The following is a 47,796-nucleotide window of genomic DNA, read 5'->3' as shown; positions in this document are numbered from 1 at the left end:
GTGGTGTTGCTGATCTCGAGGGTCACGTAGCCTTCCCACTCGGGCTCGAAGGGCGTGACGTTGGTGATGATGCCGCAGCGCGCGTAGGTGGACTTGCCCACGCAGATCGTGAGGACGTTGCGTGGGATCTTGAAGTACTCGACCGACCGCCCCAGGGCGAACGAGTTGGGGGGAATGATGCAGACGTCGCCCTGATAGTCCACGAACGACCGTGGGTCGAAGGCCTTGGGATCGACGATGGTGTTGTTGATATTGGTGAAGATCTTGAACTCGTCCGAGATGCGGAGGTCGTAGCCGTACGACGACACGCCGTACGAGATCATGCCCTTTCGGACCTGCCGGTCCTCGAAGGGCTTGATCATGCCCTGCTCGAGGGCCATCCGCTTGATCCAGCCGTCGCTTTTGATCACGTCATCGGCCCCCTGGGCATCTCGTGAGGTCATGGTACTGCCCCCCCGGAGAGGGAGTCAAGCAACGCGCTCGCAGGTGGCGCCCGTTCCGTCGACGGACAGCGCCACCGCACGGCCGGCCCCGCCCTCGCCGCGCAGGGCCGTCTCCATCGCGCGCGCGACGGCATCGCCCGGGCCCTCCACCGCGGCCAGCAGCGCAGGCCCGGCGCCCGAGAGGACGCAGCCGAGGGCGCCCGCCGACCGCGCCGCCGCTACCGCCGCGGGCAGCCAGGGGAAGAGCCGCCAGCGCGCGGGCTGGTGGAGCCGGTCGTCGAGCGCGGTGGGCAGGAGGTCGAGCCGCCCGCCCCCTAGCGCGGCGAGGAGCAGGCTCACGCGCTGGAGGTTGAACACCGCGTCGGCGCGCGACACCGTGGGCGGCAGCACCGCGCGCGCCTCGCGCGTGGAGCCCTGAGCCTCCGGAATCAGCACCACCCACCGCACCGCCGCCGGCACGGGGAGCGAGATCGCCGTGATCCGATCACCGCTTGCGCACGACACCGTGAGTCCGCCCAGGAGGGCGGCCGCAACGTTGTCGGGATGGCCCTCGGCGCGGGCGGCGGCATCGAGCAGCGCCTCGCGCGACAAGGCATTGCCCGCCAGCGCGCCGCCGGCCACCAGGCCCGCCACCCACGCCGCCGCGCTCGACCCGAGGCCGCGACTGGGAGGAATGCGGTTCACACAGTGGAGCATCACGCCACGGAAAGGACGGCCGGCCAGCTCGAAGGCCTGGCGCACGGCGCGCGCCACCACGTTGCTCGGCCCGGTGGGAAGCGCCCCCGCTCCCTCACCTTCGACCGTGACCAAGACGCGGTCGCTCTCCTCGGCGGTGACCTCGTTGTGGAGCCCGAGGGCCAGCCCGAGCACGTCGAAGCCGGGGCCGATGTTGGCCGACGTGGCGGGTACCCGTACGCTCACCCGCATGTCAGAGCCGCTTGAGTAGCCACTCGGGGGTCAGCGTCAGCGCCCACGCGTTGAGGGCGATGTAGTAGTTGGACACCACGAGCACACCCACCACGATCAGCAGGACGCCCGCCACGCGCTCGACCACGGGGATGAAGACGCGGTAGCGCTTGAAGAAGCGCAGGAAGGCGCCGAGGGCCAGCGAGAAGAGGAGAAAGGGGATGCCGAGCCCCGCGGAGTACGCGAGGAGCAGGCCTGTCCCCTGAGCCACCGTCTTGTCATTGCTCGCGAGCGTGAGGATGGAGCCGAGTATCGGTCCTACACAGGGCGTCCAGCCGATGGCGAAGGTGAGGCCGACGGCGAACGAGCCGAGCAGGCCCGCGCGCTTCTCCCGGATCTGGAGCTGCGCAGTGCGGCCGAACAATCCCACCCGCAGCACGCCCGCGATGTAGAGGCCGAAGACGATGATGAGGATGCCGCCCGCGATGCGGATCCAGTCGCGGTAGTCCAGGAGGAACTGGCCGGCCGCGCTCACCGACACGCCGAGGCTGACGAACACCGCGGTGAAGCCGGCGATGAAGGCCAGGGAGTGCACGAGCACGCGGCCGCGCGTGCCGGCGGTCACCTCGCCCGACAGGCGCTCCACCGACATCCCGGTGATGAACGAGAGATAGGAGGGGAAGAGGGGGAGGACGCAGGGGGAGAGAAACGAGAATAGGCCGGCCGAAAACGCAACGATAATCCCCACTGATTCCATTACGTGGGAACCTTCATTTCAGAAGAGACTCGAAGAGCTGATGGGCTGCCGGCTTGTCCCACTCGCGCGGGCCCACGGCAATGAAGCTGAGCGTGCCCTTGCGGTCGATCACCAGGCTCGAGGGCAGGACGCGCACCCGGTAGAGGCTCGCCACCTTGAGGCGCGGATCGAGCCCCACCGGAAACGTGAAGCCGCTCTCCTTGATGAAGCGCTTCACCCGCTGCGTCGAGCCCTCGGAGTCGTTGGAGAGCGCCAGCACCACGAGCCCCTGCGCGCGATGCCTCTGGTAGAGCCGCTCCATCGCGGGCATCTCCTCCTTGCAGGGCTCGCACCACGTCGCCCAGAAGTTGAGAAGCACCACGCGGCCGCGGTACTCGGCGAGCGAGACCGTGCCCCCCTCGGGCGTCGCGACCTCGAAGGGCTGCACCGTCTGCGCGCGTGCGGGGCGCGCCAGCTCGAGCTCCTTGGCCGGCTCGCTGGCGGGTACGAACGCCGGGACGAGGAGTCCTAGGAGCACGGCGAGCGAGGCGAAGAGGCGTGACACAGCGGCAGTATACACGGCACCGGCGCGCCGTCCGGGCGCCCCGGCCCGTGTGATAGGGTGCAGGATACGCATGGCCGTCACCGTCCTCGCCGACGATCTCACCGGGGCCTGTGACACGGGCTGTCTGTTCGCCGGACGCGGCGCGGTGGGGGTGATCGCCGAGCCCGCGCTGACCGCGAGCGAGGCGCCCGTGGTGGCCGTGGACACCGAGAGCCGCGCCCTGCCGGCGTCGGAGGCCGGCCGCCGCCTCCGTGCCGCCGCCGCGCGACTGGCCTCGCGGCTCGAGCGCGGCCGCGCCTTCAAGAAGGTCGACTCGACCATGCGCGGGCCGGTGGGCGCGGAGCTCGAGGGCCTCCTCGAGGCCGGCGGCTGGTGCGGCGGCGCCCTCCTCTGTCCCGCCTTCCCCGCCCAGGGCCGCATCGTGCGCGACGGGCGCCTCTGGGTGGACGGCGCGCTCGCGCACGAGTCCCCCGTCGGCCGCGACCGTCACTATCCCGGCGCGACCTCCGAACTCGTGGCGATGCTCGAGCCCGCGCTCACACGGCCGGTGAAGCGGCTGCCGCTGGCGGAGGTGCGGGCGGGCGCGGACGCGGTCGGCGAGCGACTGGCCACCGCGCGCGGCGCGGTGATCGCCGCCGACGCCGAGTCGGACGCCGACCTCGACGTGCTGGCGCGTGCGGCGGCGCGCCGCCCGGATCTCCTCGTCGCGGGCTCGGCCGGCCTCGGGCGCGCCTTCGCGGCGGCGCTCGACTATCCGGCGCCGCGTGCCTCCCTGCCTCGCCCCGGCGCCTGGCTCTGGGTGGTAGGGAGCCGCCATCCCGCGAGCCATGCTCAGGCGCGCGCGCTGGAGGCGGCGGGGGTGCCTGGCGTGTGGCTCGACGCGGGGCGCTCGTCCGATCTGGCCGCGGTGTCGCGCGCGCTGCGCGCGGGTCGAGCCGCCTTCCTCGCGTTCGCGGACGCGCCGGCCCTCGAGCCGCAGACCGTCGCCGCGACGCTGGCCCGCGCGGTCGCGGGCGTGGTGGCGGAGACCGCCGTCGATCTCCTCGCCGTCACCGGCGGCGAGACGGCCTTCGCGACGATCGCCGCCCTGGGTGGCGCGCTGGGCACGCCGCGGCTCGATCTCGCCGGCGCCCCGGCCAGCGGGCTCGCCCTGGGAACGCTCACGCTGGGCGCCGGCTCGGCCGCGCGTCGCGTGCCGTTCCTCACCAAGGCCGGCGGCTTCGGCGCGCCCGATCTCTTTCTCACGCTTCTGGGAGGAGCCGCATCATGACCATGCACGCGCCGCGCATCGGCATCACCATGGGCGACCCCGCCGGGGTCGGCCCGGAGATCACCGTGAAGGCGCTCGCGGTGCCCGAGGTGGCGGCGTCCTGCCGCGCGGTGGTGGTGGGCGCGGGCGACGCCCTCGCCGCGGCCATCGAGCTCCTCCACGCCCCGCTCACGCTCCACCGCGTGAAGGCGGTGGAGGACTGCCGCTACGCGCCGGGCACCGTGGAATGCCTCGACCTCGCGAACGTGGACATGGCGAGCCTTCCGCGCGGCGCGGTCAGCCCGGAAGCGGGCCGTGCCGCGTACGCCTACATCGAGACGGCGGTGGGGCTCTGTCAGCGCCGCGCGATCGACGGGATGGTCACCGCGCCCATCAACAAGGAGGCGCTGGCCGCCGCCGGGCATCAGCACACGGGGCACACCGAAATCCTCGCCAAGCTTTCCGGCACCAAGGACTTCGCGATGCTCCTCATGGGCAAGGAGCTGCGCGTCATCCACGTCACGACCCACGTGGCCCTGCGGCGCGTCCCTGAGCTCTGCACCCGCGAGCGCGTGGGCCGCGTCATCGCGCTCGCCCAGGAGACCATGAACTTCCTCGGCGTCGCGCGCCCGCGCATTGCGGTGTGCGGGTTGAACCCCCATGCCGGCGAGGAGGGACTCTTCGGCGACGAGGAGCAGCGGGAGATCGGCCCCGCCATCGAGTCCGCGCGGCGCGCGGGCCTGGACGTCCACGGGCCCCTGCCCGCCGACACGCTCTTCTCGCGCGCCCGCGGTGGCGAGTTCGACATCGTGGTCGCGATGTACCACGACCAGGGCCACGTGCCGGTGAAGACGCTGGGCTTCACGTTCGACCAGAAGACCGGCGTGTGGACGGGACTGTCCGGCGTCAACGTCACGGTGGGGCTTCCCTTCCTCCGCGTGTCGGTGGACCACGGCACCGCGTTCGACCGGGCCTGGAAAGGCATCGCCAATCCCGAGAGCATGATGGAGGCGATCGACGTGGCGGTCAGCATGCTCGGCGCCCGGGCGCGCTAGGGCGTCGTCGTGGACGCGCCCGCGCTCCGCGCTCTCGCCCATGACGTGACCTCGGGACGGCTCGGGCGGCGGCGCTTTCTCGCGATCCTCGCCGGCCTCGGCATCAGCGCGCCCCTCGCCGCTCAGCTCCTGCCGCCCCGCCCGGCGCGCGCGCAGGCGCCGCCGGCGGCCGCGCGCCGCGGCGGTCCCCTGCGCCTCCTGTACTGGCAGGCGCCGACCATCCTGAACCCGCATCTGGCCACCGGCGTGAAGGACGCGGCGGCGGCCCGGCTCTTCTACGAGCCGCTCGCCGCGTTCGACCCCGAGGGCAACCTCGTCCCGCAGCTCGCCGCCGAGCTGCCCACCCGCGACAACGGCGGGCTGGCGCGCGACGGCACCTGGGTGCGCTGGCGGCTGAAGAAGGGCGTCACGTGGCACGACGGGCGGCCCCTCACCGCCGACGATTGCGTGTTCACGTGGGAATACGCGGCCGATCCCGCGACCGCCGCCACCTCCATCTCCGCCTACCGGGACCTCGAGCGCGTGGAGAAGCTCGACGACCAGACGTTCCGCGTGCTCTTCAAGCGGCCCGTGCCCTTCTGGGCCATCCCGTTCTGCGGCGCCGCCGGCGTGGTCCTGCCGCGCCACGTCTTCGAACGCCATCGCGGCGGCGCGTCGCGCGAGGCGCCGGCCAATCTCAAGCCCCTGGGGACGGGGCCGTTCCGTGCCGTCGACTTCCGTCCCGGCGACACCGTGCGCGCGGAGCGCTTCCCCGGCTACCACACCACGGGGCGGCCCTGGTTCGACACCGTGGAGATGAAGGGCGGCGGCGACGCCGCCTCCGCCGCTCGCGCGGTGCTCCAGACCGGCGAGTACGACTTCGCGTGGAACATGCAGGTGGAGGACGAGCTGCTCCGTCGTCTCGAGGTCAATGCCAAGGGCAAGGTACTCTTCACGTCGAGCAGCAGCACCGAGTTCGTTGAGCTGAATTTTTCGGACCCGTGGAAAGAGGTGGACGGCGAGCGGGCGAGCGCCCGTACCACGCATCCCCTGCTCACCGACCCCGCCGTGCGGGGCGCCCTCGCGATGCTGGTGGACCGTGGCGCGATCCAGCAGGAGATCTACGGCCGCCAGGGCGAGACCACGCCGAACTTCCTCGTGGCGCCCCTCCGCTTCCGCTCGCCGAACACCCGATGGGAGTTCAGCGTCGAGCGCGCGAGCGCCACGCTCGACGCGGCGGGGTGGAAGCGGGGGACAGACGGGGTGCGCGTCAAGGACGGGCGGCGGCTCCGCCTCCTCTTCCAGACCTCCACCAACGCCCCGCGCCAGAAGACACAGGCCATCGTCAAGCAGGCCTGCGCGCGGGCCGGCATCGAGGTCGAGCTCAAGTCGGTGGTGGCCTCCGCGTACTTCTCGTCCGACGCGGCGAATCCCGACACCGTCCGGCACTTCTACGCGGACCTGCAGATGTACCAGCAGCTCATGGGCCGGCCCGACCCTCAGCTCTACATGGAGCGCTTCACGTCGTGGCAGATTGCGTCCAAGGAGAACAAGTGGTCGCTCAGCAACTCGGGCCGCTGGCGGAGCGACGAGTACGACCGACTGTGGCGCGCCGCCGAGGGCGAGATGGATCCCGCGAAGCGCGCCGCCCTCTTCATCAAGATGAACGATCTGGTCGTCCAGAACGTCGTGGTCATCCCGGTGCTCTGGCGCAACGACGCGACCGCGGTCTCCGCGCGGCTGCGCGGGGTCGAGATCTCGCCCTGGGAGTCCAACCTCTGGAACATCGCCCAGTGGCGCATGGAGGGCTGAGCGGGCCGCGGCAGCCCGGCACCGAGGAGACACCATGGTCGAACGCCTCTACGACGTCGTCACCTTCGACTGCTACGGCACCCTCATCGACTGGGAGGGTGGCATCGGCCAGGCCTTCGCGGCGGAGGCGGTGAAGATCGGCCACCCCGTGGACACCGCGGCGGCGGTGGGCCTCTACGTGGAGGTGGAGGCGGCGGTGGAGAAAGAAGGCTACCGCCTCTATCGGGACATCCTCGCGGAGACGGCGCGGCGGGTCGCGGCTCGGCTCGCCTGGCCGCTCCCCGCCGAGCGCGCCGGCTTCCTCGCCGAGAGCCTGCCCGCGTGGCCGCAGTTCCCCGACACCAACGCGGCGCTGCGCCGCCTCGCCGCCGCGGGCTACCGTCTCGGCATTCTCTCCAACGTGGACGACGACCTCCTCGTGTGGAGCGCGCGGTTTCTTGCCGCGAGCTTCGAGATCGTGATCACCGCGCAGCAGGTTCGATCCTACAAGCCGGCGTCGCCCCATTTCGTCGCCGCGCGCGCCGTGATCGGCGGCGCCCGGTGGGTCCACGCGGCGCAGAGCCACTATCACGACATCACGCCCTGCGCCGCCCTCGGCATTCCCGCGGCCTGGATCAACCGCACGCACGGCGCGCCGTCGAGCCCGGCGCGGGCGCTCCAGACCTTCCCCACGCTCGCCGGGCTCGCCGACTGGCTCGCGCCCTGACATCGCCGCGGGGGCGCGGATTCTTGACACCATCGGAGGGCGCCCGTATAAGGGCGTAACCCACCCGGAGGGGGTCCCACATGGACGAGCATGCCCTTCGCGCATTGATCGCCGACGTCAAGGCCGGACGGCTGAGCCGGCGCGCCTTCGTGCAGACCATGGTCGGCCTCGGCCTCACCGCGCCGCTGGCTGTCCAGATGCTCGCCGCCGGAGGCGTGCCCCGCGCGCATGCACAGGGCACGAGCTTCGTGCCCACCAAGCGCGGCGGGGGCGGCGCGCTCAAGATGCTGTGGTGGCAGGCGCCCACGCTCCTCAATCCGCACTTCGCCACCGGCACCAAGGATCAGGACGCCTCCCGCATCTTCTACGAGCCTCTCGCCGGCTTTGATCCGGACGGCAACGTGGTGCCGGTGCTCGCCGCCGAGCTGCCCACGGTGTCCAACGGCGGGCTCGCGAAGGACCTCACCTCGGTGACGTGGCGGCTCAAGAAGGGCGTCCAGTGGCACGACGGCAAGCCCTTCACCGCCGACGACGTGGTCTTCAACTACGAGTTCGTGATCGATCCCGCCAACAAGACCGTCACCACGGGGTCCTACACCGAGATCAGCAAGATCGACAAAGTGGACAGTCACACCGTCAAGATCACCTTCAAGAAGCCTCAGCCCTTCTGGTCGGACTCGTTCTGCGGTGTGCGGGGCATGATCATCCCCAAGCACGTATTCGAGCCCTTCCGGGGCGCCAAGGCCCAGGAGGCGCCGGCCAACCTCAAACCGGTGGGCACGGGGCCGTATCGCATCGTGGACTTCCGTCCCGGCGACGTGGTCCGCGCCGACATCAATCCCGCCTATCACGTTCCCAACCGCCCGTTCTTCGACCACGTCGAGATGAAGGGCGGCGGCGACGCCGCCTCGGCGGCGCGCGCGGTGCTGCAGACGGGCGAGTTCGACTATGCGTGGAATCTCCAGGTCGAGGACGACATCCTCAAGCGGCTGGAGCAGGGCGGCAAGGGCCGCGTGAACATCTGGCCCACCGGGAATCCCGAGCACATCCAGTGCAACACCACGGACCCGTGGACCGAAGTAGACGGCGAGCGCTCCAGCATCAAGACCGCGCATCCCACGCTGTCCGACCCCGCCGTCCGCCAGGCGCTCACCTTCCTCATCGACCGCTCGGCGGTGCACGAGCAGATCTACGGGCGCGGCGGCCAGACCACCGCGAACTTCCTCAACGCCCCCTCCCGCTTCAACTCCAAGAACAACCGCTGGGAGTTCAACGTCGAGAAGGCCAATCAGATCTTGGACGCGGCGGGCTGGAAGCGCGGGGCCGACGGCATCCGCGCGAAGGACGGCAAGCGTCTGAAGTTCCTCTACCAGACCTCGATCAACGCCCCGCGGCAGAAGACCCAGGCGATCGTGAAGCAGGCCGCGGCCAAGGCCGGCATCGAGATCGAGCTGAAGTCGGTGGTGGCCTCGGTGTTCTTCTCCTCCGATCCCGCGAACCCCGACACCTACCCGCACTTCTACTCGGATCTGCAGATGTACAACACCACCATGAGCGCGCCCGACCCCGCGCCCTTCATGCTCCAGTTCTGCTCGTGGGAGGTGTCGCAGAAGGCCAACAGCTGGCAGGGCCGCAACATCACGCGCTTCCGCAACGAAGAGTACGACCGGGCCTACCGCGCCGCGGAGGGCGAGGTCGACCCCGTCAAGCGCGCGGCCCTCTTCATCCGCATGAACGACCTCGTCATTCAGAACGTGGCGGTCATGACCGTGCTCTGGCGCAACGGGGTGTCCGGCTCGAGCGCCAAGCTCCGCGGCATGGACCTCACCGGCTGGGACGGGACGCTCTGGCGCCTGCCCTACTGGTACAAGGAAGCGTAGGCTTACGGCGCAATCGACGGGCAAGGGCGGCGGAACCCCTCGCCGCCCTTGACAGTTTCCCTCGTGCAGCTTATAAGGATGGAGCCGTCCGAGCTCGCGCCGGGCGGTCACCGCCGACCCACCCAGGAGGACCTTTAATGGAAGAGCGTGATCTTCGACAGCTGATCGGCCAGGTCAAGGCAGGCCACCTGAGCCGCCGCAGCTTCGTGCAGATGATGGTGGGCCTCGGGCTCACCGCGCCCATGGCCGGTCAGCTGCTCGCGTCCGCGGGCGTGGCCCAGGCCCAGACGAAGGCGGCACCCTACAAGCCGACCAAGCGCGGCGGGGGCGGCCAGCTGAAGACTCTCTGGTGGCAGGGGGCCACGCTGCTGAACCCCCACTTCGCCACCGGCACCAAGGATCAGGACGGCTCGCGCATCTTCTACGAGCCGCTGGCGTCCTGGGATCCGGACGGGAACCTGTCGCCCAACCTCGCCGCCGAAATCCCCACGGTGCAGAACGGCGGCGTGTCCAAGGATGGCCGCTCCGTGACGTGGAAGCTCAAGAAGGGCGTGGTCTGGCACGACGGCAAGCCCTTCACCGCGGACGACTGCGTGTTCACCGCCGAGTGGGTGGCCGACCCTGCCACCGCCTCGCGGAACATCAACACGTACAAGGACCTCAAGGTCGAGAAGGTTGACAGTCACACCATCAAGATCACCTTCAAGAAGCCCACTCCGTTCTGGGCCGACGCCTTCGTGGGTGTGGGCGGGATGGTGCTCCCCAAGCACGCCTTTGAGTCGTACAAGGGCGACAAGTCGCGCGAGGCACCGGCCAACCTCAAGCCCATCGGCACCGGCCCCTACAAGTACGTCGACTTCAAGCCCGGGGACATGGTGCGTGGCGAGCTCTTCTCGGGCTATCACATGCCGAACCGGCCCTTCTTCGACACCATCGAGATGAAGGGCGGCGGCGACGCGGTGTCGGCGGCGCGCGCGGTCATCCAGACCGGCGAGTTCGACTACGCGTGGAACATGCAGGTCGAGGACGAGATCCTCAAGCGCCTGGAGCAGGGGGGAAAGGGCAGGGCCGACATCGTCTCTGGCGGCAACATCGAGCACATCCAGATCAACTTCACCGATCCCTACAAGGAGGTCGACGGGGAGCGCTCCAGCCTCAAGGCGCCCCACCCGTTCCTCACCGATCCCGCGGTGCGCCAGGCCCTCAACCTCCTCGTCGACCGCGCCTCCGTGCAGGAGCAGATCTACGGGCGCACCGGCATCGCCACCGCCAACTTCCTCAACCAGCCGTCGCGCTACGCCTCCAAGGCCACGAAGTTCGAGTTCAACGTGGAGAAGGCCAGCCAGATCCTGGAGGCGGCGGGCTGGAAGAAGGGCAGCGACGGCATCCGGGCCAAGGACGGCAAGCGGCTGAAGATGCTCTACCAGACCTCGATCAACGCGCCCCGGCAAAAGAACCAGGCCATCGTCAAGCAGGCCGCGGCCAAGGCCGGCATCGAGATGGAGCTCAAGTCCGTCACCGCGTCGGTGTTCTTCTCGTCGGACGTGGCGAACCCGGACACCTACGCCCACTTCTCCACCGACATCCAGATGTTCACGACCACCATGACGCAGCCCGATCCGGAGCTCTTCATGCTCCAGTTCACGTCGTGGGAGGTCGCGGCCAAGGACAACAAGTGGCAGGGCCGCAACATCACCCGATGGAAGAGCGAGGAGTACGACAAGCTCTTCCGCTCGGCCGAATCCGAGCTGGATCCCGTTAAGCGGGCGGCCCTCTTCATCAAGATGAACGAGCTGGTCATCCATAACGTCGTGGTGATCCCCGTCGTGTTCCGCCCCCGCGTGGCCGCGGTGGCCAACACGCTCCGCATGGAGCAGAGCGGCTGGGATTCCGACTTCTGGGCGCTGCACAACTGGTACCGCGAGGCCTAGAGCGGGCGTGCGAGCGGGCCCGGCCTCTGGGGGCCGGGCCCGCTTCCCGCGGTATCGATGTCCAAGTACTTCATCCGGCGCCTGTTGATCCTGGTCCCGGTGCTCGCCGGGATCAGCCTCGTGCTGTTCACGATCCTGGCGCTGGCCCCCGGCGACCCCTTCGAGGAGCTCGCGACCAATCCCAACGTGCCGCCCGAGGTGCGCGCGAACCTCCGGGCGCAGTTCGGCCTCGACGACCCCGTCGCCGTGCGCTACGTCCGCTGGTTCACCGCCATGCTCAGGGGTGACTGGGGGTTCTCGTTCGTAAGCCGGGTCAACGTGGCCACCCTCATCATGCAGCGCCTCCCCACCACCATCGTGGTCATCGGTGCTGCGCAGCTCCTGGGCCTCCTCATTGCGATCCCCATCGGTGTCTACTCGGCCACGCGCCCGTATTCCCTATTCGACCAGATCGCCACCACCTGCGCGTTCATTGGCTTCTCGCTCCCCACATTCTTCACCGGCCTGCTCTTCATCCTCCTCTTCAGCATCTATCTCGACTGGCTGCCCTTCATCTACCGGGCCGACATCACCGCGACGGGCTGGCGCTGGTGGTGGGAGCACATCCGGCAGTCGATCATGCCGGTGTCCGTATTGGGTCTGGCCCAGGCCGCCTCGATGACGCGCTTCATGCGCTCCGCCGTGCTCGACGTGGTGCAGCTCGACTACGTGCGTACCGCGCGCGCCAAAGGCCTGGCCGAGCGTGTCACCATCGTGAAGCACGTCGTCCGCAATGCGCTGATCCCGGTGGTGACCCTGATATCCCTCCAGATCCCCACCATCTTCGCCGGCGCCCTCATCACCGAGCAGATCTTCCGCGTGCCCGGCATCGGCTCGCTGCTCATCAGCTCGATTCTCGCCAACGACACCCCGGTGGTCATGGCCATCACCTTCGTCTTCTCGGCGCTGGTGGTGATCTTCAGCCTGATCGCGGATCTCCTGTATGGCTGGCTCGATCCCCGCATCTCGTACCGGTAGCCCGGCGGGCGCGCTGACGGGGGCGCCCGCCGCCCCCATCCGCCGCCCCGCGACCTCGCTCACCGCTGAGGCCTGGCGGCGCTTCCGGCGCCATCGCCTCGCCCTGGTCGGCGCGATGATCCTGCTCGCGATGGTGGGCGCGGTGATGGTGGGACCGCTCGTCTATCGCGTGCCCATCGACGAGATCGACTTTAAGGCCAAGCTCAAGGGGCCGTCCTGGGCTCATCCCTTCGGCACCGACGACCTCGGCCAGGACCTGCTCGCCCGCATGCTCTACGGGGGGCGCATCTCGCTCGCCGTGGGCCTCTCCGCCATGCTCATCTCCATCATCGCGGGCACCACGGTGGGCGCAACCGCGGGCTTCACCGGCGGCACGGTGGACCACACCCTCATGCGCATCACCGACCTCTTCCTGTGCCTGCCCGGCCTGCCGCTCCTGCTCCTCATCGTGTATCTCTTCCGCGACACGCTCAAGAAGGCACTGAGCCCCGAGATCGGCGTGTTCGTGCTCATCGTCGCGGTGATCGGCGGCCTCCGGTGGATGCCGGTGGCGCGGCTGGTACGCGCACAGTTCCTGTCCCTCCGCGAGAAAGAGTTCGTGGAGGCGGCACGGGGCCTGGGCGCGGCGCCCCTGCGCCAGATGCTCCGCCACATCCTGCCGAACTCGGTGGGCCCGGTGATCGTGGCCGGTACCCTCGACGTGGCTGCCGCCATCATCGCGGAGTCGTCCCTGTCCTTCCTCGGGCTCGGCTTCCCGCCCGACATCCCCACCTGGGGCCGCATCCTCTTCGACGCCAAGGACAATCTCGACTTCGCGCCGCACTGGGCGCTCTTCCCGGGCACCGCGATCTTCCTCACCGTGCTGTCGATCAACTACATCGGGGACGGCCTCCGGGACGCCCTCGATCCACGAAAGGTGCTGTAGGCCGCGCGGGCCGGCGGCTTTCCCGTGCCTTCTTGACCGGAGCGACCCCTTGAGCACACGCGATCTCTGCTACACCCCCGCCGCCGACCTCGTCCGCCTCTACAAGAGGCGTGCCTGCTCGCCCCTCGAGGTCATGCAGGCGGTGCTGGCGCGCCTGGATTCGGTGAATGCTGCGGTGAACGCCTGCGTCACGGTGGCGCGCGAATCCGCGCTCGCCGAGGCGAAGCGCGCGACCGCCGGCCTCAAGCGCGGTCGCGCGCTGCCTCCGCTGTTCGGCGTCCCCGTCTCCATCAAGGACCTCACGCCCACCAAGGGTATCCGCACCACATGGGGCTCGAAGGTGCACGAGCACGACGTGCCGAAGGAGGACTCGCTGGTCGTCGAGCGCCTCAAGGCGGCGGGAGCCATCGTGTTTGCGAAGACCAACACACCGGAGTTCGGCGCGGGCGGCAACACGTTCAACGCGGTGTTCGGCGCGACGCGGAATCCCTGGGATCCCGCCCTCACGTGCGGCGGCTCGAGCGGAGGCGCCGCCGTCGCGCTCGCCACGGGCATGGGTCCCATCGCACAGGGCTCCGACCTCGGCGGCTCGCTGCGCACGCCCGCGGCCTTCTGCGGGGTGGTGGGCTTCCGCACCACGCCCGGCCTCATCCCCGAGTACCCGACCACGCTCGCCTGGGACTCGCTGTCGGTCACCGGCCCCATGGCGCGCACGGTGGGCGACGTCGCCCTCATGCTCTCCACCATGGCGGGCCCGGATGACCGCGCGCCGCTGTCCTACGCGGTGGACACCCGCGAATTCCTGCGCGCGCTCAAGTCCCCCTCCGTCAAAGGCCTGCGCATCGCGTGGACTCCCGATCTGAACGGCCTGATCCCGGTCGACGCCGAGATCGCGCGAATCGCCCACGGCGCCACGCGCGTGTTCCGGAGCCTCGGCGCGCGCGTCGAGAACGGCAGCCCCGACTTCTCCGAGCTCAACGACATCGTGCTTGGCACGCGCGGCGTCTCGATGGTCGCGCGCCACGCCGACAAGCTCCCCCAGTGGCGCGACAAGCTGCAGAAGGGGCTCCTGTGGAACATCGAGCAGGGGCTGGCGCTGACGCCGCGGGCCATCGCGTACGCCCAGACGGCGCGGACCGCGCTGTGGCATCGCGTGCGCGAGTTCATGGAGACGCGCGACCTGCTGATCCTCCCCACCGTCGCGGTGCCGCCCTTCCCGGTGGAGCAGCCCTGGCCGACCGAGATCAACGGCAAGCCGCTCGACAACTACACGCAGTGGTTCTTCCTCACCTATGGCATCACGGTGACCGGGCTGCCCGTGATCTCCGTCCCATGCGGGTTCACCGCCGCCGGCCTGCCAGTCGGACTGCAGATCGTGGGCCGGCGGCGGGCGGAGGCCGCCGTGCTGCGGGCCGCGGCCGCCTTCGAGGCGGCGGCGCCATGGCGCAACCGCATCCCCCCCGTGGTGGCGGCCCGGCTCTAGAGAACCCGCGGGCACGCATCTGCCGCTCCCGCGCACCCGAAGCGGGCGGTATGATCGGCCCATGACGCGCCGGAGCCAGCCCTGACGGTCATGCGCGTCCCGCTGATTCTCGTCCTCGTGCTCGCGGCCGTGCTTCCATGCGGCGCCGCGCGCGCGCAGGCGCCCACCCCGCCCACGCCGCCCGCCGCCCCGACGCCGTCGACGACCACCCCCGCGGCGGCGCCCGCCCCCGCGACATCCGCGGCCCCCACGGCGCCCCAGGCCATCCCCGCCCCGGACATCGTCCGCCGCTCGGAGGAGGTGTCGGCGCGGCTGCGCGGCCTGGAGGAGACTCCCGCTCAGCGCGCGGAGATCGAGGCCATCGAGCGCCGCCTTCCCGCGGTCGCCGAGGACGCGCGCAGCCGCGTCGATCCCACGCTCAAGGCGCTCGCGGCCACGCCGTCCTCCGGGATGCTCGACAACTTCGTGAGCCCGCTCCTCGCGGCGCGGGCCCTCCTCAACGGCTGGGCGGCCACGCTGAGCCGTCACGCCACGCAGGTGGAAAGCAATCTCGCCGAGCTCGGCGCGCAGCGCGCGGCCTGGCAGGCGACGCGGACCGAAGCACGGCGTACGGGCGCCCCCACCGCGGTGGTCGGGCGGGTGGAAGCCACGCTCAACTCGCTCAGCGGCGCAGAAGCGACTCTGAAGACCCGGCGCGCGCACGTGCTGCTGCTGCAGGACCGGGTCTCGCAGGAGACGGAGGGCGTGGAGAACCTGCTCGCGCGGATCTCGGCGGCACGAGAAGCGTCCGAGCGCCAGCTGCTCTCCCGGGACCGCCCCCCGATCTGGCAGGCGGTGCGGAACCTCGACGCGCTCCGTGAAGTCCCGGCCCGAGTGCATCAGTGGCTGGATGAGGACAGTGCGACCCTGCGGCGCTTCGGCCAGTCGCACGGGGCCCAGATCATCCTCCACGCGCTCCTCTGGATCACGCTCTCGGTGGGCTTCCACCTGGTGCGGAGAAGGGTCCCCGCCAAGGTGGATGCCGATCCGCGCCTGACGGAGGCCTCGCGGCTCTTCCGGTATCCGTTCGCGATGGCCCTCCTCCTCGCGCTGTTCCTGTCCCCGTGGTTTTATGGCGTCCTGCCGCGCCCCGTGCGCACCCTGCTCTTCCTCATCGGCGTCTTCCCGGTGCTTCGCGTCTACACCGTGCTCGCCCCGCGGTCGCTGCAGCCGAGCTTCGTCGCCCTCACTGTCTTCTTCGTGATCGAGCGCCTCGACGACGTCGCCGAGGTGGTACCCCTCTTCAACCAGCTCCTCTTCCTGGCCGAGATGCTCGTGGCCATCACGCTGATCGTGGCGCTCCTCTTCTCCTACCGTCGCCAGCCGGACGAGTCGCCTCTGCATCTGGCGCGCGCCGTGGCCATGCTCATGCTCGCCGCCATGGCATGCGGCTTCCTCCTCGGCGCCATCGGCTACACACGGCTGGGACGGCTGCTCGGGTCCGGCGCCCTGTCCGTCGGGTACTACGCGATGCTGCTCCAGGCGCTGTTCCGGGTGACGCAGGCGCTGCTCACCTATGCGCTCCGCGTGGGGCCGCTCACCTATCTACGCCTCGTGCAGCAGAACCGGCTCCTGATCGAGCGGCGTCTCGGGCACATTCTCTGGTGGCTGTCCGTGGCGGGGTGGGTGCTCCTCGTCCTCGGCAATCTCGGGCTCATCTGGAAGGCCAAGGCCCTGACGGTGGCCCTGTTCGGCCTGACCCTCACCCGCGGCAACCTCAACCTCTCCGTGGGCGACATCACCGCCTTCGCCCTCACGGTGTGGCTCTCCTTCCTCGTGTCACGCCTGATCCGGTTCGTGCTCGAAGAGGACGTGTTTCCCCGCCTCCCCCTGGCCCGCGGCGTGCCGAACATGGTGTCGACGTTGCTTCACTACAGCATCCTGCTCCTCGGCCTGATCCTCGCCATCGCCGCCATGGGCATGGACCTCACCCGCGTGACGATCCTCGTGAGCGCGTTCGGCGTCGGCATCGGCTTCGGCCTCCAGGCGGTGGTGAATAACTTCGTCTCCGGCCTCATCCTCCTCGTGGAGCGCTCCATCCAGGTCGGCGACGTCATCCAGGTGGGCGACCTCAGCGGCGAGGTCCGCTCCATCGGTATCCGCGCGAGCATGGTCCGCACCGGCGAGGGCGGCGACGTCATCGTGCCGAACGGCACGCTCGCCACCGAGCGGGTGATCAACTGGACCCTGTCCGACCGCACCCGACGCGTCGATCTCCGACTCCGCGTCCCCTTCGGGACGGATCCCCAGCGCGTGCTGAACCTCCTCAAGGACGTCTGCGCCAATCATTCGGGCGTACTGCGGGATCCCGCGCCGCTGGTGTTCTTCAACGGCACCGGCGACAACGGCCTCCTGTTCGACGTGTGGGCGTGGACGCCGCGTATCGAGGACTCGATCGCGCTCCGCAACTCGCTGGGTCTGGAGGTGCTCGCCGCCTTCAAGGAGGCGGGGATCGAGGCTCCGGTTCCGCGGCTCGAGATCAGGATGCCGGAGGGTACCGCCGCCGCGCTCGATGCCCGCGTTCCGGGGGCCCCGGCGCCTCTCCGCGGGCCCGGCGTGACGCCCGGGCCCCCTCCGCCGGCGTCGTAGTATATCGTCGCAACCGCGAGGCGCCGGCACGCAACTAAAGGGGTAAGGGAGGGACACGCATGAAGCCCAAGATCGGAATCGCCGACGACATGCGCAAGGGCGTGGTGGAGCTCCTCTCAACCGTGCTTGCGGATGAATACGTGCTCTACACCAAGACGCGTAACTACCACTGGAACGTGGAGGGGATGCAGTTCAACGACCTCCACAAGTTCTTCGAGGCCCAGTACGAGGCGCTCGACGAATTCATCGACGAGGTTGCGGAGCGCGCCCGGAGTCTCGGCGGCCGCGCCCTCGGCACGCTGGCCGAGTTCAGCCAGCGCACGCGGCTGAAGGAAGACCCCAAGAAAACGCCCGACGCCAAGCAGATGCTGGCCAACCTGCTCGCCGACCACGAGAACCTGATCCGCGAGCTCCGGGCCGATCTTCAGACCGCGCAAGACAAGTACGGCGATGCCGGCACCAGCGACTTCTTGACGGGCCTCATGGAGAAGCACGAGAAGATGGCCTGGATGCTCCGCTCCTATCTCTCGTAGGGGCGCGACTCGTCCAGGGTCGCGCCCGAGTCGTCACGGATAGGGCTTGCCGTCGACGAAGAGCCGCTCGAGGAAGGCGCGGCCGTCGTCGGTGATCGCCACCTCCGCTTCCCGCCGACCCGGAGGGGGATTCCCCTTCCCCTCCGGGACGTAGTAGCGCTCGATTCCATACTCGATGCCCAGGGGGCGGGGCGACACGCGCCCCAACTGCGGCGCATACATCACCCGTCCCACGATGAAGCGGCCGACGCTGGACGGCAAGGCCGCGCGGTCCAGGCTCGCCGCCGCCGCCACGTACGACCCGTTCTTTTCCACGAGCGCCACGTACACGGGATGGCCGATGTCGCGCCACTCGGGCGGGCGCCCGACGAACTGCGTCTCGCTGAGGGTGGAGATCGCGAAGCGCAGCGCGATGAAATCGCCGCGCAGCACGTCGCGCGGGTCGACGGGCAGCACCTCCAGCCGCACGTGGGTCGCGCGGGCGCGCGCCCGCTCGAGGGTCGCGCCCCAGCCGAGGAGCACGAGGGCGTGCAGCAGGACGAGCGCGACGAAGAGCCATCGCCGCATCATGTCGCGGCCTCCCCACGCCGCGTCATCCGGCGGCGCATGCGCTCGAGCGCCCATCCGAGCCCCAGCACGAGCGCGCCCGATGAGACGAAGAGCGCGCTCGTCTGGAGCATGGTGCCGAAGAGGTCGAGGTAGCGGACGAGCGCCTGCGCCAGCAGCGACACCACGCCCCAGTTGATCCACGAAGTGCGGCCCCACCGGGCGCCGAAGAGCACGAGGCCCAGCGAGACGCCGAATGTGAGCGCCCAGCTCGCATAGCGGAGGGCATTCCACACGTAGAGCGGCGCCCCTCTGGCCACCAGCACCTGGACGGCGGCGAGGCACAGAGGCAGGAGCAGCAGCAGGGCCAGGCAGGATCTCCGGGCTCCCGGCGGCGCGTCGGGCAGCCGACGTGCCCCGATCAGGAGGGCCGCCACTCCCAGCAGCGTCCACACGCCGATCGCCACCGAGGCGCAGCGGCACGAGTCGAGATTGAGCTCGCGGTACAACGGGAAGCCGAGCGCGATGAGAACCGTGAGGGTCAGCGCGATCCCCGCTTGCTCGAGGAGCTGACGCAGCCGTCGATACATGCCGTCGCCGTGGAGCATGCCGAGGCCGAGGAGCACCAGGCCCAGCGTACCGAACGCGACGCTCCAGAGGATCGGCGCCCGCTCCAGCGCGCCGCCGAGCAGGGTGCCGCGGTCGGTGGCCTGCATGGAGAACCACGCCACGATTCCGCCATACGCGAGCGCGCCGAGGGCGAGGCTGGGCCGAGCGTAGGCGGCGGGCAGCAGGAGCAGCCACCAGAGCTCGACGGCGTCCGCGGGGCGGCCGGACAGGTTGTAGATCTGCCCGATGAGCGCGATCCCCAGGAGGAGCATCGCGCCGCCGATCACCGCGAGCCCTTCACCGAGCGCGATGTAGCCCCGTTCGCGCACCCGGAGGCCGCCCCAGTGGGCGGCGAGCATGAGCGCGACCAGCCCACCCAGCTTGACCCAGCGATGAATGGACTCCCAGTTGTGGGCGATGACGAGCGCGAGCCCGGCCGCAACCAGGCCGCCGCCGATGCGGCCGAAGAGGGCGGCGGGACGGGAGAGCCACCCCGCCTCGGGCGGATAGCGGGCGAGGATACGTGCGCCCTGCTCGGCGGACACGAGTCCCTCGCGGATCCAGCTCTGGATCTCGGTGGCCAACCGAGTCGGGAAGCGATCCGCCACGTCCGCGCGCCCCGTCGAGCGCTATCCGCTCCGGCCCAGTTTCGCGAGTGGCGCGCCGGTCAGGCGCGTGAGAATCCACTCGCGGCGAAAGCGCGCGCCCAGCCGCTTGTAGAAGCCGATGGCCGGGCGGTTCCAGTCGAGCACCGCCCACTCGAGGCGGCCGCAGCCGCGCCGCACCGCGATGCGCGCAAGCGCGGCGAGGAGCGCGCGTCCCGCGCCCTGTCCGCGCTCTTCGGGCAGCACGAAGAGGTCCTCGAGATACAGACTCGGCTTGGCGAGGAACGTGGAGAACGTGAAGAAGTAGAGGGCGAAGCCCACGGGACGCCCGCCCCGACGCGCGATGAGGGTCTCGAAGTAGGGGCGCCGGCCGAAGCCGTGACGCCGCACACCCGTCGCAGTGGCCCGGCACTCGTGGCGGAGCCGCTCGTAGTCGGCAAGACCCCGGATGAGGGCGAGGATGGTGGGCACGTCGCGCGCAGTGCCCGGACGGATCGACAGCGCCCCGCCCGCCGCACGGCCCCGCGCGCGTCGCGCCTTCACCGGCGTCCGCGCCGCGCGCCTCAGCGATGGCTCCAGTAGTGGCCCGGATGGGGGCGCTTGGCGAGGCGGCGCTCGAGCAGCGCCTCGCTCCGCTCGACCTCCCCGGCCCGCAGGGCGGCCACCAGCAGCGTGTCGTGGAAGACCTCGCGCTGGGCGTGGCTGCCCCCGATCTCGACGATGCGCGACTCGACGGGCGCGATACGTGCGACCGCCTCCGCGTGCTCGCCGCGCGCGAACGCATGGAGGCCCTCCAGCAGCGGCACCACCACCTCCGGCAGCGTGGCGTTGCGCGTCTTCTTCGCCCGCGCGCGCAGGCGCTCGAGCTGGAGCTCCGCGTGCGTCCAGTCCCCCGCCGCGGCCAGCGCCATGCCCACGTGGAGGTCGTGGAAGAGCAGCAACGGCATGTCGAGCCAGCGCAGCGCGGCCGCCCCCAGATGCCGCCACCGCGCGGGATCCGGCCGGTCGAAGAGATCCAGGCGCCAGGCCAGCGCCACCGAGTCCTGGAGGTCCGAGCCGACCGTGATCGCGATACGGCCGAACACCGATTCGAACAGGGCGGCCGCCCGCTCGTAGCGCCCGGCGGCGAGGTGCATGAGGGCCAGATGCCAGAGGAGGTGATTGCGGAAGTAGCCCAGGTGGTCGCACGGATGGATGCGCGGCGGCAGGGCCTCGACCCCGTGCTCGTTCTCACCCGTTTCGTAGAAGACGTGGGCGGCCGCGTGCACCGCCCAGGCGTCGCGGGGGTTCAGCGCCATCGCCCGCTCGGCGAGCGGCAAGGCCTCCGTGTAGCGCCCGTTCTCCTCGAGGCTGAAGGCATGGAGGCCCAGCATGAACGAGTCGTCCGCGAAGGCCCCGCGGATGGCGTCCGTCAGCTCGAGCATCTCCGCCGAGCGGCCCTGCCAGAAATAGATGAAGTACAGACGCTGGAGCAGGAGCATGTCGCGTGGGTGCTCGGCGAGCAGCGCGCGGATCGCGGGGATCGCGTCGTTGCCGCGCCCGCCCACCCAGAGGGCGAGGGCGTCCACGCTCCCGCGCTCGCGCGGGGTGAGCGGCGAGGCCGACGCCGCCGCCACCGCGCGCTCCATCTCCGCGCGTCCCTCGGCCAGGCGCTCGTCGAGATAAAGCGTCACCGCGAGGCCCGCGCGTCCCAGCGCGAACCCCGGATCGGCGGCCACCGCCCCCTCGAACGCGGCGACGGTGTCGGCGCCGAAGCCCAGCAGCGCGTGTACGCCGCGGTCGTAGGCATCGGCGGCCTCGCGCGAGGCGGTGGTCAGCTCGAGGCCGTAGGCGTCACGGATCACTGGGGCATCCTAGCAGAGGGTCCGAGGTGTCGCGCGAGGAACTCCACCGCCCGCCGTTCCGCCCACGACGGTCCCGCGCCGCCGCCCTCGAGAAAGCCCGCGTGGCCGCCCTCGGCGGGGAACACCGCTTCGAGCCACGGCGAGCGCTCCACCTCCGCGCGCGGCAAGGTCCCCGGCGGGATGAAGGGATCGTTGACGGCGCTGATCAGCAGGGTGTGGCGACGGATCTTCGAGAGATAGGGCCCGCTGCTGCACCGGCGCCAATAGTCCTCCTCGTCGGCGAAGCCAAAGATCGGCGCGGTCACCAGGCGATCGTAGAGGCGGAAGGTCCGTGCGCGCATCGCCGCGCGCACGTCCACGCGCTCGCCGTAGAGCGCGGCCTTCGCGCGAACCTTGGGCTTCATCGTCCGGAGGAAGTGCGCGGTGTAGAGGAGGCGGTTCAGACCACGGTCGAGCACCGCCGCGCACGCGGCGAGATCGAAGGGCACCGAGATGGCCACCGTGGCGGTGACCTCCTCGGGCACCGTCTCGCCCCCCTCCCCCAGCCACTTCAGGATGACGTTGCCCCCCAGCGAGACGCCGGCGAGACCGATGGGCGCGCCGGGAGCCGCCGCGATGAGGCGCCGCACCACGAACTCGAGATCGGAGGTCTCGCCCGAGTGATAGAGGCGGCCCAGCCGGTTGAGCTCGCCGCTGCACGAGCGGAAGTGGACGACCACGCCGCGCCATCCCGCCTCCTCCACCAGGCCCATCAACCCCAGCACGTAGTGCGACTCGGACGAGCCCTCGAGGCCGTGGAGCACGACCACGCAGGGCGAGCCCGCGCGCGCGGGTGAGGCGGCCAGCCAGTCGAGATCGAGGAAGTCGCCGTCCGGGGTGTCCCACCGCTCGCGGCGGAAGGCGGGACGGCGCGGGCGGCGCCGGAGCGGGCCCCACAGGCTCTGCAGGTGCCGCCCCCGCAGCCACCAGGGAGGCCGGTAGTCGGCGGGGGCGGCAGTCACGCGGTCGAGGGCGCCGCTACTCCTGGCCCTCGAGAATGAGCTTCACGACCTGCGGGGCGATCTCACGCGCCCGCTGATCGAGCTGGGCCTCGGAGAGATTGGCGATGGGATGGGGCATCGCGAGGAACTTGTACGCGGGCAGACCCCACGACTGCGCCATGGCGCGGCCGGTGGCCTGGAACACGTCGGTCACGATGGACGCCGCGGGCACGCCGTTCTTCTCGAACAGGATTCCGTCGAGCACACTGCCCGACGAGCACGACCCTCAGTCGCCGATGCCGGCGACGATGACGTCGACGGACCGTTTGGCCTCCTCGATGATCTCGGCGTGCGCGGGCACGCTGGCGTTGTGCTTGCGCCACATCTTGCACTCGGCGGCGCCGTACTCGTTGATGAGCAGCTCCCCGATGCGGTGCAGGAGCCGGTCCGAGTTGAACTTGGTGTTCTCGACGAGACCGACCCGCCGGCCCTTCAGCGAGTCGGGCCGCGGCACGTACGTCAGCGGCTGCTTCCGCGGCTCGACGGTGGGATCGAGGATCTCGATCGGTGCCATCATGCCCTCCTGTCCGGAATGACCTTCGTCACTGCCTGCGACGAGCGCCGCCCGCCGGCCCAGCCGGGAATGTAGGACGAGAACGCGCCGGCCCGTCCGCCCGCCGCGACGACCATGAGGTCGTCTGGCTGCGCGAGCAAGGACCGCATCGTCTTCTCATCCTGCGGCGTCACCGCGCCCGCCATTCGCTCCATACGCTTGATGTGCGCGACGCTGTTCTGGGTGTTCTCGAACACGAATTTCTGGATGTCGGCCTTGGACCAACCGCCGGTGGCGATGGTCCGCATGTGCTCGCCCGCCAGCACCAGGACGTACTGGGGCTGCCCGTTGGTGCTGTTGTGGTGGCGCATGTCGTCGCACACCGTGCGGAGCAAGCCCTCCGGCGTGCTCGAGAGCTGGTTGTACCACTGCCGCGGCGCCTCCGCGGCGAGCACCGTCACCGCGCTCTCTCCCGGCTTGCATCCGCGCTGGACGTGTAGCGGAACCCACGGGCTCTCCGCCTCGTTCTCCGCGATCACGTAGCTGTACTTGCCGGGATGCCCGAGCGTGCCGCGATCGAGGAGGCCGGGCAGCGTGCCGATGACATTCCTCATGACGAGCCGGATCGCCCGACCGATGGTGGCGTTCGGGCGCCAGCCCGGGCCGAACAGATTGTCCTCACAGTTCATTTCGAGCCGACGCGCGATGGGGCCGTTGACGATCAGCAGCGGTCCCGCGCCGCCCGTCGAGGTCGCGGGCCCGTGATACCCCCACAGCGGGTCGGCGATCGCCTCCACCGCCGCCACCACCACCGGCATGTACTCGGGGAGGCAGCCCGCCATTACCGCGTTGATCGCCACCTTCTCGGCGGTCACCGCGACCTGGCGGTTGGTGATGAACGCGAGCTGCCCGTCCGGCGCCAGGCCCATCGCGTCGAGCATCTTCTGCACCGCCGCCTCGGTGGGCGGCACCACGGGGAGCCCATCCGTCCACCCTCGCTCGTAGCACAGATCCATGGCCTGGCCGAGGTCGGCGACGACATGGCGCTTGGAGACGAGGGTCGTTGTCATGGCCGGTAGTATACCCGAAGATGAAAGGCATGCCGGACCCCGCCACACCGCACATCGTGATCGTCGGCGGCGGCTTCGCCGGCCTCAGCGCCGCGCGCCGGCTGGCCCATCACAAGGTCCGCGTCACGTTGCTGGATCGCCGCAACCATCATCTCTTCCAGCCCCTCCTCTACCAGGTCGCGAGCGCGGCGCTCTCGCCGGCCGACATCGCGGTGCCGCTGCGCTCGATCCTGCGCGACGCCCCGCGGGTGCGCGTGCTCCTCGCCGAGGTCGAGTCGGTGGACCCGGTCGCGCGGCGCGTGACGCTCGACACGGGCACGCTCGCCTACGACGCGCTCATCCTCGCCGCCGGCGCTGGTCATTCGTACTTCGGCCACGACGACTGGGAGGTGCTGGCCCCTGGGCTCAAGACGCTGGAAGACGCGCTGGAGATCCGCCGGCGCCTCCTGCTCGCGTTCGAGGCAGCCGAGCGCGCGGAGGACGGAGACGAGCGCGCCGCGCTGCTGACCTTCGTGGTGGTGGGCGGCGGGCCCACGGGGGTGGAGCTGGCGGGAGCCTTCGCGGAGATCGCGCGGCACACCATCGCCCGCGACTTCCGCGTGATCGATCCCACCCAGGCGCGCGTGATCCTCCTCGAGGGTGGACCACGGCTGCTCGCGACCTTCCCCCCGGATCTCGCCGACGCCGCCGCGCGCAGCCTGCGCCGGCTCGGCGTCGAGATCCGCACCGAGGCCAAGGTCACGCGCATCACGTCCGATGCGGTGTGGATCGGTGGCGAGCAGATCCGCTCGCGCGCGGTGGTGTGGGCGGCGGGGGTGGCCGGCGCAGCCATCGGGCGCTCGCTGGGCGTGCCGACCGATCGGGCGGGCCGGGTTCCCGTGCAGCCGGATCTGTCGGTGGCCGGGCATCCCGAGGTGTTCGTCGCGGGTGACCTCGCCGCGGTCCCGCTTGCGGACGGCGGGACGCTGCCCGGGCTGGCACCGGTGGCGATGCAGGCGGGGCGCGCCGCCGCCGACAACGCCTGGCGTCGGCTGCGCGGGGAGCCGACGATGCCGTTCCGCTATCGCGACCACGGCACCATGGCCACCATCGGGCGCGCCGCCGCGGTGGCCGCCATCGGCCGCCTCCACCTCTCCGGCCTGCCCGCGTGGCTCGCCTGGCTGGGTGTCCACATCGTCTATCTCATCGGGTTCCGCAACCGATTCCTCGTGCTCGCGGAGTGGGCATGGGCCTACGTGACGTGGCAGCGGGGCGCCCGCCTCATCACCAGGCCCTGGCGGCCCCGCGATTAGGCGCGCCGGCGGAGTACACTGGTCGGGAGATCGAGTCCCGATGCCTCTGGTCGCGTACTTCTCCATGGAGTACGGCCTGCACGAGGAGTTCCCTTCGTATGCGGGCGGCCTCGGCGTGCTCGCGGGCGACTTCATGAAGTCCGCAGGCGATCTCGGGATGCCGGTGGTCGGGATCGGGCTCCGCTGGGCGGAGGGCTACACCGCGCAGCGTATCGGTCCTGACGGCTACCCGATCGACGAGTGGCGCGAGCACCGGCCCGACTTCCTCACCGACACCGGCACCCGGCTGCGGGTGCGCGTGGCCGCGCGCGAGGTGGAGTGCCGCGTCTGGCGCGTGGGGCGGTACCAGATCGCGCCGCTGTTCCTCCTCGAGCCCACCGACCCACGCGATCTCTGGATCACGCGCCGCCTCTATGACACCCGCCCGGACTGTCGCATCGCTCAGGAAATGCTGCTGGGCATCGGCGGGGTGCGCGCGCTCCAGGCCATGCATCAGCCGGTGGACCTCTATCACTTCAACGAGGGGCACGCCGCCTTCGCCGGGCTCGAGCTGATCGCCGACCGCATGGAGGCGGGGATGGACTTCGAGGAGGCGCGGCGCGCCGTCCGCGCGTCGATCGTCTTCACCACCCACACCCCGGTGCCCGCCGGCAACGAGACGCATGCCCTCGCCGATCTGCGTCGGCTCGGCGCGGACTGCGATCTGCTCCCCGCCGAGCTCCGGGCCATCGGCGGCGATCCCTTCAACATGACGGTGGCGGGCCTGCGGCTGGCCCGGCGCGCCAACGCGGTCGCCCAGCTCCACGGCGAGACCGCGCGGGCGATGTGGGCGGGGGTCGAGGGCGCCGCGCCCATCATCGCGATCACCAACGGCGTGCACGCGGGCACGTGGCAGGATCCACGCATTCCCGCCGCACTCGCCAGCGACGGGGCGCTGCGCGCCACCCGCCGCGAGCTGAAGGAAGAGCTGCTCGCCGAGGTGGAGCGCCGTACTGCGGTGCGCCTGGATGCCGACGTGCTCACGATCGGCTTCGCCCGCCGCGCCGCCACCTACAAGCGCCCCGATCTGCTCCTCCGCGATCCCGCGCGGCTGGCCCCGCTGCTGAAGGATCATCGGGTGCAGCTCCTGTTCTCGGGCAAGGCTCATCCCGCCGACCAGGAAGGCAAGGCGGTGATCGCGCTCCTTGTGGAGACGATTCGCCAGTGGCCGGAGTCCATCGTGTTCCTGGAGAACTACGACATGGGGCTGGGCCGGTTGCTCACCCGGGGCTGCGACGTTTGGCTCAACAACCCGCGGCGGCCGCTGGAGGCCTCGGGTACGTCGGGCATGAAGGCGGCGATGAACGGCGGCCTCAATCTCTCCGTGCTCGACGGGTGGTGGCCGGAGGGCTGCGTGCCCGGCGTGAACGGCTGGGCCATCGGAGAGGGGTCCGAGGGCCCCGACCAGGATCGGCGCGATCTCCGGGCCCTCTACGACACGCTGGAGGGCGACGTGCTGCCCGCGTGGGCGGATCCCGCGCGCTGGACGCGCATGGCCCGGGCCGCCGTCACGATGGGTGTGGAGCAGTTCTCCTCGGACCGGATGGTGCGCGAGTACTTCGCGCGGCTCTACACGCCCTGATCACTTCGCCTTGGCGATCTCGTCGGAGAGCTCCTTGGCCCGCCCGCGATCCAGCGGCTTGAGCCGCTCGAGCACCTGCCGGGCGTCGTCCAGCCGGCCCATCTTCACGTAGGCTTCGCCGAGATACTCGAGCGCCTCGGGGAAGCGGGGCTTCAGACGCAGCGCCTCGTCGTAGGCCTTGATCGACTCGGGGTAGTTCCCGGTGTTGCGGAGAGCGTAGCCCAGCTCGTTCCACGCCTCGGCATAGTCCGGCTTGAGCTCGACCGCCTTGCGGAACGAGGCGGTGGCCACCGACCACTCCTTGCTCCGCTTGGCGCGGATGCCCTTGTTGTACTCCTCCTCCGCGGGGGTCGTGACCGGCGCGGAGGGCCGCGGCGCCACTTCATTGGCGACCGCGACCACGGGGGCGACCGCCACGACGGGCGCGGCGAAAACGAGGGCGAGCGCGAGGGCGGCGAGCGGCGTCATCAGCGGTCCTCCATGTCGGCACGTGTGGCCGCGGCGGCGCGACCGCCGGGGTCCGCCCCGGCGCCGCCATCATACCTCCCCCGTCCAGACGGCAGCGAGGCGATGGCGGCGGCGGCCACGCACACCATCCCGGCGAGGGTGAACGCGGCGGCGAAGCCGGCCTGCCAGCCGCGCGTGCGCTCGAGCGCGCCGAAGACCGCGCCGGTCGTCTGCACCCCCGCCACCACGCCGAGGGTTCGGCTCATGAACGCCAGTCCGCCCGCCGCGCCCTGACGGGCAGCGGGAAACGACGTCATCACCCGGGCGAGATTGGGAACCTGGAAGAGGCCGACACCGGCGCCCACGAGCGCGAGCCCCAGCGCCACCGCCGCGTAGGGCGTGCTCGCGGTGAAGCGGCTCATCAGGAGCAGCCCCGCGGCCTCCATCACGAGGCCCAGCGCCATCGGCACGCGGGGGCCCATGCGATCGGTGAGCCGCCCCGCGAGTGGCGACATCGTGGCGGTGGCGAGCGGGGTGAGCATGAAGAACAGCCCGCCGTGCACGGCGTCGAGGCCGAGCACGCCCACCAGGTAGAAGGGCGCGAGTAGCCACACGGCGAACTGCGCGCCGCTCGACAGCGCCGCGAGCCCGAGGCCGCTCAGCACGGCCCAGCGGAGCCACTCCGTGCGTGGCGGAAGCCGCCAGGCGCCGGCGCGCCGGCCGCGGGGCAGCGTCACCGAGGCGATGGCGGCGAGCACGCCGGCAAGGGGGGCGCGATAGAGGAAGACGGAGCGCCAGCCGAGCGTTTCCACCAGCGCGCCGCCGATGAGCGGCCCCACCGCGAGCCCCGTCCCCAGTCCCAGGGCGAGGCGGCCGAGACCGTGGCCGTGCCGCTCGCGCGGGAGGGCCAGCGTCACCAGGGCCGGGGCGGTGCCGTATACCAGACCGCCGCCGATGCCCTGGACCACCCGCGCGGTGAGGAGCCCGCCGAACGACCCCACCGCCAGGAAGCCCACGAAGGCCGCGGCGGAGATCCAGAGGCCGGCGGCGAACACGGGCGCGGGGCCGAGGCGATCCGCGACGACGCCCGCCGCGAACGCCGTGAGGGCATAGGTGAGGACGTAGCACACGATCACCCACCGGATGGCCACGGGGCCGACCCCGAAGGCGGCCGACATCGCGGGGAAGGCGATGTTCACCGAGGCGTCGAGTGAGACGACCAGCGCGCCGAACGCGGCGAGAGCGACGGGCACCGGGCTATACTATCGCGTGCCCGACTTCCCCGGCTGGCTCGCGCTCGGCGTGGCCGCCATCATCGCCTCCTCGATCGGGGGCGTCGCCGGATTCGGCACCGGCGCCATGATGATCCCCGTGATCGCCTGGACCCTCGGCCCCAAGGCCACCGTGCCGGTGCTCACCGTGGGGATGTTCCTCGGCAACGGGGCCCGCGTGTGGTTCAGCCGCGCAGAGGTGAACGTGCGCGTGGCGGGCGCCTATCTCGTGGGCGCGGTGCCGTGCGGGGTGCTGGGCGCCATCGTCTATTCGACCATCGAGGGCGCGTGGCTGAGCCGGCTGCTCGGGGGCTTCCTCCTGATCGCGGTGCCCGGCCGGCGCTGGCTCAAAGCCCGCGGCCTGCGCGTCACCCTGCCCTACTTCCCGCTCATCGGTGGCGTGTTCGGCTTCCTTTCGTCGCTGGTCGGCGCGGTGGGGCCGGTGCTGAGCCCCTTCTTCTTGGGCGCCGGGCTGCTACGCGGCGCGTACGTGTCCACCGACGCCCTCTGCACGGTCGGCAGCTATCTCACCCGCGCCGTGGTCTTCCACCGCTACCACCTAATGACCGAGTCCACCGTGACGGTGGGACTCTACATCGGGATCATCATGATCGCGGGGGCGTGGATCGGACGGAAGCTGCTCGACCGCCTCAGCGACACGGCCTTTCTCCGGCTGATCGAGACCCTCCTCGTCGTGTGCGGGCTGCAGATGCTCCTCTGGCCCGCGCGTTGACCCCGGCGCGCCATTCGCGGTAGAACAAGGGCCCAATGTCCGCGCCCCTCGCGCCCGGCCTCTCCGCCCAGCTCTCGATGACGGTGACGCGCGCGCACAGCGCCGACACCCTCGGCAATACGGGCGTGGCGGTGTTCGCCACTCCCTTTCTCATCGCGTTCCTCGAGAACGCCTCCAACGCCGTCCTCAAGCCCTACTTCACGCCGGGCGGCGGCAGCGTCGGGACCATGGTCGACGTGAAGCACCTCGCCGCCACCCCGCTCGGCATGAGCGTCCGCGCGAGGGCGACGATCCTCGAGGTCGACGGCAAGCGGGTGCTGTTCTCGGTGGAGGCGTGGGACGAGGTGGAGAAGATCGCGGAGGGACGCCACGAGCGGTTCATCGTCCCCGATCTCGGGCGCTTCCTCGAGCGGGCGGCGAAGAAAGGCAAGGCCTGAGCATGCCCATCCAGATCAACACGAGCATCAAGGGCAAGGAGTATCCCCCGTATGTCGTCCACGTGGAGCGGGCCAAGATCAAAGACTTCGCCCGGGCCATCGGCGATCTCTCGCCGTTCTACCTCGATGACGAGGTGGGACGCGCGTCGCCCTGGGGGGACATCATCGCCCCGCCGACCTTCGCCATCACGTTCCGGGACGAGAAGCACGACACCGGCTCAATGCTGAAGGACCTTGGCACCGACATCTCGCGCATCCTGCACGGCGAGCAAGAGTTCGAGCACATGAAGCCCATCCGGCCCGGCGACACGCTGCTCTGCCGGGGCAAGATCACGGATATCTACGAGAAGTCCGGCCGTTCCGGCCCCATGGCCTTCGTCGTGCGCGAGACCACGATCACCGACCCCGACAACGACATCGTCGCCAAGGTCCGCGGCATCACCGTGGTCCGGCTCTGAGGACGTCATGAAATACGCGAAGGTCTACCTCGAGGACGTGGAGATCGGCGCCGAGATGCCCCCGCTCGTCAAGGGCCCCATCGAGCAGATCCAGCTCACCCGCTACGCGGGCGCCTCCGGCGATTTCAATCCCATACACCAGGACGCGGCGTTCGCCCGGGCCGCGGGCATGGGTGACGTGTTCGGTCACGGCATGCTGTCGATGGGCTTCGTGGCCCAGTCGGTCACCGACTGGCTCGGTGTGGGCACGGTGCAGAAGGTCGGCGTGCGCTTCGCCGGGCTCGTCCGGCTCGGCGACGTCATCACCTGCCGCGGCAGGATCGTGGCGAAACGGCCCGCGAAGGAGCCGGGCCGCGGGGCCGGTCAGGTGGATCTGGAGCTCTGGGCCGAGAACCAGAAGGGCGAGAAGATCGTGACCGGCCGCGTCACCGCCGCCTTGCTCTCGAGGGACGATCAGTAAGCGGCTAGGCGGAGCGGAGGAAGTCCCGCAGGGCTTCCTCCGTGGACGGGAACGCGAGCTCGCTCCACGGAATCTTCTCCGGCTCCATCCATTCCACACAGTCGTTCTCATGGCAGGTGGCCAGCGTGCCGCCGGTGACGGCGGCGCGGTACACCACGATCACGATCGGCGAGCGCGGGTAGGAGTAGACGCCGACGAGGCCTCGCAACGCGACCCGCAAGCCCGTCTCCTCCCAGGTCTCGCGGACCGCTGCCGCTTCCACCGGCTCCCCCCAGTCCACGAAGCCGCCGGGGAAGGTCCACTTGCCGTAGGCGGGATTGATGGCTCGGCGCGTGAGCAGCACCTGCCCGTTCTCCTCGGGGATCGTCCCCGCCACCACCTTGTGATTCAGGTAGAAGACGAAGCCGCAACGCGCGCACACCTGCTCGATGCGGCCCTCGGGTGGGATGGGGCGGCGCTCGAGGGCACCGCCGCAGAGCGGGCAGAAGCGGATGCCGTCAGGAGTGAGCTGGCGGAGCGACTCGTTGACGCTCATCCAGCCGCCAGCATACCATCTCAGGACTCGCGATGAAGTGGATTGCCTCCAAGGCGGGCTTCGACGAGGTGTTCGGGCGCCCGAGCGCGCCCCGGTTGCACTACGCCGCGCTCATCTCCATCCTCGAATCGTTCACCCTCGACGACGTGGCGCGCCGCGAGCGCCTACAGCGCCTCGCCCTCATGAACCAGAGCATCACGTTCACTGTCTATGGGGAGAAGGACGGCCTCGAGCGCATCTTCCCCTTCGACTTCGTGCCCCGCATCATTCCCGCCGGAGAGTGGAAGCTCCTCCAGGACGGGCTCGTTCAGCGCATCACCGCCCTCAATCTCTTCCTCCTGGACCTCTACCAGGAGCAGAAGTGCCTGCGCGACAAGGTGATCCCGGCCGAGCTGGCGTTCTCGCGGCGCGAGTACAAGCGGGAGCTGCGCGGGGTGATCCCGCCGCGAAAGATCTTCACCCACGTCATCGAGGCGATCGACCTGCCCGTGTTCCAGGAGATCCCGGCCCGCGCGCGCGGCTGGAGCCATGCGGTGGCCGACGACGCGATCGTCCAGCAGCAGCAACAGCAGCAGCGAGGAGAGCCCGCATGAGGATCGACCGCGCGCGGCTGGCCGCGAGCATGGACGTCCTAGGCCGCATCGGCGAAACGCCCCGCGGCGGTCTCACCCGCCTCGCCCTGACCGACGAGGACCGCCTCGGGCGCGATCTCCTGGTCCGCTGGATGAAGGAGGCCGGCCTCGCCGTCAGCGTGGACCAGATGGGCAACATCTTCGGGATCCGCGGCGGCATGGAGACGCTGGCCCCCGTGCTCATGGGCTCGCACGCCGATTCGGTGCCCACCGGCGGCAAGTACGACGGCCAGCTCGGCGTGCTCTGCGCGCTCGAGGTGCTCCGCTCGCTGGACGACCGGCGCGCGCGCACGCGCCATCCCGTCGGCATGGTGATCTTCACCAACGAGGAAGGCGCGCGCTTCCAGCCCGCGATGATCGGCTCCGGCGTGATGGCCGGCAAGATTCCCCTGGAGGACGCCTACAACACGCGCGACCGCGACGGCAAGCGCCTGGGCGACGAGCTCGAGCGCATCGGCTACCTCGGCCCCGAGCCCTGCATTCCCCGCCCGCTGCGGGCCTATCTCGAGCTCCACATCGAGCAGGGCCCCATCCTCGAGGAGGAGGGCCTGCCGGTGGGCGTGGTGGAGGGCATCGTCGCCATTGCGTGGTCACGGCTCACCCTGGTCGGGGTGCAGGACCACGCCGGCCCCACGCCCATGCGCATCCGCCACGACGCGTTGGTGGCCGCCGCCGAGGTGGTGCGGGGCATCCGCGAGATCCCGCGGCGGGTGGGGGGCGACCTCGTCTCCACGGTGGGCCGCCTCGACGTGAGCCCGAACATCCCCAACGCGATTCCCGGTCGCGTGAGCCTGTCCATCGACCTCCGCGGCCCCGACGAGGCGGACCTCACCCGTGCGCTGGGCATGGTCGACCGCGTGGTGAAGGACGCGGCGCGGCGCGAAGACGTGACCTACACCCTCGAGCACTACTGGCGGGTGCCGCGCACCGACTTCGACCCCGCCGTGGTGAGCACGGTCGAGCGCGCCGCCCGGGCGCTCCCCTGCGGCCACCGGCGGATCCTGTCCGGCGCGGGGCACGACGCGCAATACATGGCGGCGATCTGTCCCACCGGGATGATCTTCGTTCCCTCCCGCGCGGGACGCAGTCACTGCGAGGAGGAGTTCACCGGGCTCGATGACATCGAGCACGGGGCCAACACCCTGCTGCTCGCCGCCGCCGAGCTGGCGGGGGCGCTCGCCTAGGCCTCTCTCCTCAGGCCAGAAGCGCCGCCCGCTCCGTGTGAGGGACGGACGGCAAACGCAGGCGCGCGACCACGGGGAGATGGTCGGACGCCACGCGGGCGAGGCGGCTCCGATGCACGCGGAAGCCCTCGCCGTGAAGCGACCGATCCCAGTAGATGCGATCCAGCGGGAACAGCGGCAGCGGCGCGGGATGGGTGCGGCGGATTCGCGGGCCCGCGAGCTCCCGGCGGAGCGTCCGTCCCACCGCCCCGGGGAACCACTCGTTGAGATCGCCCACGACGACTCGCGATCCCTTCAACGCCTCCAGGAGGACGTGCTCGCGCACCAGCATCTCCACCTGGGCCGCGCGCTCGCGCACCCGCAGGCCGAAGTGCACGTTGAAGATGTGGAGCAAATGATCGGGCAGCTCCACGTCCACGCGCAGGCCGCCGCGCGGCTCGCGCTCGTAGCGCGTGAGATCGAAGGGCCGCGCCACGTGGGCGGGGAAGCGCGTGAGCACGACGTTGCCATACGGGCCCTCGGCGCGCTCGAGCGTCACGCCCATGTGCATGTCCATGCCGAGGCGCCGCGCCAGGGCCTCGGCCTGCGGCCGGAAGATCTCCTGGATCCCGACGAGATCGGCCTCGAGCTCTTGGACCACGCCCGCGATGCGCCCGAGATCCACGCGGCCGTCCAGGCCCTGGCACTTGTGGATGTTGTACGAGGCGACGGTGATGACCGACTGATGCCCGTGGCTCATGCCGCACCGTCCGCGTAGGCGGTGAAGTGCGGGTAGAGCTGCACGGGATGGGTGAGCGGCTCCTTCGGAAGCGTCACATCGCGGGGGTGAAGGAGAAAGGTGTGGAGCTCCTCCTCCGACGGGCCGGCGTGGGCGCCGAGCTCGGGATTGAACGACACGTGCCCGGCCGCCGCGTCGATTCCGTAGAGCACGAGGTCCCCCGCGCTCGGCATCGCCATCAGCTCTCTCAGTCCTTGCAAGACAACCTCCCGGTCGGCCCGTCCTTCGAAGAGGCCGTTTGCCGGCCCCGGATCGAGCGCGTACCGAGTTCCACGATACCAGCACACCGCCCCTAGACGCGAACGAAGGAGCACGAGACCGATGCCGGGATGGCTGGACAGCATGCCGGCCACCCCTGGGTGGCGCGCTTCCAGCTCCTCGTCGAGCACCGGCTCCGGGCGATCCGTGAAATAGACGAATGCGTTCGGCCCCGCCGGCACGACCCGGATCGATTCCTCCGACGTCGCCTCGCCGGCGGCGGGGTCCCCGGGCCAGATCCAGCGCGTGAAGTCCTGCTCGAGGTAGTTGACGAAACGGTGCAGCGTCCGCGCCCGGACCAGCGCGCGCACGCCCGCCCACTGGCGGCGCCAGCCGCTCTCCGGAGGGGCGCGCCGCCTCGCGCGCGCCCCCTCGGTGGTGGCGATCGACTCGCCCCGGAGCGCCGCGCGCACCACGTGCTCGATGCTGTGACCGCCGCTGACATCGGTGAAGAGCCGGGTGAGGATCTGACCGTGATCCGAGAGGATGTAGAGATCCGGGTACGGCTCCGGCAGGCGGCGCACGATCCGCACGAGCTGACCGATGGAGGCGTCCACGCGGCGGAGCGCGCGCAGGGCGCGGCGGCTCGCCGGGCCGAAGCCGTGGGCGAACACGTCGTACTCCATGAAGTTCACGTAGATCGCGGGCACCCCACGGTAGAGCGCGACCGACGTGGCGAGGGTCAGGAACTGCCGGCCCCAGATGGACGAGCCGATCTTGAAGAGGAGCCAGCGCGCGCCCGGCTCGGGGGGCGCGGTGCCGGTGAGGAAGCGCCCGAGGGCCCGCGCGATCTCGAGAAGCGTGAGCGCGGTGCACTTGACGATCACCCAGGCCAGCAGCACCGCGGACAGCGGCGCCCGGAGGATGGCCCAGCCCGCGCGCGTGGGCTTGAGCAGCCCGGACAGCGTCCACAGATGATCGGTCGCCTCGCCAGCAAAGACGCAGCCGTAGGTGGCGCCGCCGCGCATGATGCCGCGCCGACCGCGCGCGTGCTGGTCCTCCACGAGCGCGGCCACGCCGGGGCGCGGGAAGTAGCGGTCCTCGCCCGCGCGCTTGTCGTAGTAGTGGAAGCCCGGGATGTCCGGGTGCACCCCGTACATCACCGCCATCTGGAAGGCGGGCGTCGAGCTGGGAAGGCCCACCGACATGGGTCGCTTGGTCAACCACCCCGAGGCGAGCAGGCGCGCCAGGGTGGGCGCCTTGCGCGCGGCGAGCGCGTGCTCGAGCACGGCGCGCGAGAGCCCGTCGATCTGGATGATGAGGAAGCGGCGCAGGCGTGGCGGCGGCATGGGCTGAAGCCGCGCCCAGCAGGCGACCGCATCGACCGCGAGCTGAAGCCGGAGGACGAGGCCGTCCAGGGGCATCTCCTTGCCATGATAACAAGGCGTCTGGTAGGCTCGGCTCCAACTCGGCCGTCAGGCACGCCACGAGGTTCCCGCTTGAGCGACGCTCCGCATCCCCTGCTCGCAATCGTTCGCCGATTCGTCGACACCGAGGTGATCCCGGTCGCCCTGGCCCTCGAGCACGCCGACGAGTATCCCAACGAGCTGGTGGCGCGCATGCGCGAGCTCGGCCTCTTCGGCGCCCTCGTGCCGGCGGAGCACGGCGGCCTCGGTCTGAGCGTGAGCGTGTACGCCCGCGTGATCGAGGAGATCTGTCGCGGCTGGATGTCGCTGGCCGGGGTCATCAACAGCCACACCATGGCCGCGCTCATCGTGCTGCATCACGGCACCGACGAGCAGCGCCGGCGGCTGCTGCCGCGCTTCGCCGCGGGCGACGCGCGCGGTGGGCTCTGCCTCACCGAACCGCACGCCGGCTCCGACGTGCAGGCCATCCAGACGGTGGCGCGGAGGCAGGGCGACCGCTACCTCATCTCGGGCTCGAAGATGTTCGTGACCAACGGCCGCGAGGGCAACACGTTCGCGCTACTCGCCCGCACCGATCCTACCGCCGACCCACCCCATCGCGGGATGTCGTGCTTCATCGTGGAGAAGGGCGAGCCTGGCCTCGAGGTGGTCAAGTCCATCGCCAAGCTCGGCTACAAGGGCGTGGACACCGCGGAGCTCGTCTTCGACAGCTTTCCGGTTCCCGCCGCGAACCTCGTGGGGGGCGTCGAGGGCCGCGGCTTCCGCCACGTGATGTCCGGGCTGGAGACCGGGCGCATCAACATCGCGGCGCGCGCGGTCGGCGTGGCCCAGGCCGCCCTCGAACAAGCAGCCAGCGCCATCCGAGAAAGCGCCGCCGAGGCCGCCCTGACCGCGCTCGCCGGCATCGCCACGCGGGTGGAGGCCTCACGCCTCCTCACCGGCTGGGCCGCGGCCATGAAGGACCGCGCGGAGCGCTGCGACCTGGAAGCCGGCATCGCGAAGCTCTACGCGTCGGAGTCGGCGCAGGACGCGGCCGCGGAGGTGGTCCGCCTGTCCGGCCGGCACGGCCAGGTCGCCGATTCGCCGATCGAGCGGCTCTACCGCGACTCACCGCTCATGATCATCGGAGAGGGCGCCAACGAGATTCAGCGGCTCCTCATCGCCCGTCAGCTCGTGGAGCGGCACGGCGAGCGGCTCGGCGCGCTCGCCCTCGCCGACGGCGACCTCGGGTCGGGCGAGCGCCGCGAGCTGGTGCTCGCGGTGCGGCAGTTCGTCCAGAAGGACGTGGCGCCGGCGGCCCAGGACCAGGATGCCACCGGGCGCTTCCCCGCGGAGCTGGTCGCGCGCCTGGCCGAGCTCGGGGTCTGGGGCGCGCTCGTGCCGCCGGAGTACGGCGGACTCGGCCTCGACACGGGCACCGCCGCCATGATGGTGGAGGAAGTCGCGCGCGGCTGGGGAATGCTGGGCGCGCTCCTCGCCACGCATCTGGCCGCCGCCCAGACCATCGCCCTGCATGGCACGCCGGCGGCCCGGGATCGGCTGTTGCCGGCCATGACACGCGCGGAGCGGCTGGGCTGCGTGGCCCTCGGTGCGCCGGCGCCGGTACGCCGGGCGGGCGGAGGCTGGGGACTCGTGGGCACGGCGCCGCACACCTCGGGCGCAGCGCACGCCGCCGTGTTCGTGCTGATCGGTGATCTCGAGGGCCATCGCACCGCCTTCCTCGCGGACGCCGGGACCACCGGACTCGAGGTGGGTACCGTGCCCGCGACGCTGGGGTTCCACGGGCTTGGCGCGGCCGATCTCGCGCTGGCGCACCTCCGGCTGCCGCACGAGGCGCGGCTGGGCAAGGACGATGCGGAGGCCGGCGAGGCCGCCGCCAGCGCGGAGAACCTGCTCCGGCTGGGCGAGGCCGCGGTGGCGGTGGGCCTCGGCGGGGCGGCGTTCGAGGCCGCGCTGCGCTACGCGCAACAGCGCACCACCTTCGGCAAGCCGATCGCCCAGCATCAGGCCATTCAGCTCAAGCTCGCCGACATGGCCTCGCGCGTGACCGCCGCGCGGCTCCTCCTGCTTCACGCCGCCGAGCGCCTGGGCCAGCGGCCCGGCGACGCGGCCCCGGTCGCCATGGCGCGGCTCGAGGCTGCGGAGACCGCATACCACGCGGCGCTCGAATCCATGCGCACCCACGGCGGCTACGGCTATACGAAGGAATTCCCGGTGGAGCGGTACTACCGCGACGCGGCCGCGCTCCTCGCCACCGACGGGGCGGTGGGCCGGCTGCGGCTGGCCATCGCGCGCGCCGTGCTCGAAGGCCATCCCGCGTGAGCTACGGCCGCTACTTCGAGGATTTCTCGGTCGGTCAGGAGTTCCGGCACTGGCCGGGCCGCACCATCACCGAGGCCGACTGCACGTGGTTCGCGCTCCTCACGATGAACCAGCACCCCCTGCACTCGGACGCGCACTACGCGGAGACCTACACCCAGCACAAGCAGCGCGTGGTCCTGGGGCCGCTCGTCTACAGCGTGGTGATCGGGATGACGGTGGCCGACATCTCGGGTCGCGCCATCGCGAACCTCGAGGTGAACGCGCTCAAGCACGAAAAGCCCACGTTCATCGGCGACACCCTCTACGCTCACTCGCGCGTGCTGGAGCTCAAGGAGTCGCGCCAGGGCGATCGCGGAGTCGTAACCGTCGAGACGTGGGCGGCCAATCAAAGGGGCGATCACGTCTGCTCGTACACCCGGAAAGTGCTCGTGCCCAAAAAGAACCACGCGACGCTCGGCGAAGGCCGGCTCCCCTACTGAGATGCCGCGCGCGCCGCTCGAGGGAGTGCGGATCCTGGCCGTGTCGCAGTTCGGCGCGGGCCCGTTCGGCACCCAGGTGCTGGCCGATCTCGGGGCCGAGGTCATCAAGATCGAGGACCCTGGCGTGGGCGGCGATGTGTCCCGCTATGTGCCGCCGTTCGAGGGCGAGGCGGACTCGCCGTACTTCCAGTCCTTCAACCGCGGCAAGCGCTCGGTCACCCTGAACCTCCGGCACCCGGATGGCCAGGCGGTCCTGCAGGACCTGGTGCGCGTGTCGGACGCGGTGTTCAACAACGCGCGCGGCGATCTGCCCGGCAAGCTCGGTCTCACGTACGAGTTCCTCAAGAGCGTGAACCCCAAGATCGTCTGCTGCTCGCTCACCGGCTTCGGCACCACCGGGCCGCGGGCCGCCGAGCCGGCCTACGACTATCTGATCCAGGGCTACGCGGGCTACATGTCGGTCACCGGGGAGCCGGATGGGCCGCCGGGCAAGTGCGGGGTGTCGGTGATCGACTTCGCCGGCGGCTACGCCGCCATGATCGGGCTCATGGTGGGACTCTTCGACGCGCAGCGCACCGGGGTGGGGCGCGACGTGGACATCTCGCTCCTCGACACCGCGGTGAGCATGCTGTCCTACTTCGCGATCTGGACGCTCAATCGTGACTGGGCGCCGGAGCGCACGCGGGACTCCGCCCATCAGGTGCTCGTGCCCGCCCAGAACTTCCCCACCAAGGACGGCTGGATCGTCGTCTTCTGCAACAAGGACAAGTTCTGGCAAGAGCTCGTGGAGGCCCTCGATGCGCCCGAGGTGGCCGGGGATCCGCGGTTCCGGACCTTCCCCGAGCGCCACGCGCATCGGGAGGCGCTGCTGCCCCTGCTGAGGGCGCGCTTTCAGACACGGACCACCGCGGACTGGCTCGAGCGGCTCCGCGGGCGCGTCCCCTGCGCGCCCGTGAACGACGTGCGGCAGGCCCTCGAGGACGAGCAGGTGCGGGCCCGCGACATGATCGTGGAGGTCGAGCACCCCGAGTTCGGCACGCTGAAGGAAGTGCGAAGCCCTCTCCGCACCGAAGGCGAGGTGCGGGCGCCGCGCCGGGCGCCGCGGCTCGGCGAGGACACCGATACTATCCTTGGGGAAATCCTGGGCTACGGCATCGCCACGATCGCGGGGCTGCGCGCCCGCGGGGTGATCGGATGAGCCGGCCGCTCGAAGTCCCCGACACCGAGGAGGTCGAGCGCACCGAGGCCGTCGCGGCCCCGCCCTGGATGACCATCCTTCACAACTGCGACTGCCACACGTTCGAGCAGGTGGTGCAGCAGCTCATGAAGGCGATCGGCTGCTCCGAGGACCGCGGCTGGGAGCTGGCCTGGGAGGTCCACAACACCGGCAAGGCCGTGGTCAAGGTCGGCCCCGAGCCGGAATGCGTCCGCGTCGGCAACGTGCTCGCCTCGATCGGCCTCGTCGTCACCGTCGTGCAGTCGTAACTCGGGCCCGCCGTCGCAGCCCGGGCCCCCCTTCGGCCCCACGCAATCACTTCGCAGGAACCCGTCTCTCCAAAATGCAGAGGTTCCTCCCGTTTTGAGGAGAAGCCTCGCAGCGTGTGGCCAGGGGCTTGTGGGGATTTATGGTCAGTATTTCGGGCATTTAGGTCTGGTGGTGTCCGTGGCACCCCCCTTGCTCTCCTTCTGGGTGGCCGGATGTTACGGCCCTAGGAGCCCGACAAAATGAGCCGATTGCTCGATCTGATCCGTGAAGCCTGGCAAGACAATCCCAAGGGTGGCGTGGTCCTTCCCTGGTATCGCCGCCCGAATATGTGGCTGGTCGCCGCTGCTGTGGTGCTTCCGTTCGGATGGCTGCTCCCTATCGCCCGCGTGGCTTACGTCGAGGCGCGTAATCGTCGCGCCCGCCGCCGCATCTAGCGTCCCCTCTCGAACCAGGTGAGGGCGACGTGAGCCCCGGCGGCCACCTCGTCACGACGGCGGTGGCATGCGCGGCCGTCCAGGCGAGCACCGGATCCGTCGCCCTCACCGCAGGGGTCGCCGCCGGCGGCTTCCTGATCGATCTCGACCACGTCCTCGACTACGTCCTCTTCGAGCGTCGGCGCGACCTGCGTCCCGCCGCCTTCCTCCGCCACTACCTGGCGGGGAACACACGGTTGGTCGTCTTGCTCCTGCATTCCTACGAGGTGCTGGCAGCGCTCGCCCTGGCCGCCTGGTGGACGAATCTCGAGGGGCTGTGGGGATACGTGCTGGGGGCGGCCGCGCTCCACCTGCCGCTCGACATCGTCTTCAACGGCAAGGTGGCGGGCCGCAACATGGTGCCGTTCTACAGCCTCGTCTACCGGGCCCGCGCCGGCTTCCGGACGTCGCGCCTGATCAAGCCGGGGCGGATCGGGGCTCCGGACCCGCGCTTCTGGTCCGCCTTCTTCGTCGGCTCGGTCGTGAACGCGACTCCGCCTCGCTCCGCTCGGGACCGCTCTATCGAATTACTCGCCTCGCCTGCGGCTGCGGCTCGCCCCCCTCGCTCCGCTCGGGACCGCTCTATCGAATTGCTCGCCGCGCCTGCGGCTGCGGCTCGCCCTACATCACAGGACCGATGATCCAAGGCGCGAACTCTTCCTCACCGACGCCGCTCAGCTCGCTCTTCGACCGTTTCCCCGACGCCACCGCGACGATCTCCTCGAAGATCTGACGCCCCACCTGCTCGAGGGGCACGCCCTCCAGGATCACCCCGCAGTTGATATCCATGTCCTCTTCCAGGTGGCGGTACATAAGCGAGTTCGTCGCGAGCTTCAGGGACGGCACCGGCTTGCAGCCGAACACCGAGCCGCGGCCGGTGGTGAAGCAGATCATGTTGCAGCCGCCCGCGACCAGGCCGGTGATGGACACGGGATCATGGCCCGGGGTGTCCATGAAGACGAAGCCGCGGGTGGTGATGGGCTCGCCGTACTGGAAGACGTCCTGCATGGGCGTGGTGCCGCCCTTGGTGACCCCGCCCAGCGACTTCTCGAACACGGTCGTGATGCCCCCGGCCTTATTGCCGGGCGCGGGGTTGTTGTCCATGGCCTCGATGCCGCGGCAGTACCACTCCCACCACTTGTAGCGATCGATGAGCTTCTTCGCCACGCCCTCATTGACGGCGCGGCGGATCAGGAGGTGCTCGGCCCCGTAGATCTCCGGCGTCTCAGCGAGCACGCCGGTGCCCCCGTAGCGCACCAGTTCATCCACCGCCCAGCCGAGCGCGGGATTGGCGGTGATGCCGGAGTTGGAATCCGAGCCGCCGCAGTTGGTGGCGAGGCAGATCTCCGACACGGGCTGCCGGCTCCGCCGGGCTTCGTTGGCGCGGGGAAGGAGCTTCGCGACCTCGCGGGCGGCGATCTCCACCGTCTTCCGGATCCCGCCCGCCTCCTGGATGTTCACCACGAACGGCGCGCGCTCCGGGTGCCCGGGAGCGGCCATGCGCTGCTTGTCCACCATCACCGCCGCCTGGTTCACCTCGCAGCCGAGGCCAACCAGGATGTAGGCGGCCACGTTCGGGTGCTTGGCGTAGCCGGCGAGCACCCGCTGCAACGCCATATGGTCCTCGCCGAAGAGCTTGGTCCCGCAGCCCGACTTATGCGTGATGGCGAGGACGCCGTCGATGTTCGGGTAGTCGCGGGAGACATCGCGGAACTTCTCCTTCACGAACTGGCTCACGGAGGCCGAGCAGTTCACGCCGGAGATGATGGCCACGTAGTTGCGGGTGCCGACGCGGCCGTCCTCGCGCTTGTAGCCGTCGAAGTACCGCATGTCCTCCGGCGCGTGGTAGCGCACCGGACGCACGTCCACGCCCACCTCGTAGCGGTCCGCGGCCAGCTCGCCGATGCCGAGGTTCTGGGTGTGCACGTGGTCCCCCACCGCGATGGCCTCGGTGGCGAAGCCGATCACCTGCCCGTAGCGCCGCACCGTCTCCCCGGCCGCGCGCGCCCGCCGCGCGATCTTGTGGCCGGGACGGATGTCCTGCCGCGCCTCGATCTGGGCGCCGCCGGCGTCCTCGAGGGTGGTCCCCGCCTTGATCTCCCGCTTGGCGATGGCCACGTCATCCTGAGGGTGGAGCACGATCGCGACGTCGGTGAGCGCAACGCTTGCCATGCCGGCCTCCGTGGGTGTGATACTACCGGGGTGACTCTAGCGCCCAGGCCCGGGCTCCGCAACGTTTCGCGCTTCGCCGGCGCCGCGCTGGCCCTGCTCCTCGCCGCCCCAACCGCCCGCGCCGCCGAGGCGCCCGATCTCGGCTGTGAGCAGGAGCCCGCCAACCGCTTCTTCTGGACGGAGTGGGGGTTCTGCGACCTCCCCGCGCACGGCCCCGAGAAGGCCCGCGGCGTCGTCATCTGGAATCACGGGATCTCCGGCACCAACGAGCAGTACAAGGCGCCGCCCGCCCTCGTGCTGCGCCTCCTGTACGGCCGCGGCTGGGACGTGATCAAGCTCAACCGGAACAATCTCGGCGAGACCTCCCGCGATCTCTCTCTCGCCCGTGCCACCGAGCGCACCGAGGCCGAGATCGCCGCCCAGCTCAAGCGCGGCTACCGCCGCGTCATCCTCGCCGGCCAGTCCTTCGGCGGCTACATCACGCTGGAGACGGCGGAAGGGCAGCGCGGCCTCTACGGCGTGATCGCGATGTCGCCGGGGGTGACGGGGCGGGGTGGCGTCGACCGTATTGATCCCAGCATCACCGAGCGCCTGCTCCGCGATACCCAGGCCACGCGCGTGGTCGCGGTGTTCCCCCCGGGCGACACCCTCTTCGACAATCGGGTCCGGGGCCCGGGGGCGCTGCGCGCGCTTGGAGCCCGGGGCGTGCCCTACCTCGTGGTGGACGAGACCTCCCAGGCGATCAGCGGCCATGGCGGCGGCATGGGCGGGCGCTTTGCCCTGCGCTACGGCATCTGTGTGGCCGATTTGTTCTCGGGCGATGCGCCGCCCGCGGGACCGGTCGACTGCCCGGCGGGCCGCGAGAGCGCCGCCGTGCGCGAGCTGCTGCTCCGCGACGCGCCCCCGCGCCTTCTCTCGCCCGGATCCGTGCCCGAGCGCCTCGCGCCCTACAGCGGCCTCTGGTACGGGCTGCTGGGCGAGACCGTGGTCGTGGTGGGCCTCGTCGAGGGTGACGGCGGCACTCCGCAGCTGCTGTATCGCGCGGCGGCCGGTCGGGCCAGCGGCGGCCTCTACCCGGCGCGCGAGACCGCCGGCCGCCTCGAGGCCACGCTCGGCCGCGAGCGCGCGCCAACCATGACCTTGACGCCGGGCCCGGGCCGCGCCATCGAGGTCACGTGGACCTCGACGGACGGCCGGCGCACGCTGCGCGGGCCGTTCACGCCGCTGGGGCCGGAGTAGCCCCGGCCGATTGACGGCGCCCGCGCCCCGCCGTACACTGCCCTCCGCCATGGCCCCGAGCTCCGAGCCCCGCGAGAGCACCGTCTCATCGCGCGGCTTCGCGCTGCACTACGTGGAGTGGGGCGCGCCCACGGCTCCGCCCGTCATCCTCCTCCACGGGATCACCGGACACGCGCGCACCTGGGACACTCTCGCGGAGGCGCTCGCCCCGCAGTGGCGCGTGCTCGCGCTCGATCAGCGGGGGCACGGCGATTCCGAACCCGCGCCCGACGGCGACTACACCCCCGGGGCGATGGCGGACGACCTGGAGGCCTTCGTCGACGCGCTTGGCTATCGCCGCTTCACGCTCCTGGGCCTTTCCATGGGCGGCCGCGTGGCGATGGGCTTCGCGGGCGCGCATCCCGACCGCGTCGAGCGCCTGGTCATCGTGGACATCGCCCCCGAGATCCACCCCCCGGGGATGGCGCGCATCCGGACGATGATCGCGAACGCGCCGGAGACCATCGAGTCCGAGGAGTGGGCGGTGGAGACGGCGATGGCGGCCAACCCGCGCGCCGACGTCGGCGAGCTGCGCCACCGCATCAAGCACGCGCTCAAGCGCGCGCCCGATGGGACCCTCACCTGGAAGTACGCGCGCGACGTGCGCGAGATGATGCGGCGGGGCACCCGCCGCGACCCTCTCGAGCTGTGGGAGCGCCTCACCCACATCACGTGCCCCACCCTGCTGGTGCGCGGCGCGGAGTCGGACGTGCTCTCGCCCGCGCTCGCTCAGCGGGTGGTGGCCGCGCTGCCCGACGGCCGTCTCGTGGAGGTGGCGGCGGCCGGTCACACCGTACCGGGCGACCGGCCCGCCGAGTTCGTCGACGTGGTGCGCCGTTTCCTGGCGTCCCCCGCGCGCTGACCGCGCGCCGCTATCGCTCCCGCCCGCGCCGCCGCCGCGCCGCCTCCGCCCGCATCCGCTGCATGGCGTCGGTCTCCTGGTCGGCGTAGCGCTCTTCCTTCCAGGGGTCGGCCTCCATGTGATAGCCGTTGACCTCCCAGAAGCCGGGCGCGTTCACGTCGAGGAACTCGAAGGCGCGCACCCACTTGGCGCTCTTCCAGAAATACAGGCGCGGCACGACGAGGCGCAGGGGGCCGCCGTGCTCGGGCGTGAGGTCCCGGCCGTCGTGCCTGAGCGCGAGGAGCACGTCGTCGCGCAGGAGCTCCTCGAGGGCGAGGTTGGTCGTGTAGTCGGGATCGGCATGCACGCGCACGAAGCGGGCGCCCGGGCGCAGGCGGACGCGGCGCATGATCTCGCGGATCGCCACGCCCTCGAAGGTGTTGTCCAGGCGCGACCAGCGCGTCACGCAGTGGATGTCGCAGCGTACGTGCACGCGCGGCAGCGTTAGGAACTCCGCCCACGTCCACGCGATCTCTTCCTCGACCAGTCCGAAGCACCGGAACGACCACCGGGAGGGATCGAAGCGCGGCGTGACACCGTAGGTGAGCACCGGCCACTTCTCGGTGAGGACCTGGCCGGGCGGGACGCGATGCGCGAGCTCGGCCGGCGTCCCCTTCACTCGCGGATCCACGACTCGGCGAGCGGGATCTCGGGGGCGCGGCGGGCGAGCTCGCCCTCGTCGACGGGGCCCGAGGACGGCGCCACCCGCAGCAGCGCCTCCACGTCGGCGCGCCGGTAGAGCCGCTGGCGCTTGATGCCCTGGCGATAGCTCTTGAGCACCCCGCGGCTCACGTAGGCGTAGAGCGTCGCCGGCTTGATCTCGAGCAGGCCGGCCGCCTCCTCCACCGTCAGGTACTCTTCCCCCTCCAGGACGATCATCCCCGCCTCCCTCGACCTCATGGTACAGGGAGCAACCTCGCGAATACACGCGTCTGGATCTCGATCACTGTAAATCAATATAAATCATGTATAGTCAAGTTAACCAAAGGAGGCCCGCATGAGCACCGCCGCGACCCTCACGGACTGGAAGGCCGGGCTGGAGGACGTCGTCGCCACCCGGTCGGCGATCTGCACGGTGGACGGCGCCAACGGCCGGCTCTACTACCGCGGCTACGAGATCGCCGACCTCGCCGGGCGCGCGAGCTTCGAGGAGATCACGCATCTCCTGTGGTTCGGTGAGCTGCCGAGCGCCGCCGACGGCCGCGCCTTCGCCGCGCGCCTGGCCGGCGCGCGCGGCCTCCCCGCCCCCGTCGCCGCGCTGCTGCGCGCGCTCCCGCGCGAGTGCCATCCGCTCGACGCCCTGCGCACCGCGGTGTCGCTCGCCGCCACCCAGGATCCCGACGTGCGGGCGGACAGCCCCGAGGCGAACCTCGCCAAGTCGGTGCGGCTGGTGGCCCTGGTGCCCGCGGTGGTGGCGGCCTGGCACCGCATCCGCAGCGGGCTCGACCCGATCACGGCGCCGGCGGAGGGCGGCCACGCCGCCCACTTCCTCCATATGCTCGACGGCCGCGCGCCGTCCGCCGACGTGGCCCGGGTGCTCGACGTCATCCTCACCCTCCACGCCGATCACGAGCTGAATGCCTCGACGTTCGCGGCGCGCGTGGCGGTGGCAACCCTCGCCGACCTCCACGCTGCGGTCGTCGCGGCCATCGCCACCCTCAAGGGCCCGCGGCACGGGGGAGCCAATGACGACGTGCTCGCCATGCTGAAGGCGATCGGCGATCCTGCGAAGGTCGAGGCCTACGTGGAGGGGCGCATCGGCGGCCGCGACCGCCTGAGCCGCGCCGAGCGCGCCGCCCCGGGCGCGCGCATGCCCGGCTTCGGGCACCGCGTGTACAAGGTGGACGACGCCCGGGCCCGCGTCATCCGCGTCATGGCCAAGGACATGGCGGCGGCCACCGGCCGCACCCGCCTCTTCGAGGTCGCGGAGGCGGTGTACGCCTCGGTGACCCGGCGCACCGGGCTCCCGGTGAACGTCGACTTCTTCTCCGCGGTGGTCTACGACGCGCTCGGCATCCCGCCCGACTTCTGCACGTCGATCTTCGCGACGGCGCGGGTGGCCGGCTGGTGCGCCCATGCGCTCGAGCAGTACGCGGACAACCGCCTCATTCGGCCGCGCGCCCACTACGTGGGCCCGGCGCCTCGCCCCCTCGTCCGCTGACCCGCGTCGCGAAGATTGGTGCGCCTCCTCGCCGGCCCCTATAATGGGCGGCGAGGGGGCGGTCTCGAGCCGCCCCCCGGAAGGACGGAGCGGATGAGCGACGACCGGAAGCTCGCGATGTTCATCGACTTCGAAAACATCGTGCGGGGGGTCAAGGAAGCCCAGTACAAGCAGTTCGAGATCAAGCTGGTGCTGGAGCGCCTGGTCGAGAAGGGCAAGATCATGGTGAAGCGGGCCTACGCCGACTGGAACCGCTACACCGAGTACAAGCGCCCGTTCCACGAGCACGCCATCGAGCTCATCGACGTGCCCCAGAGCCGCTACAGCGGAAAGAACTCCGCCGACATTCGGATGGTCGTGGACGCCATGGATCTCGCCTACGCCAAGCAGCACGTGGACACCTTCGCCCTGGTGTCAGGCGACTCCGACTTCTCCCCGCTGGTGTCGAAGCTGCGGGAGAACGATCGCTACGTGATCGGGCTCGGGGTGAAGTCGTCATCCTCCGAGCTGCTGGTGGGCAACTGCGACGAGTTCATCTTCTACGAGGATCTCATCCGCGAGTCCAAGAAGACGACGGCCCTGCGCGGTCTGCCCGAGAAGAAGGCGGAGGCCTTCGCCCAGCTCATCGAGGCGATCCAGGCGCTGCAGCGCGAGAACAAGGACACCCTGTGGGGCTCCATGGTGAAGCAGACCATGATCCGGAAGAACCCCGCGTTCAACGAGTCCTACTATGGCTACTCGACGTTCTCGAAGCTCCTGGAAGAGGCGGCCAAGCAGAAGATCCTGACCCTGGAGCGCGACGCCAAGAGCGGGACCTACATCATCACGTCGATCGAGGGCGACCGCGCGGCCTAGCTAGTCCCGCCGGCTGATGACCTTCACCCGCCCGCTGTCGCTGATCAGCGCGGTCAGGATCCAGCTCACCACGCTGACCAGCAGGGCACCCCAGAAGGCGGCCCAGAAGCCGACCACGTGGAATCCCGGGACGAACACGGA

General features: G+C 70.6%; 49 protein-coding genes. 29 read left to right on the top strand and 20 right to left on the bottom strand.

From position 1 onward, the window contains the following. The 4 genes from dcd to VFX14_13785 form a co-directional block, all read right to left on the bottom strand. The coding region (dcd, locus tag VFX14_13800) for a dCTP deaminase (protein ID HEU5190756.1) at nucleotides 1-380 on the bottom strand (380 nt) is incomplete at its 3' end. 87 nt (nucleotides 381-467) lie between these two features. Then, nucleotides 468-1,370, bottom strand: coding sequence for a homoserine kinase (gene thrB, locus VFX14_13795; protein HEU5190755.1), 903 nt, complete (start codon nucleotides 1,368-1,370; stop codon nucleotides 468-470). A 1-nt stretch (nucleotide 1,371) separates the two neighbouring features. Further along, the gene (locus VFX14_13790; GenBank protein HEU5190754.1) at nucleotides 1,372-2,106 is read right to left on the bottom strand and encodes a cytochrome c biogenesis protein CcdA; all 735 of its coding nucleotides are present in this window, start codon (nucleotides 2,104-2,106) and stop codon (nucleotides 1,372-1,374) included. Between the two features lie 13 nt (nucleotides 2,107-2,119). After that, nucleotides 2,120-2,650, bottom strand: a complete 531-nt coding sequence (locus tag VFX14_13785; protein ID HEU5190753.1) for a TlpA disulfide reductase family protein — start codon at nucleotides 2,648-2,650, stop codon at nucleotides 2,120-2,122. Between the two features lie 70 nt (nucleotides 2,651-2,720). On the opposite strand from VFX14_13785, the gene VFX14_13780 reads away from it, so the two are divergent. The 11 genes from VFX14_13780 to VFX14_13730 all read left to right on the top strand — a co-directional run bounded on the left by VFX14_13780 (nucleotide 2,721) and on the right by VFX14_13730 (nucleotide 17,848). Then, a complete protein-coding gene (locus VFX14_13780; protein HEU5190752.1) occupies nucleotides 2,721-3,920 on the top strand; it encodes a four-carbon acid sugar kinase family protein in 1,200 nt (399 codons plus the stop codon). Continuing rightward, nucleotides 3,917-4,954 carry a 4-hydroxythreonine-4-phosphate dehydrogenase PdxA gene (gene pdxA, locus VFX14_13775; GenBank protein HEU5190751.1) on the top strand — a complete coding sequence of 346 codons (1,038 nt, stop codon included), beginning with the start codon at nucleotides 3,917-3,919 and terminating at the stop codon, nucleotides 4,952-4,954. Before VFX14_13780 ends, pdxA begins: the two co-directional genes overlap by 4 nt. Nucleotides 4,955-4,963: 9 nt before the next feature. Continuing rightward, nucleotides 4,964-6,745: a peptide ABC transporter substrate-binding protein gene (locus tag VFX14_13770; protein HEU5190750.1), complete on the top strand. Its 1,782-nt coding sequence runs from the start codon at nucleotides 4,964-4,966 to the stop codon at nucleotides 6,743-6,745. Nucleotides 6,746-6,779: 34 nt separating this feature from the next. Further along, entirely contained in the window at nucleotides 6,780-7,451 is a 672-nt protein-coding gene (locus VFX14_13765; protein ID HEU5190749.1) for an HAD family hydrolase, read from the top strand. Between the two features lie 80 nt (nucleotides 7,452-7,531). Next, nucleotides 7,532-9,331, top strand: coding sequence for a peptide ABC transporter substrate-binding protein (locus VFX14_13760; GenBank protein HEU5190748.1), 1,800 nt, complete (start codon nucleotides 7,532-7,534; stop codon nucleotides 9,329-9,331). Nucleotides 9,332-9,468: 137 nt separating this feature from the next. Beyond that, complete coding sequence (locus VFX14_13755) at nucleotides 9,469-11,262, top strand: peptide ABC transporter substrate-binding protein (protein HEU5190747.1); 1,794 nt, start codon at nucleotides 9,469-9,471, stop codon at nucleotides 11,260-11,262. A gap of 57 nt (nucleotides 11,263-11,319) precedes the next feature. Further along, nucleotides 11,320-12,279 carry an ABC transporter permease gene (locus tag VFX14_13750; protein ID HEU5190746.1) on the top strand — a complete coding sequence of 320 codons (960 nt, stop codon included), beginning with the start codon at nucleotides 11,320-11,322 and terminating at the stop codon, nucleotides 12,277-12,279. Next, nucleotides 12,245-13,204, top strand: a complete 960-nt coding sequence (locus tag VFX14_13745) for an ABC transporter permease (protein ID HEU5190745.1) — start codon at nucleotides 12,245-12,247, stop codon at nucleotides 13,202-13,204. Before VFX14_13750 ends, VFX14_13745 begins: the two co-directional genes overlap by 35 nt. Nucleotides 13,205-13,253: 49 nt before the next feature. Then, entirely contained in the window at nucleotides 13,254-14,687 is a 1,434-nt protein-coding gene (locus tag VFX14_13740) for an amidase (protein HEU5190744.1), read from the top strand. A gap of 90 nt (nucleotides 14,688-14,777) precedes the next feature. Next, nucleotides 14,778-17,315: a mechanosensitive ion channel domain-containing protein gene (locus VFX14_13735; GenBank protein ID HEU5190743.1), complete on the top strand. Its 2,538-nt coding sequence runs from the start codon at nucleotides 14,778-14,780 to the stop codon at nucleotides 17,313-17,315. Nucleotides 17,316-17,374: 59 nt separating this feature from the next. Then, nucleotides 17,375-17,848, top strand: a complete 474-nt coding sequence (locus VFX14_13730) for a DNA starvation/stationary phase protection protein (protein ID HEU5190742.1) — start codon at nucleotides 17,375-17,377, stop codon at nucleotides 17,846-17,848. 33 nt (nucleotides 17,849-17,881) lie between these two features. On the opposite strand, the gene VFX14_13725 is transcribed toward VFX14_13730, so the two are convergent. Genes VFX14_13725 through VFX14_13690 form a run of 8 tightly spaced genes read right to left on the bottom strand, consistent with a single transcriptional unit; the run spans nucleotide 17,882 to nucleotide 24,055 of the window. Then, nucleotides 17,882-18,418 carry a GDYXXLXY domain-containing protein gene (locus VFX14_13725; protein ID HEU5190741.1) on the bottom strand — a complete coding sequence of 179 codons (537 nt, stop codon included), beginning with the start codon at nucleotides 18,416-18,418 and terminating at the stop codon, nucleotides 17,882-17,884. Then, nucleotides 18,415-19,611 carry a DUF2157 domain-containing protein gene (locus tag VFX14_13720; protein ID HEU5190740.1) on the bottom strand — a complete coding sequence of 399 codons (1,197 nt, stop codon included), beginning with the start codon at nucleotides 19,609-19,611 and terminating at the stop codon, nucleotides 18,415-18,417. Before VFX14_13720 ends, VFX14_13725 begins: the two co-directional genes overlap by 4 nt. A gap of 21 nt (nucleotides 19,612-19,632) precedes the next feature. Next, on the bottom strand, nucleotides 19,633-20,151 hold the full coding sequence (locus tag VFX14_13715; GenBank protein HEU5190739.1) for a GNAT family N-acetyltransferase: 519 nt from the start codon (nucleotides 20,149-20,151) through the stop codon (nucleotides 19,633-19,635). Nucleotides 20,152-20,171: 20 nt separating this feature from the next. After that, nucleotides 20,172-21,452: a hypothetical protein gene (locus VFX14_13710; GenBank protein ID HEU5190738.1), complete on the bottom strand. Its 1,281-nt coding sequence runs from the start codon at nucleotides 21,450-21,452 to the stop codon at nucleotides 20,172-20,174. After that, nucleotides 21,449-22,453, bottom strand: coding sequence for an alpha/beta fold hydrolase (locus VFX14_13705; GenBank protein HEU5190737.1), 1,005 nt, complete (start codon nucleotides 22,451-22,453; stop codon nucleotides 21,449-21,451). The genes VFX14_13710 and VFX14_13705 overlap by 4 nt, the downstream gene beginning before the upstream one ends. 16 nt (nucleotides 22,454-22,469) lie before the next feature. After that, complete coding sequence (locus tag VFX14_13700) at nucleotides 22,470-22,697, bottom strand: hypothetical protein (GenBank protein HEU5190736.1); 228 nt, start codon at nucleotides 22,695-22,697, stop codon at nucleotides 22,470-22,472. 21 nt (nucleotides 22,698-22,718) lie between these two features. Then, entirely contained in the window at nucleotides 22,719-23,006 is a 288-nt protein-coding gene (locus VFX14_13695) for a hypothetical protein (GenBank protein ID HEU5190735.1), read from the bottom strand. After that, nucleotides 23,006-24,055: a hypothetical protein gene (locus VFX14_13690; protein ID HEU5190734.1), complete on the bottom strand. Its 1,050-nt coding sequence runs from the start codon at nucleotides 24,053-24,055 to the stop codon at nucleotides 23,006-23,008. The genes VFX14_13695 and VFX14_13690 overlap by 1 nt, the downstream gene beginning before the upstream one ends. Before the next feature lie 20 nt (nucleotides 24,056-24,075). Between VFX14_13690 and VFX14_13685 the strand changes: the two genes are divergently transcribed. Both VFX14_13685 and glgP read left to right on the top strand, forming a co-directional pair. After that, nucleotides 24,076-25,347 carry an NAD(P)/FAD-dependent oxidoreductase gene (locus tag VFX14_13685; protein ID HEU5190733.1) on the top strand — a complete coding sequence of 424 codons (1,272 nt, stop codon included), beginning with the start codon at nucleotides 24,076-24,078 and terminating at the stop codon, nucleotides 25,345-25,347. 40 nt (nucleotides 25,348-25,387) lie between these two features. After that, on the top strand, nucleotides 25,388-26,968 hold the full coding sequence (glgP, locus tag VFX14_13680) for an alpha-glucan family phosphorylase (GenBank protein HEU5190732.1): 1,581 nt from the start codon (nucleotides 25,388-25,390) through the stop codon (nucleotides 26,966-26,968). Here glgP and VFX14_13675 read toward each other — a convergent pair whose 3' ends face one another. Continuing rightward, nucleotides 26,969-27,436 carry a tetratricopeptide repeat protein gene (locus VFX14_13675; protein ID HEU5190731.1) on the bottom strand — a complete coding sequence of 156 codons (468 nt, stop codon included), beginning with the start codon at nucleotides 27,434-27,436 and terminating at the stop codon, nucleotides 26,969-26,971. Continuing rightward, a complete protein-coding gene (locus VFX14_13670; protein ID HEU5190730.1) occupies nucleotides 27,436-28,668 on the bottom strand; it encodes an MFS transporter in 1,233 nt (410 codons plus the stop codon). The genes VFX14_13675 and VFX14_13670 overlap by 1 nt, the downstream gene beginning before the upstream one ends. 16 nt (nucleotides 28,669-28,684) lie before the next feature. On the opposite strand from VFX14_13670, the gene VFX14_13665 reads away from it, so the two are divergent. The 4 genes from VFX14_13665 to VFX14_13650 are packed head-to-tail and all read left to right on the top strand — an operon-like array spanning nucleotide 28,685 to nucleotide 30,774. Further along, nucleotides 28,685-29,419 (top strand): sulfite exporter TauE/SafE family protein, encoded by a 735-nt coding sequence (locus VFX14_13665; GenBank protein HEU5190729.1) that lies wholly within the window; start codon nucleotides 28,685-28,687, stop codon nucleotides 29,417-29,419. Between the two features lie 35 nt (nucleotides 29,420-29,454). Next, nucleotides 29,455-29,856 carry a thioesterase family protein gene (locus tag VFX14_13660; protein ID HEU5190728.1) on the top strand — a complete coding sequence of 134 codons (402 nt, stop codon included), beginning with the start codon at nucleotides 29,455-29,457 and terminating at the stop codon, nucleotides 29,854-29,856. Between the two features lie 2 nt (nucleotides 29,857-29,858). Then, complete coding sequence (locus tag VFX14_13655) at nucleotides 29,859-30,314, top strand: MaoC family dehydratase N-terminal domain-containing protein (protein HEU5190727.1); 456 nt, start codon at nucleotides 29,859-29,861, stop codon at nucleotides 30,312-30,314. Between the two features lie 7 nt (nucleotides 30,315-30,321). After that, nucleotides 30,322-30,774, top strand: a complete 453-nt coding sequence (locus VFX14_13650; protein ID HEU5190726.1) for a MaoC/PaaZ C-terminal domain-containing protein — start codon at nucleotides 30,322-30,324, stop codon at nucleotides 30,772-30,774. 4 nt (nucleotides 30,775-30,778) lie between these two features. Here the strand turns inward: VFX14_13650 and VFX14_13645 are convergent, their stop codons facing one another. Then, entirely contained in the window at nucleotides 30,779-31,309 is a 531-nt protein-coding gene (locus VFX14_13645; protein ID HEU5190725.1) for an NUDIX hydrolase, read from the bottom strand. A 32-nt stretch (nucleotides 31,310-31,341) separates the two neighbouring features. Between VFX14_13645 and VFX14_13640 the strand changes: the two genes are divergently transcribed. Both VFX14_13640 and VFX14_13635 read left to right on the top strand, forming a co-directional pair. Continuing rightward, nucleotides 31,342-31,902: a circularly permuted type 2 ATP-grasp protein gene (locus tag VFX14_13640; protein ID HEU5190724.1), complete on the top strand. Its 561-nt coding sequence runs from the start codon at nucleotides 31,342-31,344 to the stop codon at nucleotides 31,900-31,902. After that, nucleotides 31,899-33,125, top strand: coding sequence for a Zn-dependent hydrolase (locus VFX14_13635; GenBank protein HEU5190723.1), 1,227 nt, complete (start codon nucleotides 31,899-31,901; stop codon nucleotides 33,123-33,125). The genes VFX14_13640 and VFX14_13635 overlap by 4 nt, the downstream gene beginning before the upstream one ends. A gap of 10 nt (nucleotides 33,126-33,135) precedes the next feature. On the opposite strand, the gene VFX14_13630 is transcribed toward VFX14_13635, so the two are convergent. Together VFX14_13630 and VFX14_13625 are read right to left on the bottom strand one after the other, a co-directional pair. Further along, a complete protein-coding gene (locus VFX14_13630) occupies nucleotides 33,136-33,864 on the bottom strand; it encodes an endonuclease/exonuclease/phosphatase family protein (protein ID HEU5190722.1) in 729 nt (242 codons plus the stop codon). Beyond that, on the bottom strand, nucleotides 33,861-35,525 hold the full coding sequence (locus tag VFX14_13625) for an alkaline phosphatase family protein (GenBank protein ID HEU5190721.1): 1,665 nt from the start codon (nucleotides 35,523-35,525) through the stop codon (nucleotides 33,861-33,863). Before VFX14_13625 ends, VFX14_13630 begins: the two co-directional genes overlap by 4 nt. A gap of 75 nt (nucleotides 35,526-35,600) precedes the next feature. Between VFX14_13625 and VFX14_13620 the strand changes: the two genes are divergently transcribed. The 6 genes from VFX14_13620 to VFX14_13595 all read left to right on the top strand — a co-directional run bounded on the left by VFX14_13620 (nucleotide 35,601) and on the right by VFX14_13595 (nucleotide 40,929). Further along, on the top strand, nucleotides 35,601-37,850 hold the full coding sequence (locus VFX14_13620) for an acyl-CoA dehydrogenase family protein (GenBank protein HEU5190720.1): 2,250 nt from the start codon (nucleotides 35,601-35,603) through the stop codon (nucleotides 37,848-37,850). Next, nucleotides 37,847-38,329 (top strand): MaoC family dehydratase, encoded by a 483-nt coding sequence (locus tag VFX14_13615; protein ID HEU5190719.1) that lies wholly within the window; start codon nucleotides 37,847-37,849, stop codon nucleotides 38,327-38,329. Before VFX14_13620 ends, VFX14_13615 begins: the two co-directional genes overlap by 4 nt. Nucleotide 38,330: 1 nt before the next feature. Beyond that, nucleotides 38,331-39,527: a CoA transferase gene (locus VFX14_13610; GenBank protein HEU5190718.1), complete on the top strand. Its 1,197-nt coding sequence runs from the start codon at nucleotides 38,331-38,333 to the stop codon at nucleotides 39,525-39,527. Next, nucleotides 39,524-39,814 (top strand): ATP-dependent Clp protease adaptor ClpS, encoded by a 291-nt coding sequence (locus VFX14_13605; GenBank protein ID HEU5190717.1) that lies wholly within the window; start codon nucleotides 39,524-39,526, stop codon nucleotides 39,812-39,814. Before VFX14_13610 ends, VFX14_13605 begins: the two co-directional genes overlap by 4 nt. Before the next feature lie 240 nt (nucleotides 39,815-40,054). Then, entirely contained in the window at nucleotides 40,055-40,249 is a 195-nt protein-coding gene (locus tag VFX14_13600) for a hypothetical protein (protein HEU5190716.1), read from the top strand. Between the two features lie 29 nt (nucleotides 40,250-40,278). Then, nucleotides 40,279-40,929 carry a hypothetical protein gene (locus VFX14_13595; protein ID HEU5190715.1) on the top strand — a complete coding sequence of 217 codons (651 nt, stop codon included), beginning with the start codon at nucleotides 40,279-40,281 and terminating at the stop codon, nucleotides 40,927-40,929. On the opposite strand, the gene VFX14_13590 is transcribed toward VFX14_13595, so the two are convergent. Further along, on the bottom strand, nucleotides 40,910-42,460 hold the full coding sequence (locus tag VFX14_13590) for an altronate dehydratase family protein (protein ID HEU5190714.1): 1,551 nt from the start codon (nucleotides 42,458-42,460) through the stop codon (nucleotides 40,910-40,912). The two genes, VFX14_13595 and VFX14_13590, sit on opposite strands and share 20 nt — an antisense overlap. A 30-nt stretch (nucleotides 42,461-42,490) precedes the next feature. Here VFX14_13590 and VFX14_13585 point away from each other — a divergent pair, with 30 nt between their 5' ends. Together VFX14_13585 and VFX14_13580 are read left to right on the top strand one after the other, a co-directional pair. Further along, nucleotides 42,491-43,699 carry a hypothetical protein gene (locus VFX14_13585; protein ID HEU5190713.1) on the top strand — a complete coding sequence of 403 codons (1,209 nt, stop codon included), beginning with the start codon at nucleotides 42,491-42,493 and terminating at the stop codon, nucleotides 43,697-43,699. 49 nt (nucleotides 43,700-43,748) lie between these two features. Next, nucleotides 43,749-44,600 (top strand): alpha/beta fold hydrolase, encoded by an 852-nt coding sequence (locus VFX14_13580; GenBank protein ID HEU5190712.1) that lies wholly within the window; start codon nucleotides 43,749-43,751, stop codon nucleotides 44,598-44,600. 10 nt (nucleotides 44,601-44,610) lie between these two features. On the opposite strand, the gene VFX14_13575 is transcribed toward VFX14_13580, so the two are convergent. Beyond that, complete coding sequence (locus VFX14_13575) at nucleotides 44,611-45,258, bottom strand: sulfite oxidase-like oxidoreductase (protein HEU5190711.1); 648 nt, start codon at nucleotides 45,256-45,258, stop codon at nucleotides 44,611-44,613. Then, nucleotides 45,255-45,518, bottom strand: a complete 264-nt coding sequence (locus tag VFX14_13570; protein HEU5190710.1) for a helix-turn-helix domain-containing protein — start codon at nucleotides 45,516-45,518, stop codon at nucleotides 45,255-45,257. Before VFX14_13570 ends, VFX14_13575 begins: the two co-directional genes overlap by 4 nt. Before the next feature lie 118 nt (nucleotides 45,519-45,636). Here VFX14_13570 and VFX14_13565 point away from each other — a divergent pair, with 118 nt between their 5' ends. Together VFX14_13565 and VFX14_13560 are read left to right on the top strand one after the other, a co-directional pair. Next, nucleotides 45,637-46,800 (top strand): citrate/2-methylcitrate synthase, encoded by a 1,164-nt coding sequence (locus tag VFX14_13565; protein ID HEU5190709.1) that lies wholly within the window; start codon nucleotides 45,637-45,639, stop codon nucleotides 46,798-46,800. A gap of 93 nt (nucleotides 46,801-46,893) precedes the next feature. Further along, nucleotides 46,894-47,655 (top strand): NYN domain-containing protein, encoded by a 762-nt coding sequence (locus VFX14_13560; GenBank protein HEU5190708.1) that lies wholly within the window; start codon nucleotides 46,894-46,896, stop codon nucleotides 47,653-47,655. Nucleotides 47,656-47,796: the final 141 nt, after the last annotated feature.

This window comes from Candidatus Methylomirabilota bacterium, assembly GCA_035764725.1.
GTDB lineage: Bacteria > Methylomirabilota > Methylomirabilia > Rokubacteriales > CSP1-6 > DASRWT01.
This window is presented reverse-complemented; position numbering and strand designations above follow the sequence as displayed.

Coding starts and splice junctions, on each gene's coding strand:
- thrB (HEU5190755.1), bottom strand. CDS start 1,370: ATGCGGGTGAGCGTACGGGTACCCGCCACGTCGGCCAACATCGGCCCC.
- VFX14_13790 (HEU5190754.1), bottom strand. CDS start 2,106: ATGGAATCAGTGGGGATTATCGTTGCGTTTTCGGCCGGCCTATTCTCG.
- VFX14_13780 (HEU5190752.1), top strand. CDS start 2,721: ATGGCCGTCACCGTCCTCGCCGACGATCTCACCGGGGCCTGTGACACG.
- pdxA (HEU5190751.1), top strand. CDS start 3,917: ATGACCATGCACGCGCCGCGCATCGGCATCACCATGGGCGACCCCGCC.
- VFX14_13765 (HEU5190749.1), top strand. CDS start 6,780: ATGGTCGAACGCCTCTACGACGTCGTCACCTTCGACTGCTACGGCACC.
- VFX14_13760 (HEU5190748.1), top strand. CDS start 7,532: ATGGACGAGCATGCCCTTCGCGCATTGATCGCCGACGTCAAGGCCGGA.
- VFX14_13755 (HEU5190747.1), top strand. CDS start 9,469: ATGGAAGAGCGTGATCTTCGACAGCTGATCGGCCAGGTCAAGGCAGGC.
- VFX14_13750 (HEU5190746.1), top strand. CDS start 11,320: ATGTCCAAGTACTTCATCCGGCGCCTGTTGATCCTGGTCCCGGTGCTC.
- VFX14_13745 (HEU5190745.1), top strand. CDS start 12,245: ATGGCTGGCTCGATCCCCGCATCTCGTACCGGTAGCCCGGCGGGCGCG.
- VFX14_13735 (HEU5190743.1), top strand. CDS start 14,778: ATGCGCGTCCCGCTGATTCTCGTCCTCGTGCTCGCGGCCGTGCTTCCA.
- VFX14_13730 (HEU5190742.1), top strand. CDS start 17,375: ATGAAGCCCAAGATCGGAATCGCCGACGACATGCGCAAGGGCGTGGTG.
- VFX14_13725 (HEU5190741.1), bottom strand. CDS start 18,418: ATGATGCGGCGATGGCTCTTCGTCGCGCTCGTCCTGCTGCACGCCCTC.
- VFX14_13695 (HEU5190735.1), bottom strand. CDS start 23,006: ATGGCACCGATCGAGATCCTCGATCCCACCGTCGAGCCGCGGAAGCAG.
- VFX14_13690 (HEU5190734.1), bottom strand. CDS start 24,055: ATGACAACGACCCTCGTCTCCAAGCGCCATGTCGTCGCCGACCTCGGC.
- VFX14_13685 (HEU5190733.1), top strand. CDS start 24,076: ATGAAAGGCATGCCGGACCCCGCCACACCGCACATCGTGATCGTCGGC.
- glgP (HEU5190732.1), top strand. CDS start 25,388: ATGCCTCTGGTCGCGTACTTCTCCATGGAGTACGGCCTGCACGAGGAG.
- VFX14_13675 (HEU5190731.1), bottom strand. CDS start 27,436: ATGACGCCGCTCGCCGCCCTCGCGCTCGCCCTCGTTTTCGCCGCGCCC.
- VFX14_13660 (HEU5190728.1), top strand. CDS start 29,455: ATGTCCGCGCCCCTCGCGCCCGGCCTCTCCGCCCAGCTCTCGATGACG.
- VFX14_13655 (HEU5190727.1), top strand. CDS start 29,859: ATGCCCATCCAGATCAACACGAGCATCAAGGGCAAGGAGTATCCCCCG.
- VFX14_13650 (HEU5190726.1), top strand. CDS start 30,322: ATGAAATACGCGAAGGTCTACCTCGAGGACGTGGAGATCGGCGCCGAG.
- VFX14_13645 (HEU5190725.1), bottom strand. CDS start 31,309: ATGAGCGTCAACGAGTCGCTCCGCCAGCTCACTCCTGACGGCATCCGC.
- VFX14_13640 (HEU5190724.1), top strand. CDS start 31,342: ATGAAGTGGATTGCCTCCAAGGCGGGCTTCGACGAGGTGTTCGGGCGC.
- VFX14_13635 (HEU5190723.1), top strand. CDS start 31,899: ATGAGGATCGACCGCGCGCGGCTGGCCGCGAGCATGGACGTCCTAGGC.
- VFX14_13630 (HEU5190722.1), bottom strand. CDS start 33,864: ATGAGCCACGGGCATCAGTCGGTCATCACCGTCGCCTCGTACAACATC.
- VFX14_13625 (HEU5190721.1), bottom strand. CDS start 35,525: ATGCCCCTGGACGGCCTCGTCCTCCGGCTTCAGCTCGCGGTCGATGCG.
- VFX14_13610 (HEU5190718.1), top strand. CDS start 38,331: ATGCCGCGCGCGCCGCTCGAGGGAGTGCGGATCCTGGCCGTGTCGCAG.
- VFX14_13605 (HEU5190717.1), top strand. CDS start 39,524: ATGAGCCGGCCGCTCGAAGTCCCCGACACCGAGGAGGTCGAGCGCACC.
- VFX14_13600 (HEU5190716.1), top strand. CDS start 40,055: ATGAGCCGATTGCTCGATCTGATCCGTGAAGCCTGGCAAGACAATCCC.
- VFX14_13590 (HEU5190714.1), bottom strand. CDS start 42,460: ATGGCAAGCGTTGCGCTCACCGACGTCGCGATCGTGCTCCACCCTCAG.
- VFX14_13580 (HEU5190712.1), top strand. CDS start 43,749: ATGGCCCCGAGCTCCGAGCCCCGCGAGAGCACCGTCTCATCGCGCGGC.
- VFX14_13570 (HEU5190710.1), bottom strand. CDS start 45,518: ATGATCGTCCTGGAGGGGGAAGAGTACCTGACGGTGGAGGAGGCGGCC.
- VFX14_13565 (HEU5190709.1), top strand. CDS start 45,637: ATGAGCACCGCCGCGACCCTCACGGACTGGAAGGCCGGGCTGGAGGAC.
- VFX14_13560 (HEU5190708.1), top strand. CDS start 46,894: ATGAGCGACGACCGGAAGCTCGCGATGTTCATCGACTTCGAAAACATC.